The organism is Enterobacter sp. MGH 38 (assembly GCF_000492855.1).
Classification (GTDB): Bacteria; Pseudomonadota; Gammaproteobacteria; order Enterobacterales; family Enterobacteriaceae; genus Enterobacter; species Enterobacter hormaechei_C.
Genome location: NZ_KI535607.1, coordinates 2,011,031 through 2,068,701, shown reverse-complemented (window position 1 = coordinate 2,068,701; position 57,671 = coordinate 2,011,031). Strand labels below are relative to the sequence as shown.

Here is a 57,671-nt window from a genome sequence, read left to right as displayed (position 1 = left end):
CCGTTCCCTGCTTCTGCTACAGAAAGTGGGCCTGATTAAACTGAAAGAAGGCGTTGGCCTGTTACCGACCGTTCTGGACGTAACCGAAAACCCGAAAAATCTGAAAATTGTTGAGCTGGAAGCACCACAGCTGCCACGTTCTCTGGACGATGCGCAGATCGCCCTGGCCGTGATCAACACCACTTACGCCAGCCAGATCGGCCTGACCCCAGCGAAAGATGGCATCTTCGTTGAAGATAAAGATTCCCCGTACGTCAACCTGATCGTGACTCGCGAAGACAACAAAGACGCGGAGAATGTGAAGAAATTCATACAGTCATATCAGTCTGAAGAAGTGTACCAGGAAGCCAATAAGGTGTTTAACGGCGGCGCGGTTAAAGGCTGGTAATCTCCCGGCAGTGTAATATCATCAAGACGGGCATTTGCCCGTCTTGTCATTTGTGCGGTCAACTGCTTCAATATCTGACGTTTTGATTATCCACTGAGGAATTATTATGCGTGCTTTACCGATCTGTCTTTTAGCACTGATGCTGAGCGGCTGTTCTATGCTAAGCAGATCTCCTGTTGAACCTGTTCAAAGCACTGCAACCCCGCCAAAAGCGGAGCCAGCAAAACCGAAAGCGCCTCGCGCTGCGCCGGTACGTATTATTACCAAAGCCGACGAGCTGGTCGGTAAGCCATTCCGTGAACTGGGCGAAGTGAGCGGCGAATCCTGCCAGGCAACGAATCAGGACTCTCCACCCAATATTCCGACAGCCCGCAAGCGTATGCAAATCAACGCGTCGAAAATGAAAGCCAACGCGGTGTTGCTGCACAGCTGTGAAGTCACCAGCGGCACACCAGGTTGCTATCGTCAGGCGGTATGTATCGGTTCTGCGCTTAACATTACGGCGAAATGAGTTCATTTCAGTTCGAGCAGATAGGCGTTATCCGCTCCCCTTATAAAGAAAAGTTCGCCGTGCCGCGTCAGCCGGGTCTGGTCATTCACGGCGGCGGCGAGCTTCATCTTGTCGCGCCGTATAACCAGGCCGATGCAGTGCGCGGGCTTGAGGCGTTCAGCCATTTATGGGTGGTCTTTGTGTTTCACCAGACCATGGAAGGCGGCTGGCGTCCCACTGTGCGTCCTCCTCGTCTGGGCGGAAATGCCAGAATGGGGGTCTTTGCCACCCGCTCAACCTTTCGTCCCAACCCCATCGGAATGTCGCTGGTCGAGCTGAAAGGCATACGTTGTCAGAGAGATCAGGTGATCCTGGAGTTAGGTAGCCTTGACCTGGTTGATGGCACACCGGTCATAGATATTAAGCCTTACCTGCCCTTCGCCGAAGCGCTGCCGGATGCCCGGGCAAGCTATGCTCAGGACGCACCGCAGGCAGATATGCCGGTTCACTTCACATCTGAAATAACGACGCAAATCAGCGAGCTGGAAAAGCGTTATCCACGTCTGCGTGACTTTATCGTTGAAGTGCTGGCGCAGGACCCCCGTCCCGCCTACCGCAAAGAAGAGGAAGCCGGGAAAACGTACGCCGTCTGGCTGCTGGACTTTAACGTGCGCTGGCGCGTGACTGCGGCGGGTTTTGAAGTGTTTGCCCTGGAACCCAGGTAATTTTGTTCTCCTCTCTTTTGGCATCTTTGCCACACTGGTAAACTAAACCACTTTTTTTGTGTCAGGCTGGTGTTTCAGCCTGTTCCAATCGTCGAAATGGAACCGTAACAACATGCGTACTAGCCAATATCTGCTCTCCACTCTGAAGGAGACACCTGCCGACGCCGAGGTGATCAGCCACCAGCTGATGCTGCGCGCCGGGATGATCCGCAAGCTGGCCTCCGGGTTATACACCTGGCTGCCGACCGGCGTGCGCGTCCTGAAAAAAGTCGAAAACATCGTGCGTGAAGAGATGAACAACGCCGGTGCTATCGAGGTGTTAATGCCGGTCGTTCAGCCCTCTGAACTGTGGCAGGAGAGCGGTCGCTGGGAGCAGTACGGTCCTGAACTGCTGCGTATTGCCGATCGTGGCGATCGTCCATTCGTCCTCGGCCCAACGCATGAAGAAGTGATCACCGATCTGATCCGTAACGAGCTGAGCTCTTACAAACAGCTGCCGCTGAACTTCTTCCAGATCCAGACCAAGTTCCGTGACGAAGTGCGTCCACGCTTTGGCGTCATGCGTTCTCGCGAGTTCCTGATGAAAGATGCTTACTCTTTCCATACTTCTCAGGAATCGCTGCAAGAGACCTACGACAAAATGTACGCGGCCTACAGTAAAATCTTCTCCCGCATGGGGCTGGATTTCCGTGCTGTACAGGCTGATACCGGTTCAATCGGCGGTAGCGCCTCCCATGAATTCCAGGTTCTGGCGCAGAGCGGCGAAGACGATGTGATCTTCTCTGACTCCTCTGATTACGCCGCGAACATCGAATTTGCAGAGGCGCTGGCACCAAAAGAACCACGCGGCGCGGCAACGCAAGAGATGACGCTGGTTGATACGCCAAACGCGAAAACAATCGCCGAGCTGGTTGAGCAGTTTACTCTGCCGATCGAAAAAACCGTGAAAACCCTGCTGGTGAAATCGGCTGAAGGTAGCGCTTATCCACTGGTTGCCCTGCTGGTACGAGGCGATCACGAGCTGAACGAAGTGAAAGCCGAGAAGCTGCCGCAGGTTGCCAGCCCGCTGACCTTCGCAACGGAAGCGGAGATCCGCGCCGTGGTGAATGCAGGTCCTGGTTCTCTGGGCCCGGTGAACATGCCTGTTCCGGTGGTCATTGACCGCACCGTTGCGGCGATGAGCGACTTCGCTGCGGGCGCAAACATCGACGGTAAACACTACTTCGGCATCAACTGGGATCGGGACGTGGCGACGCCGGAAGTGGCTGACATCCGTAACGTGGTCGCAGGCGATCCAAGCCCGGACGGCAAGGGTACCCTGATGATCAAACGCGGTATCGAAGTAGGCCACATCTTCCAGCTGGGCGATAAGTACTCACGCGCAATGAACGCTGCCGTTCAGGGCGAAGATGGTCGTAACCAGGTTCTGACCATGGGCTGCTACGGCATTGGCGTAACGCGCGTTGTTGCTGCCGCTATCGAGCAGAACTATGACGAACGCGGAATCGTCTGGCCGGATAACATCGCGCCGTTCCAGGTAGCGATCCTGCCAATGAACATGCACAAGTCTTACCGCGTGCAGGAGCTGGCTGAGAAACTCTACGCTGAGCTGAGCGCGAAAGGTCTCGACGTGCTGATGGATGACCGTAAAGAGCGTCCTGGCGTGATGTTTGCTGACATGGAACTGATCGGTATTCCACATACCATCGTCATTGGCGACCGTAACCTCGACAGTGACGAGATTGAATACAAGTACCGTCGCAACGGCGAAAAACAGATGATCAAGACGGGCGATATTCTTGATTACCTGGTGAAAGCCATCAAAGGTTAAGAAACAAAAAACCCCGCCAGTGCGGGGTTTTTTAATGGCTATATCTTATTTGCTTTCGCAGTCTTTCCCCGCAGCAAACTTCGCGTCTTTATCAGCCACCAGCGTTTTCACCAGCTCGCCGCTATCCGGGTTTGGCTCCAGCGTAAAATGCCCTTCAACCGTCAGCAACACTGGCTTACTGTCGTTGCCGCGCGCGACGGCATAGTCTCGCTCCAGCTGGGCATTGTTCGCCACGCTGACTTTCTTCCCGGTTGCACAGTCAGTGAAGATCGCCGCATCCGCCATGTAGAAATACATTCCTCGCATCGCCATTGGGGTGGCTGGCAGGGTCGCTTTCACCGGGGCCAACGTGTAGTTGAACTGGGATTCAATCGGATTGCCTTCGCGATCGAGCATCTCCATCCCCTCGCCTTTGGCGCGGAAGAAGGTTTTATCGCCCGTGGTATCCGTCAATACCAGCTTCTCAGCCGTACGCGCCCATGTTCCGTAAGATGCAAAAGAAGACGGTTCTTTCGCCCCCTGGTAACGCTGGTTCATGACCCAGGTGCCATCTTTTTGCAGGAACAGAGAGGTTTCGATGCCCTCGCAATCTGCACACGGTAATACGCCGCGCCAGCTTTGCTGCATCGGCTTTAATTCTTCATTTTGCGTTGGCTGTAGTACCTGCGTTTCCGAACGGTTATTACAGCCAAAAAGCGCAAACAGGCTTGTCACGGCCAGCGCTGATAATAATGCTTTTTTCACAATACTTTCCTTATGAAAAAGGGTATCCCTTTCATCACATTATGGGTGACGGACTTTGCCACGCAGTGATTTTACGGTGGATTTCTGCGCCTTCGATGACAACCGACGTTCTTTCGATGCCCGCGTTGGACGTGTTGCCCGGCGACTTTTTTGTACAGCCGTCAGCTCTTTGATGACCGCGACCAGCCGGGCAATTGCCGCTTCCCGGTTAAGCTCCTGGCTGCGATACTCCTGCGCTTTAATCACTATCACACCCTCGCTGGTGATCAGGTGATGGCTGGCGGCAAGCAGGCTTTCTTTATAATACTCTGGCAGGCTGGAGGCCCGAATGTCAAAGCGCAAATGGATAGCCGTTGAGGCCTTGTTAACGTGCTGCCCCCCTGCGCCCTGGGCCCGGATAGCGGTGATCTCCAGCTCGTTATCAGGGATGCTGACATTTCGGGACAATACAATCATGATGCGGGCTGCCAGGCCGTGAGATGAATTTCCAGATTATTCTGAGAATCGGAAAGCCAGATGGCACCGTCCTGAATTGTTGCCTGTAGCGCCATCGTCCGGCTGGCGAACGCACTCAGCTGCGCCAGCTGTTCATCATCCAGATACCAGACGGTAAGATTTTTGAACTGCGCACATTTATTTTTATTTTGTTGCCACCAGATCTCCGCCGCGCGCTGGTTGTAGGCAAACAACGCCACTTCAGCAGACTGGGTGCAGGCCTTTTTGATCCGGCGTTCATCCGGCAGGCCAAGCTCAATCCATAAATCGATACCCAGATGATCGTTGCGCAGCCAGGCTTCCGGTTCATCTTCCGCGCTTAAACCACGGGTAAATTGCAGACGCTCGTCGGCATACTTAATCCACGCCAGCAGGCGCAGCATCATGCGCTCCTGGGTTTCAGAAGGGTGACGCGCCAGCGTCAATGACGCATCCAGAAACTGGTTACGGTCAAGATCCGCCACATTGACCACAGCTTTATAAATAGTCGCTTTCAGCGCCATGAGAGAACTCCTTTCGAATCAGGCGTACATTGTAGCGAAAACCGCGGCAAAAGGCTGTTACGAGGTGGTGACTCACTCTTATCAAGGCGCTGATATTGCTTAAATGAGTATGGTATAGTCACCTTGCTAAACCGAGTTTAACTTCGTAGGCTTAATGATATCTCACAGTAAGTCAGTACGCTGGCAGGAGGTGATGTGAATAATTATTGTGAGTTGATTCGCAGACGGTATGCGGAGATCGCCAGCGGAGATCTGGGGTACATTCCGGATGCGTTGGGCTGTGTATTGAACGTGCTAAATGAAGTGGCCTCTGATGAGAGCCTTTCTGAATCGGTCAGGGAAAAAGCAGCGTATGCTGCGGCGAATTTACTGGTGAGCGATTATGTCGATGAATGATACTTATCAACCCATCAATTGTGATGACTATGACAACCTCGAACTCGCCTGCCAGCATCATTTAATACTGACGCTGGAGCTAAAAGATGGCGAAGTGCTAAAGGCAAAGGCCAGCGATCTGGTTTCCCGTAAAAATGTGGAATACCTGGTTGTGGAAGATGCAGGTGCAACGCGTGAGCTACGCCTCGACAAAATTGCCAGTTTCAGCCATCCGGAAATCGGCACCGTCGTGGTGAGCGAATCCTGATAACCAACGGGCAGCCAGGCTGCCCGTTACGCTTTCCATTCAAAATTAACACCCGCTTCAGCCCACCCCTCTTCAGTGATGAACACCCCTGCCGCCGCGATGAGCGTGTCGCCGTAAAACAGAAGCGGCGTGGTATCACGTCGCCAGGGCGGAACGTTCTGTTCCTGCCAGATTTTCTTCAGCTTACGCCCGCCGTTACGACCGACGATATGCAGCATGCCGCTGGCCCTGAAGCGTATGGTAACGTTCTCGTCCGGCTCAGGTAGACGCACATTGCCCGAATGACTTAACGCAACGACACCGGCATTCATCGGTAGCGTTAATGCTTTTTCCGGCGACGGCCAGTCGAGCACAACGTCAGCCAGCGACGGCACAGATTTTACCCACCAGAGTTGACCTTTATAACGCCTGACGTCATAACCATTCAGGTGTATACACGGTGCGGCATCTTCCCTCGCCTGTGCAACTTCCTCCCAGATACGGTTGAGCATCGCCCGGGACGGCATAACCGCACGGTGGTAAGCCAGCCAGCGGCGAATCAGAGCAGCCCGACGCACGGGGCTCATCACCTTCAACGGCGCAACGTTCAGGGCACCGTCAGCGGTAATCAGTGTATTCAGCTCCCCGCTCAGCAACTCATCCAGCAAGCTTTCCTGTTCAGCACACAGCATGGCGCTTCTGGCCGCCGCTTCGGAAAAATGCGCCCAGCGCTCACTCAGCAGCGGTAAGACGCGCAGGCGCAGGAAGTTACGGTCGTAACTGTCGTCCTGATTGCTGTCGTCTTCAATCCAGCACAGATGATGCTGCTGCGCCCAGGCTTCCAGTGATGCGCGCGTCTCACCCAGTAGCGGGCGGATGAGCTCTGTTTCAGCAAAATCAGCGCGCTCAGGCATGGCGGATAAACCCGCAGGCCCGCTGCCCCGCTTGAGCGCCAGTAAAAACGTCTCGCACTGGTCGTCCAGATGCTGCGCGGTGACCAACGCTTCTCCAGGCTGTAATGCGCCAGAAAACGCGGCGTAGCGGGCTTTCCGCGCCTGCGCCTCAATACCCAGCCCCTCATCCTCAAGCGTGACGCGTTCAACGATCAGCGGGATCTCCCACCCTGAGCACACCGCTTCGCAGTGCGCCACCCAGTCGTCGGCATGGGGGCTTAAGCCGTGATGGATATGCATCGCCCGCAGCTGGACGTCAGGCTCACGGTCGCGCCAGAGCTTAAGGCGGTGCAGCAAAACGGTGGAATCCAGGCCACCGCTGAACCCCACCAGCAGCTGGCGGTAGGGTGAAACGGCGTGCGCGATAGCGGGTAAGGTCATAGGAAATTACACATAAAAAATGCCCGAACTGAACGGGCATTATCACACATGACGGCGATTACTGCTGATAAAGCTCCAGCGGCAGGCCGTCCGGATCGTTGAAAAAAGTGAAACGTTTATCGGTAAAGGGATCGACACGAATCGCTTCGCAGGCCACGCCGTGGGCTTCCAGATGTTTTACCGCGCTGTCCAGGTCATCGACGCTGAAGGCCAGGTGGCGCAGGCCGCAGGCTTCCGGGCGTGAAGGACGCGCTGGCGGGAAAGGAAAAGAGAACAGCTCAATCACATATTGACCGTTTAACGCCAGATCGCCTTTCCAGGAGTCGCGCTCCTCACGGTAGGCCTCGCTCAACAGCGTAAAACCGAGAACGTCGCAGTAGAATGCCTTACTTTTCGCATAATCGGTGGCAATGATCGCAATATGATGAACCGCTTTTAAACCCAGCATAGTTTCTCCTTTTTATGATGTCCTGAACGTTACAACCGACAACCCGCCCCTGGCAAGCGGCCCCTTTTATTTTAGGACTCTCACCCAGTACACGCCGTTATCGTCGCGTTTCGCGCCATGAATATCCGTTTCAAAGCCAGGATAGTGGCGCCCCACCGAACAGAGCATCAGCAGGAAATCGAGCACCGCCCGGCTCTCCTCGGTGATCATTTCACCCGGCATCAGCAGCGGCACGCCTGGCGGATAAGGCAGGATCATGTTGGCCGATACCCGCCCGACCAGGTTCTCCAGTTCAACGGTTTCAACCTCCCCTTTCACCTGGCGCTGCCACGCCCTGTGCGGCGTCAGCTTCATTTCAGGCAGAACATCAAATGCCTGCAACATCAGGCGCGGCAGATCGTGCTGGCGGATCAGCCTGTGGATCCCCTGGGCCAGATCCTGAATACGCATATTGCGGTAGAAGTCAGGATCTTCCGCGTAGAGATCCGGCAGCATGTTCTTCACCCGCAGGTTCAGATCGTATGCGCGCTTAAACTCCATCAGTCCCCGGAGCAGCCCCATCGCACGGGTTTTATCGATCCCTATGCTGAACAGGAACAGCAGATTATAGGGGCCGGTTTTCTCCACCACCACGCCGCGCTCATCAAGGAACTTCGCCACCAGCGCAGCCGGGATCCCTTCCTCACCCATCACACCCTGCTCATCCATGCCCGGCGTCAGGATTGTCACCTTAACCGGATCGAGGAACATGTGGTCCGCATCAGCATCCCGAAAACCGTGCCAGCTCTCCCCCGGCGCGACGGGCCAGCATTCTGCCTCATCAATCTCTTCCGGCTGCCAGATATCAAAGAACCAGCCGTCCGCTTCATCTTTAAGTCGCTGAACCTCTTTTCGGAAATGCAACGCCCGCTCCACCGAACGATTGATCAGGCGTTTACCCGGATTACCGCGCAGCATCGCTGCCGCCGTTTCGATGGACGCCACCAGCGGGTAGCTTGGCGACGTGGTCGTGTGCATCATGAAAGCTTCGTTGAAGGTGTCCTCGTCGTACTCACCCTTGATGTGAATGAGAGACGCCTGGGAAAACGCGGCCAGCATTTTGTGCGTCGACTGCGTTTCGAAGAACACCTTGCCCGGCACCCGCTCGCCGCTCATCCCACTTTTACCCGAGTAAATCGGGTGGAAATTAGTGTAAGGCACCCACGCGGAGTCAAAGTGAATCGACGGCACGTCCAGCGTCTGCTTGATCCAGTTCGTGTTGTAAAGCAGCCCGTCATAGGTGGAGTTGGTGATCACCGCATGCACAGGCCAGCTTGCCTCGGGGATAGCCGCGATCTTATTCTCAATGGCTTCATGCGCGAACTCACGGCGAGGAATGCCGCCGAGAATACCCAGCGCATTACGAGTAGGCGACAGCCAGAGCGGCACCACATCGCTCATCATCAGCAAATGCGCCAGTGATTTATGGCAGTTTCGGTCAATCAACAGCGTACTGCCGGCAGGCGCGGCATACATCCCGACGATTTTGTTCGAGGTTGAGGTACCGTTGGTCACCATGTAGCTTTGCTCGGCGCCAAAGGTCCGGGCGATGTATTCTTCAGCTTCCAGATGCGGGCCGGTATGATCCAGCAGAGAGCCTAACTCGGTGACCGAAATCGACACGTCCGCCTTCAGCGTGTTACCGCCGAAGAAATCGTAGAACAGGCATCCCACCGGGCTTTTTTGATAGGCCGTTCCCGCCATATGGCCTGGCGTACAGAAGGTGTACTTCCCTTCTTTCACATAGGTGAACAATGCGCGCGTAAACGGCGGTGTGATGTTATCGAGGTATTCACCGGTGTACTGCTGAATGCGGGTCGCAATGTCCTCGGCAACGCCGAGTGAGTATTCGAAGAACCACAGCGCCATACGCATATCGTGCGCACTCACGTCCATGGTCGAGTGAGTGTTGATAAAGGCGTACAGCGGAAGATATTCGTTGAGCTTATTGATATCGCTGCACAACTCCATGTCGTATTCGTCCCAGTCGAATATCACGCCACAGATGCGCGGATTGTGTTCGATAAATTTCAGCAGGTCGGCGCTGTTTTGCGGCCAGATCAGCTGATATCCGCGTGCTTTAAGGGCTTGCTCCAGCTCCTTGATGGGTTCGTCTTTATAAAAGACGCCGTGTGGCCCCATGATGGCAATGATGTTCATGGTTTACCTCCTTGAAAAACATCAGATAAGCATAGTTAAGGTAAACGGCAGGTATAAAAAAAGCCGCAACAATGTGCGGCTTTTAGGATAATTGTGAGGCTTACGCGTAACCGTAGGTCATCAGACGCTGATAACGACGGTTGAGCAGATCTTCTGTGCTCAGCACGTCCAGGTCCGCCAGGTCTGCCAGCAGCTGCGCTTTCAGGGAAGCAGCCATCACTTCCGGCTTACGATGCGCGCCACCCAGCGGTTCAGGGATAACGGTGTCGATCAGCTTCAGCTCTTTCAGACGTGGGGCAATGATGCCCATCGCTTCAGCAGCCAGCGGCGCTTTATCGGCACTTTTCCACAGGATGGAGGCACAGCCTTCCGGAGAGATAACGGAATAGGTACTGTACTGTAGCATATTCACTTTATCGCCCACGCCAATTGCCAGCGCACCGCCGGACCCACCTTCACCGATAACGGTACAGATGACCGGCACTTTCAGGCGAGACATCTCACGCAGGTTGCGTGCGATGGCTTCAGACTGACCACGCTCTTCGGCGCCAACCCCCGGGTAAGCACCCGGCGTGTCGATGAAGGTGATGATTGGCATATTGAAACGCTCAGCCATCTCCATCAGACGCAGGGCCTTACGGTAGCCTTCTGGAGCTGGCATACCGAAGTTACGACGGATTTTCTCTTTGGTTTCACGGCCTTTCTGATGACCAATGATCATCACCGGACGTCCATCCAGACGCGCGATACCGCCGACGATAGCTTTATCGTCAGCGTATGCGCGGTCGCCTGCCAGTTCGTCAAATTCGTCAAACGCCAGGCGGACATAATCCAGGGTGTACGGACGCTGTGGATGTCGCGCCAGCTGGGCGATCTGCCATGCGCCGAGATCGGCAAAGATTTTGCGCGTCAGTTCTACGCTTTTTTCGCGCAGACGATGCACTTCTTCGTCAATGTTAATATCCAGTTTTTCATCCTGACGGCTCACGGCTGTCAGAGAATCGATTTTCGCTTCCAGCTCTGCAATCGGCTGTTCGAAATCAAGGAAATTCAGACTCATAGTATTCCTGTATTAGTCAAACTCCAGTTCCACCTGCTCCGAACCAATGAGGCCACGGAGATCGTTCAGTAAACGATCGCTCGGAGAGACACGCCACGTTGCACCAAAGCGCAACCGCGCGCGTGCATCCGCCCTCTGATAGTAGAGATGTACTGGAATGGTCCCCGAGCGGTGGGGTTCCAGAGACTGACGGAGTCGGTTTAAAAGCTGGTCATCAATTTGCCTGTCCGTCAGCGAGATAGCAAGCCCGCGAGCATATTTTTCCCGGGCTTCGTCAATGTCCATCACTTCGCGGGCGGTCATTTTAAGCCCCCCGCTGAAGTCATCAAAGCTGACCTGTCCGCTGACGATAAGTATGCGGTCTTTTTCCAGCAATTGCTGGTATTTATCCAGCGCGTCGGTGAACAACATCACCTCCAGACGCCCGGAACGGTCATCCAGGGTACAGATGCCGATACGATTGCCGCGCTTGGTGACCATTACCCTTGCAGCAATCACGAGCCCCGCAGCCGTGGTGATTTTACCACGTTCTGTCGGATGCATGTCTTTAAGCCTGTGGCCGCCGACATAGCGCTCAATTTCTTTAAGATACTGGTTGATCGGGTGTCCCGTCAGGTACAGACCTAACGTTTCCCGCTCTCCATCCAGCACTACCTGTTCTGGCCACGGCTGGCAGTTGGAATAGGACTGCTCGATCTGCTCTGGCTCTTCCGCCAGCACGCCGAACATATCCGCCTGGCCAATGGCTTCCGCTTTCGCATGCTGATCGGCCGCCTTCAGCGCATCGCCGAGCGAGTTCATCAGCGCGGCGCGGTGTGGCCCCAGACGGTCAAACGCGCCGGACATGATCAGTTTTTCCAGCACGCGGCGGTTCAGTTTTTTGGTATCGGTACGGGCGCACAGATCGAACAGCTCACGGAAGTAGCCGCCGTTGTTACGCGCTTCAATGATCGCCTCGATCGGCCCCTCACCCACGCCCTTGATCGCGCCGATCCCATAGACGATTTCCCCGTCATCGTTAACGTGAAAATGATACAGGCCCGAGTTAATATCCGGCGGCAGGATCTTCAGCCCCATGCGCCAGCACTCGTCCACCAGGCCAACCACCTTCTCGGTGTTGTCCATATCGGCAGTCATTACCGCTGCCATAAACTCAGCGGGATAGTGAGCTTTCAGCCACAGCGTCTGATACGAAACCAAAGCATAGGCGGCGGAGTGAGATTTGTTAAATCCGTACCCGGCGAATTTCTCCACCAGGTCGAAGATTTTCATCGCCAGTTCGCCATCGATGCCGTTTTTCTTCGCTCCATCTTCAAAGATGGAGCGCTGCTTGGCCATCTCTTCCGGCTTTTTCTTACCCATCGCACGACGCAGCATGTCTGCGCCGCCAAGGGTATAACCCGAAAGTACCTGGGCGATCTGCATCACCTGTTCCTGATACAGGATGATGCCATAGGTTGGCTCCAGTACCGGTTTCAGGCTTTCATGCTGCCACTGAACGTCCGGGTAGGAAATTTCTTCGCGCCCGTGCTTACGGTCGATAAAGTTATCCACCATCCCCGACTGCAACGGCCCCGGACGGAACAGGGCCACCAGCGCGATCATATCTTCGAAGCAGTCGGGTTGCAGACGCTTAATCAAATCTTTCATGCCGCGGGATTCAAGCTGGAAGACGGCTGTCGTCTCCGAGCGTTGCAGCATGTCGAAACTTTTCTTGTCATCAAGCGGGATAGCCGCGATATCCAGCGGCGGTTCGCCGTTCTTCTCGCGACGGGCGTTGATCATCTCCAGCGCCCAGTTGATGATGGTGAGCGTACGCAGGCCGAGGAAGTCAAACTTCACCAGCCCGGCGTATTCCACGTCGTTCTTGTCGAACTGGGTGACCGGATGCTGGCCCGCTTCATCGCAGTACAGCGGCGCGAAGTCGGTGATTTTGGTCGGGGCGATAACCACGCCCCCCGCATGCTTACCGGCGTTACGCGTGACGCCTTCCAGCTTGCGCGCCATGTCGATCAGCGCTTTCACCTCTTCGTCGGCTTCGTAGATTTCCGGCAGCTGAGGTTCGGCTTCAAAGGCTTTCGCCAGGGTCATGCCCGGATCGGGCGGGACCAGCTTAGAGATACGATCGACAAAACCGTACGGGTGGCCCAGAACGCGGCCCACGTCGCGGATAACCGCTTTCGCCGCCATCGTCCCGAAGGTAATGATCTGTGAAACCGCATCACGACCGTACATATCGGCCACGTGCTCAATCACCTGGTCGCGTTTTTCCATGCAGAAGTCGACGTCAAAGTCGGGCATGGAGACACGTTCCGGGTTGAGGAAACGTTCGAACAGCAGGTCGAATTCCAGCGGATCGAGGTCGGTGATTTTCAGTGCGTACGCCACCAGCGAGCCGGCACCGGAACCACGGCCCGGGCCTACCGGCACGCCGTTATCCTTCGACCACTGGATGAACTCCATCACGATCAGGAAGTAGCCAGGGAACCCCATCTGGTTGATCACCTGGAGTTCAATATCCAGGCGCTCGTCATATTCAGGACGCTTCTCTTTACGGACCGCTTCATCCGGGAAAAGGAATTCCAGACGCTCTTCCAGACCCTCTTTCGATTTCATGACCAGGAAATCTTCGGTGGTCATGTCGCCCGTCGGGAACTGCGGCAGGAAGTATTCGCCGAGACGCACGGTGACGTTACAGCGCTTGGCAATCTCTACGCTGTTTTCCAGCGCTTCCGGGATGTCCGAGAAAAGCTCACACATCTCCTCTTCGCTGCGCATGTACTGCTGCGATGAGTAGTTGCGCGGGCGTTTCGGATCGTCGAGGGTGAAGCCGTCGTGGATAGCGACGCGAATTTCATGCGCGTCAAAATCGCCCGCCTCAAGGAAGCGCACATCGTTGGTGGCCACTACAGGCAGGCCACGCGCTTCCGCCAGGGCGACGGCCGCATGCAGATAGCTCTCTTCGTCCGCACGCCCGGTACGGATCAGCTCCAGGTAATAGCGATCCGGGAAATACTCTTCGTAGAACGAGACGCACTGATCCACCAGCGCGTTGTTACCGCGCAGCAGACATTTGCCGACATCCCCCATACGACCACCGGAGATCAGCAGCAAACCTTCGTTCAGCTCTGCCAGCCAGTCGCGGTCAATCCATGGGCCCAGTGCGCCGTAGCCGCGCTGGTAGGCTTTTGAGATCAGCAGAGTGAGGTTCTGATAGCCCGTGTTATTCATGGCTAACACGGAAATTTGCGTCATCTCATCGCCGAGCAGGTCGCTCTGCACATGAAAATCCGCACCGACGATGGGCTTTAATCCTGCGCCATGCGCCGTTCCGTAGAACTTCACCAGGCCACACAGGTTGGTAAAATCGGTGATCGCCAGCGCAGGCATGCCAAGCGAGGCCGCCTTTTTTACCAGCGGCCCGGTCTTTGCCAGCCCATCGATCATGGAGTAGTCGCTATGCACCCGCAGGTGTACGAAACGTGGTTCAGCCATCTTCAAATCCCGCGTTACTTAATTGCTTGCGTCTTGATTCAGGACACCAGTCCCAGCGCGCGTTTCACCGGGCCAAAGCTGCGCCGATGATGTTCAGTTGCGCCATGTTCAGCCAGCTTTTCCAGATGGAAAGCCGTTGGATATCCCTTGTGCTGGGCGAAACCATACGCGGGATAAGTGAGGTCCAGCGCGGCCATTTCAGCATCGCGCGTCACTTTGGCAATGATTGACGCCGCACTGATTTCTGCGACGCGGCTATCGCCTTTAACAACAGCCATGGAAGGCATCGGCAGCGCCGGGCAACGGTTACCGTCGATCAGTACATACTCAGGCACAATCTTCAGGCCCGCAACGGCACGCTGCATCGCCAGCATGGTAGCGTGCAGAATGTTTAGATCGTCAATCTCATGCGGTTCTGCGCGCCCGAGACTCCAGGCCAGCGCTTTCTCTTTAATTTCATCGAACAGCGCTAAACGACGCTTTTCGCTCAGTTTTTTCGAGTCGTTCAGGCCAACGATCGGGCGGGCTGGATCGAGGATCACCGCCGCGGTCACAACGGCACCCACTAACGGGCCACGACCGACTTCATCCACACCGGCAACGAGGTGGGTATGGGGATAAATAAATTCCATCATTGTGCTAACTCCAGCACCGCATCGGCCGCCTGCTCATCAGCATTACAGCGGATCAGTTGATGCAGTTCACGGAAGGTATCATGCATCTGGTGGCTGGTTTTACCGTTGGCCAGCAGCGGCAGCAGCGCATCTGCCAGCGCCTGCGGCTGGCATTCATCCTGCAAGAGCTCTTTCACCAGCTCGCGACCCGCAAGCAGGTTTGGCAGAGATACGTAATCTGTTTTTACCAGACGTTTTGCCAGCCAGAAGGTAAACGGCTTCATGCGATAACCGACCACCATTGGGCATTTTGCCAGCATACACTCCAGCGCAGCCGTGCCGGAAGCCAGCAGTGCGGCATCGCTCGCAAACATAGCTTGCCGCCCTTTTCCGTCCAGCAGGCGGACGTGAAGATCCGGGGCGACGTCGGCTTTGATACGCTCAAACTGCTCCCGGCGTTTGGCATTCACCAGCGGCACGACCACTTCAAGATCGGGGTAAGTCTTGCGAAGAATTTGCGCCGTTTTCAGGAAATCGGCACTGAGCATTTCAACTTCCGCACCCCGGCTTCCTGGCAGCAGCGCCAGACAATGCACATCATGCGGGAGGCCCAGTTCGTCACGCGCCGCGTTTTTATCCGGATCCAGCGGCATGGCATCCGCCATGGTATGACCGATAAAACGGCACGGGACATTAAATCTGTCGTAAAACGCTTTTTCGAAAGGCAGAAAAGCCAGCACCAGATTAGTGGACCGTCCGATTTTGAAAACGCGTTTCTGTCGCCACGCCCACACGGACGGGCTGACGTAATGGATCGTTTTGATCCCCTGCTTTTTCAGGTTCCCTTCAAGGGTAATATTGAAATCAGGCGCATCAATGCCGACAAATACATCGGGCTTGAGGTCGGTAAAGCGGCGGGTAAGGTCGGCGCGGATATGCAGCAGGCGACGCAAGCGGCCCAGCACCTCGACGATGCCCATCACAGCCAGCTCTTCCATTTCATACCAGGCTTCGCAGCCTTCGGCCTGCATTAGCGGCCCAGCCACGCCCACAAAGCGGGCGTTGGGTACACGGGCTTTAAGCGCGCGGATAAGACCTGCACCAAGAATATCGCCGGAGGTTTCTCCGGCGACCAGGGCGATGGTAAGCGGACGACTGTCGACCATTAACGAATCAGACCACGGGTTGAACGTTCAAAGAATTCCATGAACGTTTTCACTTCAGGGTGCTTATTCGCCAGCTCGGCAATTTCCGGCTTAGCCTCTTCCAGCGTTTTACCGCTACGGTACAGCAATTTGTACGCGTTGCGGATCGCGGTAATCGCTTCGCGGCTGAAGCCACGACGCTTGAGACCTTCAATGTTCACGCCAAACGGCGTGGCATGGTTGCCCTGCGCAATCACAAACGGTGGGACGTCCTGCGCCACACCGGAGCATCCGCCGACCATCACGTGTGCACCAATGATGCAGAACTGATGGACTGCGGTCATGCCGCCAATAATGGCGAAATCATCGACCGATACGTGTCCCGCCAGCGTTGCGTTGTTGGCGAGAATACAGCGGCTCCCCACGGTACAGTCGTGCGCAATGTGCGCATTAACCATAAACAGGTTGTCGCTGCCCACCTTCGTCAATCCACCGCCTTGCGTTGTACCACGATGAATGGTGACGCTTTCGCGAATGCGGTTACGATCGCCGATTTCCACGCGGGTCGGTTCGCCAGCATACTTGAGATCCTGGTTAACTTCGCCGATGGAGGCGAACTGATAGATCTCATTGTTGCAGCCAATGGTGGTATGACCATTCACGACAACGTGAGATTTCAGTACTGTACCCTCACCAATTTCGACATGGGGTCCAACAATACAAAACGGGCCGATGTGGACATTGGCACCAATGATGGCACCCGTTTCCACAATGGCGGTAGGATGAATAAAGGCGGATTTATCAATCACGTATCAGGCCTCCCGGCTACGCGCACACATCATTGTCGCTTCGCAAACAACTTTGCCGTCAACCATAGCTACGCCTTTGAAGCGAGTCAGGCCGCGACGCGTTTTTTCAAAAGTGACTTCCATGATCATTTGATCACCAGGCACGACCGGACGCTTGAAGCGCGCTTCATCGATACCCGCGAAGTAATAGAGTTCACCCGGTTCCAGTTTACCTACGCTTTTAAACGCCAGAATACCGGTAGCCTGTGCCATCGCTTCCAGGATCAATACCCCCGGGAAGATAGGCTTACCAGGGAAGTGCCCCTGGAAGAACGGCTCGTTAACGGAGACATTTTTCACTGCGCGCAGAAAACGACCTTCTTCAAAATCCAGCACACGGTCTACCAGTAAAAACGGATAGCGGTGCGGCAGAAGTTCTAAAATCTCTTCAATATGCAGAGTATGAGTGTCAGTAGTCAAAATACTCTTCCTGTCAAATGTACTAAGTAGCAATAATAACACGGCCTGCCGGTTTATAAACAAAGCCGACAGGCCGGGAAATTTAGCGTTAAACGGATGAACGCTTAGTCTTGTTGATCGATTTTGCGCTCAATCGCTTTGAGTCGCTTGCTCATATCATCAATATTCATCACCAGTGCAGCTGTTTTACGCCAGACCTTGTTCGGTTGCAGCGGAATACCGGAGGAATAAACGCCAGGCTCAGTGATTGGACGCATCACCATGCCCATCCCCGTCACCGTGACTTTGTCGCATATTTCCATATGGCCATTGATCACGCTGGCACCGCCAATCATGCAGTAACGGCCAATTTTCAGGCTGCCTGCCATGATAACACCACCCGCAACTGCGGTATTGTCGCCAATCACAACGTTATGTGCAATCTGGCACTGGTTGTCTATGATAACACCGTTACCAATAACGGTGTCGTCAAGCGCACCGCGGTCGATGGTGGTGCAAGCGCCGATCTCCACACGATCGCCGATAATCACGCGACCCAGCTGAGGGATCTTAACCCAGTTACCCCGATCGTTAGCGTAACCAAATCCGTCAGAACCAATCACCGTGCTGGACTGTACGAGACAATTCTCGCCAATCTCAACCTCATGGTAGACAGAGACATTGGCCCACAGACGAGTCCCTGCGCCAATTTTCGTATTTTTTCCAACAAAGCAGCCTGGGCCAATCACCACGTTATCACCCAGCACGACGCCGGATTCGATAACGGCGTTTGCGCCGACTGATACGTTGTTACCCAGCTGAGCCGTCGGATCAATCGCAGCACTGGCTGCAATGTTCTGTGCCGGCTGCGGCGTGGTATCAAGAATTTGGGCCATGCGCGCATAGGTCAGGTAGGGATTTTTCACTACCAGTGCAGCGCTAGTGGCAAACGGAAGATCGTCCTGCGTCAGAACAACGGCAGACGCCTGGCACTGGGCCAGGTGTTCACGGTACTTAGGGCTTACCATGAAGGTAATAGTGCCTGCTTTAGCAGATTGCATGGACGCAACAGCGGTGATGACGATATCGCCATCACCGTGTAATTCTGCATCCAACTGCTGAGCTAAATCAGCCAGTCGAATTGAAGGCATTACTTATTTAACCTGTTTCAGAACATCAGCGGTGATGTCTTTAACATCGCTGCTGTTGAATGCAACGGCGTTCGAATCAACAACCAGATCGATGCTCTGATCGGCTGCGACTGCTTTAACGGCAGACTGAATACGCGTCACCAGTTTGCCACGCTCTTCGTTAGAACGACGCTGACGATCCTGCTCGAAAGCCTGCGCTTTCTGAGAGAAGGTCTGGCGCTGAGACATGACGTCTTTTTCCAGTTTGCTGCGCTCGCTCGCTTTCATGGTAGAACCATCACGCTGAAGACGCTGCATCTTGGACTGAAGATCACCTTCCATACGTTGCAGTTCGCTCGCACGGCCTTTGAATTCGTTTTCCAGCGTTGCAGAAACACCGGTTTTCTGTGCAACCTGCTGGAACAAATTACCCATGTTGACGATTGCAATTTTATCCGCTGCCTGAGCAGAAGTTGCCATCGCTAAACCGAGACCTGCAGCTAATAACCACTTTTTCACAATTAACTCCTTACCATCCCATTGGCACCCGAGGGGTACCGTTCTTTGCGTGGCAAGGCGATCGTTTTACCGATCGCCGGTTGTCAGCGCTACACTGCCAACGCATTCCATTGCAGCGGATTATTACCAGGTTTTACCAATGTTAAACTGGAACTGCTCCGCTTTGTCTCCATCGTATTTCTTAAACGGCTGGGCGTAAGAGAAGACCAACGGCCCCAGCGGTGACATCCATTGTAATGCGATACCTGCGGACATGCGAATGTTGCTCGGATCGCTGTAGTCCGGCACACCAGCAAGGCGCGTTTCAGTCGTGTTCTGCCAGTTGGTATCCCACACTGTACCTGCATCCATAAAGAAAGAGGTGCGGACAGAGTTTGCGTACTTGTCGCTGATAAACGGCGTAGGCGTGATGAACTCGAGGCTCGCCACGGCCATAGCGTTACCACCTACTGCATCATCGGAACTACATACGTTCTTATTGCCTGCTCCGTCCGTAGCCGGTTTGTTGCAGTTATCTTCGTCATTACCGCCGTAATAAACCGCTTTCGGACCAATGTTATTGGACTGGAAGCCACGCACGGTGCTTGAACCACCGGCGTAGAAGTTTTCATAGAACGGCAGTTCTTTGCTTCCAATACCGTCACCATAACCCCAACGGGTACGACCCAGAACAACCCACTTGTGATCTTCATCAATTGGGAAGTAGGACGCCGTATCCAGCGTGACCTTGTAGAACTCGTTATCCGAGCCCGGGATAGTCACTTTACCGTTCAGGTTGACACGTGAACCTTCCGTCGGGAAGTAGCCACGGTCAAGACGGTTGTAGGTCCAACCGTAGTTGAAGGTGAAGTCATCCGCGGCGAAACCGTTGTCATCGCTGGACGTACTCGCCGACTGACCGATGGAGTCCAGGTAACGCCACATCGCCACCTGCGGTTGCATGTTGGACAGGTCGTTATGCACGTACCCTAAACCTGCGCGCAGGGTGTTGTATTCGTTAACCGGGAAGCCGAGCGTACCATCCAGACCGTAACTCTTGTTGGTATACGAGGAGAGGTCCGCGTCATCCGCTTTAAAGTCGTTATAGAAGATACGACCGCCCAGGCTTACACCGTCAACGGTGAAGTATGGGTTGGTAACAGAGAACTCAGAGTAGGTCTGGTAGTCGTTTTTCGTCCCGTTGATACCGACAGAGTAGCCCGTACCCAGCCAGTTATCCTGCTGAACACCGACCTGGAAGCTCACGCCACTTTCAGTACCGTAACCAATACCAAAGTTGAAGCTACCGGTATTACGTTCTTTAACTTTATAAACAACATCAACCTGATCCGGACGACCTGGTACACGCTGAGTATCGGTATCGACCGTTTCGAAATAGCCCAGACGGTTCAGACGCTCTTTACCCTGGTCTACCAGATCGCTTCCCAGCCATGCCCCTTCCATCTGGCGCATTTCACGGCGCAGAACGGAGTCTTTAGAGGTATCGTTACCTTCGAAGCGGATCTTACGCACATAGAAACGGTTGCCCGCATCAACGTTAACGTGCAGCTTAACGGTTTTATCCGTGTCGTTAATTTCCGGCTGCGTTTGCACACGCGGATACGCATAACCATAACGGCCGAGCAGCTTCTTAATGCTGTCTTCCATTTTGGTGACTTTAGATCCGCTGTACAGATCGCCCGGCTGAATTTTGGTCAGAGATTCAATTTCAGCTGAATGTCCTGCCAGGTTGCCGCTGACTTCAACACCTGAAAGCGTGTACTTATCGCCTTCAGTGATGTTAACGGTAATGTAGATACCTTTCTTGTCCGGAGTCAGACTCACCTGAGTTGAATCGATGTTGAAACGGGCGTAACCGCGATCCAGATAGTAGCTGCGCAGGGTTTCAAGGTCACCCGCCAGTTTCTGTTTCTGGTATTTACGATCGCCCACCACGTTCCACCACGGCACTTCGTCACGCAGCTGGAAGTTGGAGATCAGTTCGTCGGTGCTGAACGCGTGGTTACCCACGATGTTGATCTGCTGGATCTTCGCAGAAACACCTTCCTGGAAGACCAGTTTCAGGTCGACACGGTTACGTGGCAGCGGTGTAACAACCGCTTTAACGCTCGCGCTGTATTTACCGACGCTGTAATAGAAATCTTCCAGACCTTTTTCAATGTCTGCAAGGGTTGTGCGGTCCAGAGATTCCCCCACACGAACACCCGATGCCTCAAGGTTCTGCTTGAGCATGTCATCTTTCACCGACTTGTTGCCGGAGAAAGTGATGCTGGCAATCGTTGGACGTTCTTTTACCTGAACCACCAGCGTATCACCATCGCGCAGGACACGGACGTCCTCAAAGTTGCCAGTGGCAAACAGAGCACGGATGGTGTTACTGATATCTTCATCATTAACCGTATCGCCGGGGCGCACAGGCATACTGAGGAGGGCCGCACCAACGGCGACACGCTGAAGGCCTTCGAAATGAATATCTTTCACTACGAACCCGTCAGCACCGTATACGGTCGCGCTGCTAAACAGCAGCGACGCTATGAGCAACTTTTTCATCGCCATCGTTATTATGCGTTCTTCCTAACTAACTCTCTTACAACCGAGAGAAATCATTGAAAAGTGCAAGCCCCATTAACAGCACCAGCAAAATCGAGCCAATGCGATAACTAAAGTCTTGAACTCGCTCGGATACCGGTCCGCCTTTTAGCTTTTCAATCGCTAAAAACAGCAAATGGCCCCCATCTAGTACGGGAAGCGGGAACAGGTTGATTATCCCCAGGTTCACGCTAATCAGCGCAAGGAACATGAGATAGTAAATCACCCCGAACTCCGCTGACATCCCAGCCCCCTGAGCAATCGAAATTGGCCCACTGAGGTTGTTCAGTTTCACATCACCGGTTATCAATTTCCCCAACATGTTGACCGTAAGCTTCATCAGCTGCCATGTTTTATCCGTGGCCTCAACGATGGCGCTAAACGGCCCATACTGGCGTATTGTCTTGTACTCATCTGGCAGTGGGATCACTTTCGGCACAACGCCGGCAAACCCTTCCGCCTTACCGCCGCCCGATTTGGTATCCGGGGTGAGAGTCAGTGAGAGCGAACTCCCCTGCCTTTCCACTTCCAGCGCGAGCGGCTTGCCTGGATTATCGCGCACCAGAGTAACAAAGGTCATCCATTGTGTTAATGGCTGACCATCGACTTTAACGATCCTGTCACCCGCTTGTAAACCTGCTTTACTCGCTGCCGATTTGGCCTGTACTTCGGCTAATACCGGCTCGATCTGCGCGCCGCGCGGTCGAATCCCGAGTGCGGCGACAGGGTCCTCTTTGTCTGGCTCAAAGCGCCAGTGGCGTAAATCCAGCACTTTTTCCTGCCGCTGGTCGGAACCAAATGGCGATACGCTGACGGTTGTCTGCTCATCACCGATTTTGGCAACCAGTTGTAACCTCACGGCATCCCAATCAGGGGTTTCGATACCATCAATCGCTTTAAGTTCCATTCCCGGTGTAATTTGCGCCGTTGCCGCAATAGAACCCGTGGTGATTTCTCCCACGACCGGGCGCACGCCAGGCACGCCGATGATAAACACCAGCCAGTAGGCGAAGATAGCGAAGATGAAATTGGCTACCGGGCCGGCAGCGATGATGGCAGCACGTTGTCCAACAGTTTTATTGTTAAACGCGCGATGGCGAAGTTCCGGGGCGACAGGCTCAACGCGTTCGTCGAGCATTTTGACATAGCCGCCCAGGGGAATCAGAGCAATGACAAACTCGGTGCCATGCTTATCGGTACGCTTCCAGAGCGATTTGCCAAAGCCAATCGAGAATCGCTCCACCCGCACACCACAGCGCCGGGCAACCCAGAAATGGCCAAATTCATGCACGGTAATCAGTACACCCAGTGCAACAATGAACGCCGCCAGATTCCAGAGAATGCTCAGCATAAAACCTTCCGTTATATCGTCCCAAACACCAGTAAAAGCAGGCAAGCAAATACAGGAACAGCCGCGGTAAGGCTGTCAATGCGATCCAGTATTCCGCCATGTCCTGGAATCAGGTGACCACTGTCCTTAATCCCTGCTTCACGCTTAAACATACTCTCGGTTAAATCACCCAGCACCGATGCCAGCGCCGCGAAAATCGAACATACCAGCAGCGTGGAGGGGGCAACCTCAAGATTCGCCCAGACCCCATAGCCCCAGGAGATAATTGCTGCCGTAAACAGGCCGCCAATGAAGCCTTGCCAGGTTTTGCCCGGAGAAACCTTTGGCGCCAGTTTATGTTTGCCGAACAGTTTACCAAACATATAGGCCCCGGAGTCAGCCCCCCAGACGAGAATCATCACATAAAGCAGCCATATCGCGCCGCTGTAGTGGTTTTCGTCATAGTGCCAGGCGCGCAGCGCAACCATCCCCCAGAAAAAGGGAACAATCGTGAGCAGACCAAAAATAAGGCGCAACACTTTAGAGTTACGCCAGATCGCCGCAGAGCCTGGATAGAAAAGCACTAAAACAAGCGCAGCAATCCACCAGGCCAGCGATATCCATAAGGATCCGGCAACCAGCGGCTGGTGAACATCGTGATGATATTCAGGCAAGGTATACAGCATCAGGGCCAGTAAAAAACCACAGAGTACCGCCAGCCATACCCGCTGAGTGCGCGAGGTAAAGCCGCTAAGCTGCCCCCATTCCCACGCGGCGAGCATACACACCACCAGCGTAACAATAGCGAATCCCACCGGAGGCAGTAAAAACAGCGCTGCGATGACGACGGGTATTAATACAAAAGCGGAAATCAGGCGATACTTCAGCAAAAGCTACCCCCATCAGGCGTTATCGCCACCAGGCTCGGTGCCGCCGAAACGACGCTCTCGATTGGCAAAGGCATGCAGCGCACCTTCAAAGTCTTGTTCATCAAAATCTGGCCAAAGAACATCCGTAAAGTAAAGTTCGGCGTAGGCAATTTGCCACAGCAAAAAGTTACTAATGCGATGCTCCCCCCCTGTCCTTATAACCAAATCCACGGGTGCCAGTTCATTCATGCAGATTTGCTGACTCAGCGCCTCTTCATCAATCTGGTCGGGTCTTAACAGCCCTTCCTGAACCTGCTCAGCCAGATGCCGAACCCCCTGGATAATATCCCAGCGTCCGCCGTAATTCGCCGCGATATTGAGCGTCAGGCCGGTATTATTTTCCGTCAGCGCTTCTGCTTTGCGAATCCGTTCCTGCAAACGTGAGTTAAAACGACTGGTTTCGCCAATAATACGCAAGCGGACGTTGTGGCGGTGCAGGCTTTTTACTTCGCTATCGAGCGCCCACACGAACAGTTCCATCAACGCAGTCACTTCCTGCGCAGGTCGATTCCAGTTCTCACTGCTAAAAGCATAGAGCGTTAACGCATCAATGCCGTTATTGGCGGCAAAAGAAACGGCGCGGCGAACAGATTTCGCCCCAGCTTTATGCCCAAAGGCTCGTATCTTCCCTTGTCTTTTCGCCCAGCGGCCATTGCCATCCATGATGATTGCAACATGGCGACAGCCATGTGCTGGCAAGTTTTCGCTTATTGGTTGATTCGCAGACAACATAACGCGTTTTTAGTCCCTGAAAGGATTTAACGGTACACAGGAATACTGAAGCCTATACATAAAAAAGCCGTGTCAAACCACGGCTTACCTGACCACTTAAAGCCAAATACCTGCGATCAGGTGGCGCAGACTATATCACTGAAGCCCAACGCTAACAAATAGCACGACGACTAGTGCTTGCTTTATCACCAGCTTGCGAGACGTGTCACCTGTTTACGCGCAACAATGCGTGCCTGTTCATCCACGGCCAGCACCTCTTCCACGCTCTGCGGCTCACGCAAATCCATCATCTCCAGCACGGATAAATTCAACGCGGCGATATCAGTAAAGCGGATCTGCTGGTTCAGGAATGCTTCAACGGTCACTTCATTGGCTGCATTAAGCGCCGTTGTCGCCGCCTGCCCCTGATCGAAGGCCGTCATCGCCAGTTTCAGACAGGGATAACGGTCGTAATCAGGCTCGCTAAACGTCAGTGAACTCAGCTTGCAAAAATCGAGAGGCTTAACGCCCGATTTTACGCGGTTTGGCCACGCCATTGTATGAGCAATTGGCGTACGCATATCCGGTTCGCCCAGCTGGGCCAGCACGCTGCCGTCCTGATAGCGCACCATCGAGTGAATCACCGACTGCGGGTGGATCAGCACTTCCATCTGTTTCGCCGACGCATTGAACAGCCAGCGAGCTTCAATGTATTCCAGACCTTTGTTCATCATGGTGGCCGAATCGACGGAGATCTTACGCCCCATTGACCAGTTCGGATGACGACATGCCTGATCCGGCGTCATTGCGCTCAATTCAGACAGTGGCGTTTCACGGAACGGGCCACCAGACCCGGTAAGCAGAATCGACACAACGCCATTCTGCTCCAGGTCAGCGTACCCCAGGTTTTGTTGAAAAGGTTGGGGTAAACTCTGAAAAATGGCGTTGTGCTCGCTATCGACCGGCAAAAGACGTGCCCCACGCTGTTTTACCGCGTCCATAAAGAGGCGTCCGCAGGTGACCAGCGACTCTTTGTTCGCAAGCAGGACATCTTTTCCCGCATCGATCGCGGCAAGCGTCGGCAGAAGACCCGCCGCCCCGACGATTGCCGCCATAACCTGATCAACTTCATCAAGCGCGGCCATATCGCACGCCGCCTGTTGCCCGCTGAGCACCTCGGTACGGCAGCCCTTCTCCTGCAACAGCGCTTTTACCTGGCGGGCGCTCTCTTCATCATCCATCACCGCAAAACGGGGGGTAAACTCCAGGCACTGTTCGACCATTCGCTGCACGTTTTTTCCGGCCACAAGCGCGGCTACGGTGTAGCTGTCAGGATTATGACGTACAACGTCGAGAGTGCTGCAACCGATAGAGCCGGTCGAGCCGAGGAGAGTGAGATGCTTCATGAGATGCCCAAAAGTTAGATCAGATAAAAGCAAAACGCCGCCAGCAAGACTCAATGTCCTTCTGAACGGCGTTTATCAGTGTACAGCGAAAATCAGAACTGCATCAGTTCCGCTTCTTTTTCTGCCAGCGCCGCATCAATTTTCTTGATGGCCGCGTCGGTCATTTTCTGAATGTCGTCCTGTGAACGACGATCGTCATCTTCGCTGATCTCTTTTTCTTTCAGCAGGGCTTTCACTTTATCGTTCGCATCGCGACGCACGTTACGTACGGAAACGCGACCCTGCTCAGCTTCACCGCGAACCACTTTGATCAGGTCTTTACGACGCTCTTCCGTCAGCGGAGGCAGTGGTACGCGAATATCCGCGCCCGCTGAGCTTGGGTTCAGACCCAGGTCAGATGCCATGATCGCTTTTTCAACGGCCGGGCTCATTGAGCGATCGAACACGTTGATTTTCAGGGTACGGGTATCTTCTACCGTCACGCTCGCCAGCTGACGCAGTGGCGTAGGCGTACCGTAGTATTCTACGATGATGCCATCCAGCAGGCTTGGGGAAGCTCGGCCAGTACGGATTTTGCTGATTTGGTTTTTGAACGCTTCTACGCATTTGTCCATGCGTACTTCAGCATCTTTTCTGATGTCGTTAATCACGTTACGGATCCTTGAAAACTTGTCTCAGGCAGACTATCCGCCAGCACAGCGCTACAGGTGTGCTAAGTATAGTCGCGTTTAATTCATGACAACGCCAAAGGCGCGCCCGGGTAAGATACCACGTCGAAATAAAGCGGAATCTTACCTGTATTTATCGCCGACGGAAATTATTCCGTGATCAAAGTGCCTTCTTTTTCGCCCATAACAACGCGACGCAGCGCGCCAGGCTTGTTCATATTGAAGACACGGATCGGCAGTTTGTGGTCACGAGCCAGCGTAAAGGCGGCAAGATCCATCACTTTTAGCTCTTTTTCCAGCACTTCGCTGTAGCTCAGCTGATCGTACATGGTCGCTGAAGGATCTTTTGCCGGGTCGGCAGTAAACACGCCATCTACTTTGGTCGCTTTCAGCACCACATCGGCTTCGATTTCGATACCGCGCAGGCAGGCTGCGGAATCGGTGGTAAAGAACGGGTTACCCGTACCGGCGGAGAGGATCACCACGCGGTTGTTGCGCAGCAGGCTGATGGCCTCTGCCCAGCTGTAATTATCGCATACGCCATTCAAAGGAATAGCGGACATCAGGCGAGCGTTCACATAGGCGCGATGAAGCGCATCACGCATCGCCAGGCCATTCATCACGGTTGCCAGCATACCCATGTGGTCGCCCACTACGCGGTTCATCCCCGCTTTCGCCAGACCAGCACCACGGAAAAGGTTGCCACCGCCAATGACCACGCCAACCTGAATACCCAGTTCGACCAGTTCTTTGATTTCCTGTGCCATGCGATCAAGGATGCTTGCGTCAATACCGAAGCCTTCCGATCCTTGCAGCGCTTCGCCACTCAGCTTAAGCAGAATGCGTTTGTACACGGGTTTTGCATTGGTAGCCATGTTTCTTTCCTGAGACTGTCAACGATTAAGATGGGGTTAATTCTGGCGACATGATATGTCGCAAATCAGCACAGCGATACTGGAGCCTGTCTGATTTCGTGAGACGGGTGACAAAAAGAAGCCGCCCTCAGGCGGCTCCTTTTCAATCATTAAGACTGCTTGGACATTGCAGCAACTTCTGCTGCGAAGTCAGTCTCAACTTTCTCGATGCCTTCGCCCACTTCGAAGCGGATGAAGCCAGTTACATCAGCGTTGTGCTCTTTCAGCAGCTGAGCAACAGACTTGCTTGGATCCATTACGAAAGGCTGGCCAGTCAGAGAAACTTCGCCGGTGAATTTCTTCATGCGGCCTTCAACCATTTTCTCTGCGATTTCTTTTGGCTTACCAGACTGCATCGCGATGTCCAGCTGAACCTGGTACTCTTTCTCTACCACTTCAGCAGACACGTCTTCTGGCTTAACGAATTCTGGTTTGCTTGCAGCGATGTGCATTGCCAGCTGTTTAACCAGCTCTTCGTCAGCGCCTTTAGCCGCAACCAGAACACCGATACGCGCGCCGTGCTGGTAAGAGCCCAGAACGTCACCTTCCAGGGAAGCAACGCGACGGATGTTGATGTTCTCACCGATTTTAGCAACCAGCGCAACACGCTCTTCTTCGAACTGTGCTTTCAGAACTTCAACGTCAGTGATTTTGCCTGCAACCGCTGCGTCCAGAACTTTGTTAGCAAATGCCTGGAAACCAGCATCTTTAGCAACGAAGTCAGTCTGGCAGTTAACTTCCAGAATGATGCCGTAGTTGCCGTCGATTTTGGTGATGATCACGCCGTCAGCAGCAACGTTGCCTGCTTTCTTAGCTGCTTTGATCGCACCGGATTTACGCATGTTTTCGATTGCCAGCTCGATGTCGCCGTTCGCTTCGGTCAGCGCTTTTTTGCAATCCATCATGCCTGCGCCAGTACGCTCACGCAGCTCTTTTACCAGGGATGCGGTAATTTCAGCCATTCTTAAATCCTCGGGAGATGTGAACTGCCCGGCCGGGAGCCAAACAGTATAAATTGAAAAAAGGGGCCGATAATGGGCCCCTATTCATACACGGTACTAATAAGGGGTAAAACCTTATTATTCAGCTTCTACGAAGCTTTCTTCCGCCTGAGAAGCCAGATCCTGGGAACGGCCTTCACGAACGGTAGCAGCTACAGCGCTCAGGTACAGGCTAACAGCACGGATTGCGTCGTCGTTACCCGGGATAACGAAGTCAACACCGTCCGGATCGGAGTTGGTATCAACGATAGCGAATACCGGGATACCCAGGTTGTTAGCTTCTTTGATTGCGATGTGCTCGTGGTCTGCATCGATTACGAACAGCGCGTCTGGCAGGCCGCCCATATCTTTGATACCGCCCAGGCTGTTTTCCAGCTTGTCCAGTTCACGAGTGCGCATCAGCGCTTCTTTCTTAGTCAGCTTATCGAAAGTACCGTCCTGAGACTGGGTTTCCAGATCTTTCAGGCGCTTGATGGACTGACGAACAGTTTTCCAGTTGGTCAGCATGCCGCCCAACCAGCGATGGTTCACGAAGAACTGGTCGCAGCTGTTAGCAGCATCTTTCACAGCTTCGCTTGCAGCGCGCTTAGTACCAACGAACAGAATCTTACCTTTACGGGAAGAGATCTTGTTCAGCTCAGCCAGGGCTTCGTTGAACATTGGTACAGTCTTCTCAAGGTTGATGATGTGAACTTTGTTACGTGCGCCGAAGATGAAAGGCTTCATTTTCGGGTTCCAGTAACGGGTCTGGTGACCGAAGTGAACACCAGCCTTGAGCATGTCGCGCATGGAAACAGTTGCCATGTTTAAAACCTCTATATTGAAAGTTGGGGTTATGCCTCCACGTATCCCATATTACCGACCCCGAAGGGCACCCCGGAATATGTGCCGATACGTGTGTGTTGTTACACAAAGTGAGATTTGTCGCTCCCGTCCAGCCTGTGTATCTGAGATGGATCGGAAGTCCGGCGCGCTTTATATCACAAAACACGGCCAGAAACCAATAATTGTTGGCGGAGTGTGCTGTTAATGATTCTCAATTTGGCACGGGGTGCGCCTGACTGATACCATTGACAACACTTACACTAGTATTGTCGAAAAAATCGACACCGATGGACAGATTACATGGCTATCTCTATTAAGACACCTGAAGAAATTGAAAAGATGCGCGTCGCCGGTCGTCTGGCCGCGGACGTGCTGGAAATGATTGAGCCGTTTGTGAAACCGGGCGTCAGCACTGGCGAACTGGATCGCATCTGTAACGACTATATCGTCAACGAGCAGCACGCGGTCTCCGCCTGCCTTGGCTATCACGGTTTCCCGAAATCCGTCTGCATCTCTATTAATGAAGTGGTTTGCCACGGCATTCCGGATGACGAGAAGCTGCTGAAAGATGGCGACATTGTCAACATCGACGTGACCGTCATCAAAGACGACTACCACGGCGACACCTCTAAGATGTTCATCGTTGGCAAGCCAACGATTCTGGGCGAGCGTCTGTGCAAAGTAACGCAAGAGAGCCTCTACCTGGCGCTGAAAATGGTGAAGCCGGGTATTCGCCTGCGTACTATCGGCGCCGCAATTCAGAAATTTGTGGAAGCGGAAGGGTTCTCCGTGGTGCGCGAATACTGCGGTCACGGTATTGGCCGCGTCTTCCATGAAGAGCCGCAGGTTCTGCACTACGATGCAGACGACGGCGGCGTTGTGCTGCAAAAGGGCATGACCTTCACCATCGAGCCAATGGTCAACGCCGGTGACTACCGCATCCGCACCATGAAAGACGGCTGGACGGTGAAAACCAAAGACAGAAGCTTGTCTGCCCAGTACGAGCATACTATTGTGGTAACAGACAACGGCTGCGAAATTATGACGTTGCGCAAGGATGACACCATCCCGGCGATACTGACGAACATTGAGTGATAAGAAGCCGGCAAATGCCGGCTTTTTTAATGGCGATAGCTTTTTCTTATGGGTGGCGCACGATGAGTAATCTTTTACCCGAACAGTATGCTAATACAGCCCTTCCCACCCTCCCCGACCAGCCCGATAACCCGGGCGTCTGGCCGCCGCACGAGCTGACCTGCGCGCATATTAAAGCCCATATGGATGTTTTCCATCGCTGGCTGGGTAGCGCGTTCGATGCAGGCGTGTCTGCCGAGCAGCTCATTGAAGCGCGCACCGAATTTATCGACCAGCTCCTGCAACGTCTCTGGATCGACTACGGTTTCGGACAGGTGAGCGACGTCGCGCTGGTTGCTGTTGGCGGCTATGGCCGGGGTGAACTGCATCCGCTCTCTGATATCGACCTGCTGATCTTAAGCCGTAAAAAACTGCCGGACGATCGGGCGCAGAAAATCGGTGAACTGTTGACCCTGCTCTGGGACGTAAAGCTGGAAGTGGGCCACAGCGTACGCACGCTGGAAGAGTGTCTGCTGGAAGGGTTATCTGACCTGACCGTCGCCACCAACCTGATTGAAACCCGCCTCCTGATTGGCGACGTGGCGCTGTTCCTCGAACTGCAAAAGCACATCTTTAGCGACGGCTTCTGGCCTTCGGAAAAATTCTTCGCTGCGAAAGTCGAAGAACAAAACCAGCGCCACCAGCGCTATCACGGTACCAGCTATAATCTCGAACCGGATATTAAAAGCAGCCCCGGTGGCCTGCGCGATATCCACACGCTGCAATGGGTCGCCCGTCGCCATTTTGGGGCAACATCGCTGGACGAAATGGTCGGGTTTGGTTTTCTGACCGAAGCCGAACGTAACGAACTCAATGAGTGTCTGCATCTGCTGTGGCGCATCCGTTTTGCCCTGCACCTGGAAGTCACCCGCTACGATAACCGCCTGCTGTTTGACCGACAGCTCAGCGTGGCGCAGCGCCTGAATTACCAGGGCGAGGGCAACGAGCCGGTCGAGCAAATGATGAAGGATTTCTTCCGCGTCACCCGCCGCGTCTCTGAGCTGAACCAGATGCTGTTACAGCTGTTCGATGAGGCGATCCTCGCGCTGACGGCAGACGAAAAACCGCGTCCGATTGATGACGAATTTCAGCTGCGCGGCACGCTGATCGATCTGCGCGACGAAACGCTGTTCATTCGCGAACCGGAAGCGATCCTGCGAATGTTCTATACCATGGTGCGTAACAGCACGATCACCGGGATCTACTCCACTACCCTGCGTCATCTGCGCCATGCACGGCGTCATCTGAAGCAGCCGCTGTGTTACATCCCGGAGGCGCGCTCGTTGTTCCTGAGCATGCTTCGTCATCCGGGCGCCGTCAGCCGCGGACTGCTGCCAATGCACCGTCACAGCGTGCTGTGGGCCTATATGCCTCAGTGGTCGCATATTGTCGGGCAGATGCAGTTCGACCTGTTTCACGCCTATACGGTGGATGAGCACACGATCCGCGTCATGCTGAAGCTGGAAAGTTTCGCTAAAGAAGAGACGCGATCCCGCCATCCGCTGTGCGTTGATCTGTGGCCACGTCTGGCACACCCGGAGCTGATCCTGATCGCTGCTCAGTTCCATGATATCGCCAAAGGTCGCGGCGGCGACCACTCCGTACTCGGTGCCCAGGACGTGCTGAAATTTGCCGAGCTGCACGGCCTGAACTCGCGTGAAACGCAGCTTATCGCCTGGCTGGTTCGCCATCATCTGCTGATGTCGGTTACCGCTCAGCGTCGTGATATTCAGGATCCGGAAGTGATCAAGCAGTTCGCCGAGGAAGTGCAAACGGAGAACCGCCTGCGCTACCTGGTCTGCCTGACGGTAGCCGATATCTGCGCCACCAACGAAACCCTGTGGAACAGCTGGAAGCAGAGCCTGCTGCGCGAGCTGTATTTCGCTACCGAAAAACAGCTGCGTCGCGGGATGCAGAATACCCCGGACATGCGCGAGCGTGTGCGCCACCATCAGTTGCAGGCGCTGGCCCTGCTGCGCATGGATAACATCAACGAAGAGGCGCTGCATCAGATTTGGGCGCGCTGTCGCGCCAACTACTTTGTACGCCACAGCCCAAACCAGCTTGCCTGGCACGCCCGGCATCTGCTGAAGCACGACCTGACGAAACCGATGATTCTGCTTAGCCCGCAGGCCACACGCGGCGGGACGGAGATCTTTATCTGGAGCCCGGACCGGCCTTATTTGTTTGCAGCGGTCTGTGCCGAGCTGGACAGGCGTAACCTGAGCGTTCACGACGCGCAGATTTTTACCACCCGCGACGGCATGGCGATGGACACCTTTATTGTGCTGGAGCCGGACGGCAGCCCGCTGTCGTCGGACAGGCATGAGGGGATACGCTTTGGCCTTGAGCAGGCGATTACGCAGCGCAGCTGGCAACCTCCGCAGCCGCGCCGTCAGGCGGCAAAACTGCGCCACTTTACCGTCGATACCGAGGTCAATTTCCTGCCGACCCATACCGACCGTAAATCGTTCCTTGAGTTGATTGCGCTCGACCAGCCAGGGCTACTCGCCCGCGTCGGCCAGGTTTTTGCCGATCTGGGAATTTCGCTTCACGGCGCCCGAATTACAACGATTGGCGAACGAGTAGAAGATTTATTTATAATCGCGACGGCCGACCGGCGTGCCCTTAATAATGACCTGCAACTTGAAGTGCAACAACGGTTGACAGCAGCCCTCAATCCAAACGATAAAGGGTGACGTGTTTTTTAGTGAAATGGAAAGAGTAAACAATGCAGCAGTTACAGAACGTTATTGAGTCCGCTTTTGAGCGTCGCGCCGACATCACTCCGGCAAATGTGGATACCGTGACCCGTGAAGCGGTAAACCAGGTTATTTCCCTGCTGGATTCCGGCGCGCTGCGCGTGGCAGAAAAAATCGACGGTCAGTGGGTTACTCATCAATGGCTGAAGAAAGCTGTGCTGCTCTCTTTCCGCATCAACGATAACCAGGTTATCGACGGAGCAGAAAGCCGCTACTTCGATAAAGTGCCAATGAAATTTGCGGATTACGACGAAGCGCGCTTTCAGAAAGAGGGCTTCCGCGTAGTACCACCGGCAGCCGTTCGTCAGGGGGCATTCATCGCACGCAACACCGTGCTGATGCCATCCTACGTGAACATCGGCGCCTACGTTGACGAAGGCACCATGGTGGACACCTGGGCTACCGTCGGCTCCTGCGCGCAGATCGGTAAAAACGTTCACCTGTCCGGCGGCGTGGGCATCGGTGGCGTTCTTGAGCCACTTCAGGCTAACCCAACCATCATCGAAGACAACTGCTTCATCGGCGCACGTTCCGAAGTGGTTGAAGGCGTGATCGTCGAAGAAGGTTCTGTGATCTCCATGGGCGTGTACATTGGCCAGAGCACCCGTATTTACGATCGCGAAACCGGTGAAATTCACTACGGCCGCGTTCCAGCCGGTTCCGTTGTGGTTTCCGGCAACCTGCCGTCTAAAGATGGCAAATACAGCCTGTATTGCGCGGTCATCGTGAAAAAAGTGGACGCGAAAACGCGCGGTAAAGTAGGCATCAATGAACTGCTGCGCACCATCGATTAATCGGGTATAACAAAAAGCGGGGGCAACCCCGCTTTTTTTATATCCGAAGGTGGCGAAAATAGATTTTTTCGTTAATTATTCATAGGTTATGTTGAGATCAAGGGTACCGCTATGTACGATAATCTGAAAAGTCTGGGCATTACCAATCCTGATGAAATTGATCGTTATAGTCTTCGCCAGGAAGCCAATAACGATATTTTGAAAATCTATTTTCACAAGGACAAAGGAGAGTTCTTCGCCAAAAGCGTGAAGTTTAAATACCCTCGCCAGCGTAAGACCGTTGTCGCTGACGGTATCGGTCAGGGATATAAAGAAGTACAGGAAATCAGCCCTAACCTGCGCTACGTGATCGACGAACTCGATCAAATCTGCCAGCGCGATCGCAGCGAAGTCGATCTGAAACGTAAGATCCTTGACGACCTGCGTCACCTGGAAAGCGTAGTCACCAATAAGATCAGCGAGATTGAAGCGGATCTTGAGAAATTGACGCGGAAATAAGTTATTCCGGTGCGGTCTGATGCCCTCACCCCGGCCCTCTCCCACAGGGAGAGGGTGAAAACCGCACACAACATTATCTCTGCTCATCCAGCTGCAACGCCACATACAGCAGTAGCCGGTCGTCAAAATTCCCTAAATCCAGCCCCGTCAGTTCCGAGATCCGGTTAAGCCGATACTCCAGCGTATTACGGTGAATAAACAGCGCTTTTGACGTTGCCAGCGGCTGCACGTTATGCCGGAACCATGCCTGCAACGTGCGGCGCAGCAGTCCGTTATTGTCCATCGCTTTCAGACGCACAAGCGGACGCGCCAGCTCGTTGGCCTGCCAGCCACCGCGCAGGCTGTCGAGCAGGACCGGCAGCATCAGATCCTGATAGAAATAACTGCGGCTCTCCGGCATGCGCTGTTTACCCACCATCATGGTGGTGCGCGCCGTTCGCCATGAACGGGCGATACTCCCCGGCCCGGTAAAGTAATTTCCCAGCGCGACGCGAAAACGGAGCTGTCCGTTCTCCTTCATGCGCTCGATGAGCAGCTCAACGCGGCGACGATGATCTTCCGCGTCCCAGCGGCCAAACTGATTAAGCGCAGGCTTGAGCACCACCATTTCCGTTAAAGAGACGATTGCCACCAGGTTGTTACGCTCCGGCGTCGCCAGCATGTTTTGCAGCTGCTGTAGCTCCACCATGGCGCTGTCCACGCCAAGCTGGCCGCTATCCACCTCAATAACGGCAACCACGCGCGGCTGATTCAGGTCGATACCCAGACGCTGCGCCCACTCGCTCAGGGCAGGCGTATGCTCCTCCGCCTGAATCAAATTCATCACCAGCTCTTCGCGCAGGCGGCTGTCCTGGGCGAGCAGGTGCATCAGACGCGACTGCTCCAGCATCATCTCCGCCGTCATGCAGACCAGCTCACCGTATTTACGCAGCGATTCAGGATCGCCGGTCAGACCGATAACGCCAACAATCTCTCCTTCCAGACGCAGCGGCAGGTTGATCCCCTGACGAACCCCGTGCAGATGTTTCGCCACGGCGTCATCGATGTCGACCACGCGCCCCTGAGAGAGCACCAGCAACGCCCCTTCGTGCAATTCCCCAATACGCTCACGATCGCCGCTGCCGATAATGCGCCCACGGGCATCCATTACGTTGATATTGGTATCAATGATGCGCATGGTTCGCGCCACGATATCCTGCGCCATTTTGGTATCAAGATGCCAGCCAGCCATAAAACCCTCCCGTGAGCAGAGCTCAAGCATAGGGAAGTTCAGCTAAGGCTGCATTGTGCAGATGCCCAAAGGCAGAGAGAGATGTATGGAGTTGTGGGAAAGGTCACAGAAACGAGAAAGCCCCTGCGAACAGGGGCTTAAGATGATTACTGCATCAGGAGATAAATAGAAGTATCACCACGCTGAATATTCAGTGCCAGCACGGACGGCTTGCTGTCGAGAATTTTGCGCAGTTCAGCGATGTTTTTCACCGGCTGCTGGTTAGCGCCCATGATCACATCACCTTTTTTCAGGCCGATACGGGCAGCAGGTGAGTTTGCTTTCACGTTGTTCACCACCACGCCTTTATCTGCCCCTTTGTTGCTCATCTCAGCACCTTCAATACCGCTGAAGATGGTGCTGGAATCCACCTGATTCTGACTGCTCTGTTGCAGTTCCAGGCTCACGTTAACCGGCTTACCTTCACGCAGCAGGCCGAGGGTCACTTTACTGCCGATTGGCATAGAACCCACTTCCGCACGCAGGGCGGCAAAGCTGCTGATCGGTTTACCGTTCAGCGAAGTGATCACGTCACCCGCTTTAATGCCGGCTTTCGCCGCCGAGGAGTTCGGCATGACCTGGCTTACGAATGCGCCGCGCTGAGCGTCTACTTTCATTGCTTTCGCCAGCTCGGAGTTCAGCTCGGTACCCATGATACCCAGCTCACCGCGTTTCACCTGTCCATATTGCACCATCTGCGCAGTCAGGTTTTTCACCATGTTGCTCGGGATAGCAAAGCCGATACCGATGTTGCCACCGTCCGGTGCCAGGATAGCGGTGTTGATACCGATCAGTTCACCATTCAGGTTAACCAGCGCACCGCCGGAGTTACCACGGTTAATGGCCGCATCCGTCTGGATGAAGTTTTCATAGTTTTCCGCATTCAGGCCGCTACGTCCCAGCGCCGAGACGATACCCGAGGTCACGGTTTCGCCCAGACCAAACGGGTTACCGATGGCGACGGTGTAGTCACCCACGCGCAGCGCGTCAGAGTCGGCAAGCTTAATCGCCGTCAGGTTCTTCGGATCCTGGATTTGAATCAGCGCGATATCGGAACGCGGGTCTTTACCGACCACTTTGGCATCGAATTTACGGCCATCGCTCATCTGCACCTTAATGGTGTTAGCATTATCTACCACGTGGTTATTGGTCACCACGTAGCCTTTGGCTGCATCAATAATCACGCCCGAGCCGAGTGCCATGAATTTCTGCTGCTGGCCGCCGCCCATGCCGTCATCCCCTGCACCGCCGCCCTGACAGAACGGGGAGCTCTGGAATGGCGAACCGTCCTGGCAGAACGGCGAATTGTCGCCGAAGAACTGCTGGAAATTACGCGGCATACGCGGCGTATTGACGGTTGTGCTGCCCTCAACGTTAATACTCACCACCGATGGCATCACTTTTTCGAGCATCGGGGCCAGGCTTGGCATCTGCTGCGCAGTCGCTGCCGAGGAAGCTGTCTCGGCCGCCATCGCCAGAGGGGACAGCGCTAAACCTAAACTCAGAGCCAGTGCACTCATTGCTAATGTGGTTTTTTTCATGTTTCTCAATCTCGATTTACCAGATAACGCAAAATTGCTGTGTAACTCAGATTCGTTTTATACCGCTTAGTTCCGGGATTAAGTTTATGGAAAAAGTAAAAATTTATTGGTCGTCTTTACAAAACTCATGGCTTATTCAACGGCCATAAGCTTGCGGTATTCATCCCAGGCATACAAATCTGTCATCCCGCTGATATAGTCCTGGATAAGACGACAGCGATAATAATATTCCATGACTGGCCATTGGGAAGAATGACGATCTATTTTACTGACGGCTTCAATGTATGCCAGCCGGTGGCGCGTTGAAAGCTTCTGATAGAGACGAGATTCAATCGGCAGGCGGCGAACACGTTCATTTTCGACCAGCTCGCTAAACTCATCGACCGTCAGCTGGAGCAGCGGGCCATAAATTTCCAGCAACCCGCTGATAACCCGGTATCCTTGCAGCTCCAGCTGTTCGACATCCGGGTGGCTGAAAACATGGCGGACAGCCACGTTTTTATATAATTCAAGAAGCTGGCTAAAACTGCTCTCATCTTCCAGCAGGGCGTGATTAAATTCCCCGCTAAATATCATCGGCAAATTATCAATGAAACGGGCGGCTGCATACGGCACCAGTTTATTCAGCGTGTTTACTCGCAAATACATAAAGAACTGATCTTCGGTACTGCGGCTCAGCGAATTTGAACGCGATTTATCCCAGGCATTCTCGACGACCTGCGCAAACAGAGAACCTTTTTCATGCTCTCCCCAGGCATCATGAAGATGCTGATACAGCTCCTCGACGCTGAATATTCTTTTTTCCACCGCGTCTTCCAGATCGGCCACGCAATAAGAAATGTCATCAGCCGCTTCCATAATCCATGTCAATGGAAAACGGCCATTGGGGGTCAGAGACAGTTCTTTACGCAACCGCGCGATATATGCTTCTTCCGATAAGTAATAGCCCGGTTTTTTCATCAGGTAGCTATGCGTGGCGGGCGTTTCTCCAGTCCACCACGCGGGACGCGTGTATTTAAGAATACAGCCCACCTGGGCCCAGGTCAGATTCATCCGCATCAGGGAGTGCACCAAACGGATCCCCTGCGCGTTACCTTCGAAATGACACAGATCCTGGCGCACCTTACGGCGCAGATCGTTCAGGCTATCTTCACCTTCACGCAGGCGTAAATCGCGTACCACACAGCGGTCATCGCTGAGCGGCTGGCTTATGGCATCAGAGGGAAAAAGCCGCTGTTTAAACCAGTCATTGATGGCGGCCTCGCCGAAATGACCAAAGGGAGGATTGCCGATATCGTGCATCAGGCAGGCCATCTCAACGATGCTTTCGAACGGGCCGGTCAGTTCATCCAGTCCGTAGGTTTCCAGCAGACGTTGCTCTTTAAGGCGGCTGAGGATCTCTTTCGCAATGTAGCGCCCCACCTGCTGCACTTCCATGGAGTGCGTTAACCGCGTACGCACCGCGGCGTTACGCTCCAGCGGGAACACCTGGGTTTTTTGCTGTAACCGGCGGATGGCGGGCGAATTGATGATGCGTCCGCGATCGCTTTCAAAAATGCGCAGGATCTCATGTTCGCTCTTATCGCCCTGTGGCGAACGGAAACGTCGGTGCCAGTTAATTTTGGTGCGAAAATCGATTGGTGCCATGTGCTCCCCCGCGTGAGAATGCGTTTCCCCTTAACCGCATGATAGACTATGCATCTTAACAAGGCACATCGCGAGTAAATCTATGAAAATCGGCATTATTGGTGCAATGGAAGAAGAAGTTACGCTGCTGCGTGACAAAATTGAGAACCGTCAGACCCTCTCCCTCGGTGGCTGTGAGATCTACACCGGCCAGCTGAACGGTGTTGACGTGGCTCTGCTGAAATCAGGCATCGGTAAAGTTGCAGCGGCACTGGGCGCGACCCTGCTGCTTGAGCGCTGCAAGCCTGACGTTATCATTAATACAGGTTCTGCGGGCGGTCTGGCGCCGACGCTGAAAGTGGGCGATATCGTGGTTTCCGACGAAGCGCGTTACCACGATGCAGACGTCACCGCATTCGGCTACGAATATGGTCAGCTTCCGGGCTGCCCGGCCGGGTTTAAAGCGGATGATAAGCTGATTGCCGCCGCTGAAAGCTGCATCAACGAGCTGAACCTCAATGCGGTGCGTGGCCTGATCGTCAGCGGCGATGCCTTTATCAACGGCTCTGTTGGTCTGGCGAAAATCCGTCATAACTTCCCGCAGGCTGTGGCCGTCGAGATGGAAGCCACGGCCATTGCGCACGTTTGCCATAACTTCAGCGTGCCGTTCGTGGTCGTTCGCGCGATCTCTGACGTAGCGGACCAGCAGTCCCACATCAGCTTCGACGAGTTCCTGGCCGTTGCGGCCAAGCAGTCCACCGTGATGGTGGAAACCCTGGTGCAGAAACTGGCGCGTGGGTAAGGTGTCATTCAGGGCGCTGGTCGCCCTGCTTCTGTTCGCTCCGGCCTGGCTCATCGCCGCGCCGCGGGTGATCACACTCTCCCCTGCCAATACGGAACTGGCTTTTGCCGCCGGGATCACGCCCGTTGCGGTGAGCAGCTTTTCCGATTATCCACCGCAGGCCGCCCAAATCGAACAGGTTGCCACCTGGCAGGGAATGAATCTGGAACGCATCGTTGCGCTAAAGCCCGATCTGGTACTCGCCTGGCGCGGCGGTAATGCCGAACGGCAGGTAAACCAGCTCTCTTCGCTGGGAATAACGGTTAAATGGGTGGACGCGGTGAGCATCGAACAGGTGGCGCAAACCCTCCGTGACCTCGCGCCCTTCAGCCCTACCCCCCAACGCGCCGGACAGGCTGCACAGCAGATGCTCAACGACTATGCCGCGCTAAAAGCCCGATACGGCACGCAACCGAAACAACGCGTTTTTCTGCAATTTGGCAGCCAGCCGCTGTTCACTACCGGGAAAGGTTCGATCCAGAACCAGGTGCTTGAAACCTGTGGAGGTGAAAATATCTTTGCCGAAAGCCGGGTCCCCTGGCCCCAGGTCAGTCGTGAGCAGGTTCTGGCGCGACAACCGCAGGCCATTGTGGTGGTCGGAAATGCGAGCGAGATTCCTAAAATAGAACAATTCTGGCATCGGCAGCTTAAAATTCCGGTCATCGCACTCAACAGCGACTGGTTTGAACGCGCCAGCCCGCGTATTATCCTCGCCGCAAAACAACTCTGCGCCGAACTGGCAGAGGGTCACTCAAACAGATAAATACCCCCTTCGAGGATTTAACGATGCTCGTGTATTGGCTGGATATTCTTGGCACAGCCGTTTTTGCTATCTCCGGCGTTTTGCTTGCCGGAAAACTACGCATGGATCCTTTTGGCGTACTGGTGCTCGGCGTCGTTACGGCGGTGGGAGGCGGAACGATCCGCGATATGGCGCTGGCAAATGGCCCGGTATTTTGGGTAAAAGATCCCACGGATCTGGTGGTGGCGATGGTCACCTGCCTGTTAACCATCGTGCTGGTTCGTCAGCCTCGCAGACTGCCAAAATGGATATTACCGGTGCTGGATGCCGTCGGTCTGGCGGTCTTTGTGGGAATAGGCGTGAACAAAGCCTTTATTGCCGGGACTGGCCCGCTGGTGGCGATCTGCATGGGGGTGTTAACTGGCGTGGGCGGAGGGATTATTCGCGACATACTGGCGCGAGAAGTCCCGATGATCCTGCGAACGGAAATCTACGCGACGGCCTGTATCATCGGGGGGATCGTTCACGCCACGGCGTATTACACCTTTGCTGTCCCGCTGGAGAATGCGGCGATGCTGGGGATGGTGGTCACGCTGGTGATCCGTTTAGCGGCGATACGCTGGCACCTGAAGCTGCCGACGTTTGCGCTGGATGAAAATTCAAGATAGGCGTCGTTTATAAGCCCGGTAGCGCTTCGCTTACCGGGCCTACAATCTGCGTCCAGGCTTAAATACTGAACGAAGAACCACACCCGCAGGTGCTGGTCGCATTCGGGTTAGTCACCACAAAGCGCGAACCTTCCAGACCTTCAGTGTAGTCCACTGAACCGCCCACCAGATATTGCAGGCTCATCGGGTCAACCACCAGCGCGACGCCCTGTTTCTCGATAGTCATATCACCATCGTTAACCTGGTCGTCAAAGGTAAAACCATACTGGAAGCCACTACAGCCGCCGCCGGTAATATAAACACGCAGTTTCAGATCCGGATTGTCCTCGTCGGCAATCAGGGTTTTCACTTTTTTCGCTGCTGCTTCGGTAAATTCCAGCGGCAACGCTACGTCATCACTCATCTTATGCTCCCATGAATACTGCGACTGCTATTGGGCAAAAATCACCCAATTCTTTTTGTCATTATCTAATACCCTGGTAATTCATTCAAGTATTCTGCTTCAGGGCCTGTTCAGCTTCCTGTTTCGCCAGGGTACGGGCAAGAATGGTGGAGTATAGCGGTTTTCCACCCAGGAATTGGGCTAATAGTGTCGCGCCGAGACAGGTAATGATCATTGGCAAAATGAGCTGGTAATTGTCGGTCATTTCCAGCACCAGTACGATCCCGGTAAGCGGCGCGCGCAGGGAGGCCGCCAGCAGCGCCCCCATTCCCGCCACCGCAAACGTCCCCGCGTCCAGATGATAGGCCGGGAAGCCAACCGCTGCCGCCATGCCAAACGCCGTGCCCAGCAGCGTTCCCAGCGCCAGCATCGGGGCAAATATGCCGCCCGGTGCGCCGGAGGAGAAGCACAGCACGGTCGTGATAACCCGCGAGATAAACATAAACAGCAGCAGCCCCACGCTGAAATTCCCCGCCGCGGCAATGGGAATCAGCCCGAAACCGCCGCCCGCCGCGTTCGGTTCGATAAAGCCGAGGATCCCGCACACGCCGCCAAGCAGGCCCCCCACCAGCACCCATTTCGTGGTATTTCCGCCATGGATGCGCTGAAACATATCCTGAGCCCGTAAAATCAGGGTGTTAAAAAGCGGGCCAACGACGCCAAAAATCATCCCAAGAACCAGATACAGCCACAAAGTATTGACCGGCGCATTGGTTAGCTTGCCAACTTCAATCACCGCCCCTTCGCCATTAAAGACGCGAAAGACAATGCTCGACATAATCACGCCGGTAAACACCGCTTTAATGGAGATCAGGTTGTAGCGGAACTGGGCGCGCATCTCTTCAATGATAAACAGGATACCCGCCAGCGGCGCGTTAAACGCCGCAGACAGCCCCGCCGCCGCCCCCGTCGCCAGCAACGTATGCCGTGCTTCGGCGCTGCGCATACGGAACAGATCGCCGACCATGCGCCCGACGTTACCGCCCAGCTGTACCGTTGGCCCTTCCCGACCGAGCACCATGCCCGCCCCGAGCGTTCCCATCCCGCCGATAAATTTCACAGGAAGTACCCGCCACCAGCGAACCGGGCGTAGCTCCTCCAGCGCCCCCTCAATTTCCGGGATCCCCGAGCCGCCCGCTTCGGGTGCGAATTTACGTACCAGGAAATAGCCCACCATGGCAAACAGGGCCGAAAGGCCAAAGGCCCACGCCCAGACCAGCCATTCACGATCCGCAAAGCTGGCGACGGTGCCTATGCGCCAGTTGAGCACCGCGTTGACGGCTTTTTCAAACGCGACGCCCACGAGACCGGCCAGCGTGCCCACAACGGCAGCTGCCAGCAGAATGGCCAACGGGGTTTTGTCACGGTTGAGCAGCCGCCGGATGCTGACCCGGCGCTTCGCGCGCGTAAACTGCTGTTGTTCAAAAGACGGAGTGTTCTCGTTCATTACCTTTTCTGTTTCGTCATACAAATGGCCGCAGGGATTTTACCAGAGACAGTCCCCTCGTCCCCTGAAAAATACTTAACAATTGTTAAGCCCTTTACGGGGCAAAAATTTTATAACCTCATCCGGATCACTTAGAATAGTCTCCTTAACTTATTTCTACGAACCAGGAACGACGCCATGAGCAAGTCTGAAAACCTCTACAGCGCAGCCCGCGAGCTTATCCCAGGCGGCGTAAACTCACCGGTGCGCGCCTTTACCGGCGTGGGTGGCACCCCGCTGTTTATCGAACGTGCGGATGGCGCGTATCTGTATGATGTGGATGGCAAAGCCTATGTCGACTACGTCGGCTCCTGGGGGCCAATGGTGCTGGGGCATAACCACCCGGCGATCCGCAACGCGGTGATTGAAGCCGCTCAGCGCGGCCTGAGCTTCGGCGCGCCAACCGAGATGGAAGTCAAAATGGCGGAGCTGGTCACCGAGCTGGTGCCGACAATGGACATGGTACGTATGGTGAACTCCGGTACGGAAGCGACCATGAGCGCCATCCGTCTGGCGCGCGGCTTTACCGGCCGTGACAAGATTATCAAGTTCGAAGGCTGTTACCATGGCCACGCCGACTGCCTGCTGGTAAAAGCCGGTTCCGGCGCGCTGACGCTCGGTCAGCCTAACTCTCCGGGCGTGCCGGCTGACTTCGCAAAACACACCCTCACCTGCACCTATAACGATCTGGACACCGTTCGCGCGGCGTTCGAGCAGTATCCGCAGGAGATCGCCTGCATTATCGTCGAACCGGTGGCGGGCAACATGAACTGTATCCCACCGCAGCCGGATTTCCTGCCGGGCCTGCGCGCACTGTGCGATGAGTTCGGCGCGCTGCTGATCATCGACGAAGTGATGACCGGTTTCCGCGTCGCGCTGGCGGGAGCGCAGTCATACTACGGCGTAGAGCCGGATCTGACCTGCCTCGGCAAAATCATTGGCGGCGGCATGCCTGTCGGCGCGTTTGGCGGCCGTAAGGACGTAATGGACGCGCTGGCGCCAACCGGTCCGGTTTACCAGGCGGGTACGCTCTCCGGTAACCCGATTGCGATGGCGGCGGGCTTTGCCTGTCTGACCGAAGTGGCGCAGCCGGGCATCCACCAAACCCTGACGGACCGGACGACGCAGCTGGCAAACGGTCTGCTGGAAGCCGCAGAAGACGCGGGTATTCCGCTGGTGGTAAACCACGTCGGCGGGATGTTCGGGATTTTCTTCACCGAGGCGAAAACCGTGACCTGCTATCAGGACGTGGTGAAATGCGACGTGGAACGCTTCAAACGCTTCTTCCACCTGATGCTGGAAGAAGGCGTGTATCTGGCCCCGTCAGCGTTTGAAGCGGGCTTTATGTCCGTGGCACACAGCGAAGAAGATATCAATAACACCATCGACGCAGCGCGTAAGGTGTTTGCGAAGCTGTAAAATGTGCGGCTTGATGCCCTCACCCCAGCCCTCTCCCTCAAGGGAGAGGGAGCAAACATTAAAACGGCAATCTAAGGATTGCCGTTTACTTTTATTACCGACTCTGCTTTCTCAACAGATATATAAAGTACGGCGCGCCGATAAAGGTCGACAGCAGGCCCGCCGGGATCTGATACGGGAACAGCACCATCCTTCCGCACCAGTCAGCAAAGACCAGGATCGCCCCGCCCGTCAGCGCAGAGATCACGATATGTGGCAAAGTCCTGCGGAAGCCCATCATACGGGCGATATGCGGCGCCATTAATCCGACAAAACTGAGCGGGCCAATGGTCATGGTGGCCGTCGCCGTCAGGCACGCGGCCAGCAGCAGCAGGGCGATACGCGTTGGCGTCAGCGCCAGCCCAACCGCGCGCGCGGTGTCCCCGCCCAGCGGCAGAATGGTCATCCAGCGGCGGCACAGCGGCACTATCGCCAGCAGTACGATCATCACGATCCCGGTATGTACCACCTGGCTGCCGGTGGCGTTGTACGTCGAGCCGGAAATCCAGGTCAGGATCTGCGCCATGCGCGGATCGCCGCTCGCCTGCAACATCATCAGCAGCATAGTAAATGCGGTGCTGAGCGCCATCCCGGCCAGCAGCATGCGGTGAGGTGAGAAACCACCTCGCCCGGAGGCGATCAGGATAATCATCAGCGTGACTGCCGCACCGATACTCCCGGCAGGCATCAGCCAGCCGAATGCATTTCCCGGCACGAGGAACAACATCAACACTACGCCAAACGCGGCCCCGGAGCTGATCCCTAATACTTCCGGGCTTGCCATCGGGTTGCCGGTGAGACGCTGGATAATACAGCCCGCCACCGCCAGCATGACGCCCGCAATCAGCGCGGAGAAGATCCGCGGCCAGCGCCACTGCATGAGTTCATGCAACAAATCCCCCGTCGCCCAGTGCCAGCCCGTGGCGTCGCGTCCCAGCGAGAGTGCGGCAAACGAGGCGATAACCAGCACTGCCAGTCCGGCAAGGCTGAACCACACCACCGACTGACGCTCAGCATGTACTTTATCGCCGGCATCCATTGCCGGGGCGCTAATGCTGCGCAGGCGCGGCAAGAGCCACAGCAGCAGCGGCGCACCGATCAGGGCCGTCACCGAGCCCGTGGAAACTTCCATCCAGACGCGCGTCAGCCAGAGAATGAGCTGATCGGAAAGCCAGAGGATCAGCGCACCAATCAGCGGCGCCAGCATCAGGCGCGCCAGCAGACGGCGTGCGCCGAGCATTTTTGCCAGCAGCGGCGCAAACAGGCCGATAAAGCCGATGATGCCGACGGCGTTAACCAGTAACGCGCTGAGCACAATCGCCAGGGTCAGGGCCGCCAGACGCGCCAGCGACAGCGCCAGCCCGAGATTGCGCGCCACGCCGTCGTCCAGGCCCATCAGCGTGAGCGGACGCAGCAGCAGCAGTGTCAACACCACGCCGCCAAACAGCTGCGGCCACAGGCGCTGGACGATACTCCAGTCGGTCTGGGTGAGCGTGCCGGTACTCCACATAAACATGCTTTGCAACTGGTCGTGGTGAAACAGCACCAGCAGCTGGTTGATCGCCCCACAGTAGAGGCTGACGACCAGCCCCGCGAGGATCAGCGTGACCGGCGAGAGACGTTTTCCCCAGGCCACGCCAAAGACCAGCGCACCGACCACGCATGCGCCTGCCAGCGCGGCAAACTGCGAGGTTAACGCTCCCGGCAGGGTCCAGAGAGTGGTGATGGTGATCCCCAACTGAGCCCCCGTCGCCACGCCCAGCGTGGTGGGCTCCGCCAGCGGGTTACGTAGCACCTGCTGAAACAGTACGCCCACCAGTCCCAGTCCCGCCCCGACCAGCAGGGAGATAGCCAGACGCGGCAGCAGGCTGTAGTGGAACAGCATTTGCTGAATATTATCGATATCCGGTGCGGCAAACGCGGCTGCCCACTGATCGCGCGGCAACGCCGTTGTCAGGTTAAAGCCGGTTAACGCCAGGGCAGCCAGAAAAATGATTGCTAACAGTAACATCGGGAAACGGGCCATACGCGTGCTCATGCCTTGCCTCCCAGTGCATTGTCCAGCACGCGGGCAAAATGCATGGCCGACAGCGTCGCGCCGTAGAACCATACCGCTGGCGCGCGCAGGAAGCGCTGCTCGCGGACGAACGGCATTGCCTGCCAGAGCGGGGTCGCCATCAGGGTTTGCATCTCGCGCTCATTGCCGTGGTCAAAGCACAGCACGTCCACATCACGAAACGCCGCCAGACGGTCAATCCCCACGGCGGTACTGCCCCAGAACGTCATCTCGCCTTCCCAGGCATTGCGAATGCCAAAGCTGTCGAGCACTTCCTGGAACAGACAGTTATTTCCAAAGACCAGCATATGGCGGGCATCCAGCAGGGTCACCATCAGCAAAGGCCGATCGCCACGGTGGGCAAAGCGCGGCTTAAGGGAATCAATCAGCGCATCAAATTCATCGAGATGTTTTTTCGCCTGAGCCTCACGGTTGAGGAACTGCGCCATCTCGTGGATGGAATTTTTTGCCATGGTCAGCGGCTTTTTACCGTCGCTAAAGGAAAAGCCCCGTCCGGGCGCAATCTTCGCCATGGTCTCTTCCGACGGACCATACCCCGCAGACCAGAATAAATAAGACGGTTTCATCTGGGTGAGAAGCTCAAGGTTCGGCTCCGTACGCAGACCGATGTCGATGACGGAGTCCGGCAGTTTTGGCTCATTCACCCACAGGGTGTAGTTGGGAATATCGGCCACACCGTAAGGCGTCACGCCCAGCGCCATCATCAGTTCAACGGGCAACCACTCCAGCGCCACGATGCGGTGCGGATCGATAGCGGCAGCGCGGGCCGGGCCCATCTTTAACAGCAGCGGTGAGAGCGCCATGGCCGTCAGCAGGCGACGGCGGCTAATGAATGTTGAATCCAGCATCAGTAGACAAAGCTCACGGGTGCAGCCCCGGCCGGGTGAGGCAGGATGCCCATAGGAATACCGTAGATATGTTCCAGCGTTTCGCTACGCATCAGTTCGGCAGGCGTACCCTGAGCGATCATTTCACCGCCGCGCAGCGCTACCAGATAGTCGCAATAGCGTGCCGCCATGTTGATATCATGCAGAACGGCAATCACCGTCAGGCCGCGCTGCTGACTTAAGCGATGCACCAGCGCCAGGACGTCAACCTGATGAGCAATATCCAGCGCCGACGTGGGTTCGTCGAGCAGCAGGCAGCGGCTGTCCTGCGCCACCAGCATTGCGATCCATGCGCGCTGACGCTCGCCACCGGACAGGCTATCCACCAGACGGTGCGCCAGCGGTTTTAATCCCACCAGCGCGATCGCCTCTTCCACTTTCTCTCTGTCAGCAACGCCAAAACGCCCGAGCGCACCGTGCCACGGATAACGTCCAATCGCCACCAGCTCGCGCACCGTCATCCCCTCCGCCTGCGGCAACTGCTGCGGCAGATAGGCCACCTTGCGGGCAAAGGCCTTACTGCTCCAGCTCGCCAGCGGCTGGTCATCCAGCAAAATGTCGCCCTCGGACGGTGGCTGATGACGGCCCAGCATCTTCAGCAGCGTCGATTTACCGGAACCATTGTGCCCGATTAAACCGGTCACTTTACCTGCGGGAAACGTCAAAGAGAGCGGATGCAGCAAGGTGCGCCCGGGTACGCGAAAGGAGAGATTATTGAGCGTGAAGGTGGAGTCGGATTGCGTTTTGTTATCCTGCATGTCAGCCAACTTAAATAAAAAGGGCACGGCGAACCGTGCCCATAAAGAGGTTAGAAGCGGAAGGTCGCCGTGGCAACAACCTGGCGTCCTGCTCCCCAGTAGCATGCATACTCGCTGTAGCAGCTGGAGACGTATTCACGGTCAAAGATGTTGTTCACGTTGACGCCGACGGAAGAGCCCGGCAGACCGAAGCGCGCCAGATCGTATTTCACGGTCGCATCCGCCAGGGCATAACCCGCGACGTTAAAGGACTCATAGGCTTTAGGCGACGCTGAGGAGTAGTACGTCACCGTGTTACCGATGTAACGCGCGCCTGCACCGACGGTCAGGCCACTCAGCGCCGTCTCGTGGAAGGTGTAATCCGCCCAGAGGGATGCCATGTTGCGCGGTACTTCTGCCGGACGACGACCTTCATACCAGGTATCGTGGGTGTATTCCGCATCGGTGTAGCTGTAGGCCGCCGTCACGTTCACGTTAGCCGACACCGCCGCTTTCGCTTCCAGCTCAAAGCCACGGGAGCGAATTTCACCGCCCTGCACGCTAAAGCCGCTGGTCGGGTTCGCCGGATCGGCGGTCAGGTTATTGTTCTTGGTCAGCTGGTATACCGCTGCCGTCACCACAACAGGCAGATCTTTTGGAACATACTTCACGCCCGCTTCATATTGCTTGCCGCGTGCCGGATCGAACGGTTTACCACCCTGAGTAGTGCCAGAGAGCGGTTCGAAAGATTCACTGTAGCTGAAGTATGGTGTAATCCCGTTGTCGAACAGGTAGTTAATCCCCCCGCGCCAGGTAAATGCCTGATCGTTAATTTCCGCGGTGGTTCCGTTATTACGGTTAAAGGCAGACGTTTTCGCAAAGTCATAGCGGCCACCCAGGGTGAGTACCCACTTATCCCATTCCGCCTGATCCTGCGCATAGAGCCCGGTCTGCTCCTGGCGATTGAGCATGGCATACGGGAAGTTCACATTAACGTTCGCATTGCCGTGCTGCGGATTGTTCATGCTGATCGGATCGGCGGTACCGTAGTCAGCATCAATGTCATTGCGCATACGAAGGTAATCCACACCCGTCAGCAGGGTATGGTCAACGGCGCCGGTCGCGAATTTCGACTGGAGCTGTGTATCAACCGTGAACGAGTTGAGGTCTTCATCTGAGCGCACGTACGCGCGGCTGATCTGGGCCGGGGCGATATAGCCGTTACCGTAAACTGAACGGTAAAGCGTGTTGATTTTGGTATAACGCAGGTTCTGACGCACGGTGAAGGTGTCGTTGAATTCATGCGCGAAGCTGTAACCCACCATTTTCTGACGACGGGAGATCTTATTGTCTTCATCGCCTTCGTTGAAGTCGGTCGGCAGTTTGTGCGCTTTTCCGTTAGCATCATAGTAAGGCACAACGGTACCTTCACGCGGCAGCCAGCCGTAGTAACCCGCATCCGGATCGCTCTGGAAGTTGCTCAGGAAAGTGAAATCGGTTTTATCATCAGGACGCCAGCTGAAAGACGGCGCAATCGCGTAACGAGTAGACTTCACCATTTCCTGCTGCGCATTTTCACTGCGCCCCAGACCGGTCAGACGGTAGGACCACACGCCGTCATCGTCAATCGCGTCGCTGAAATCAAACCCGGTCTGCCAGAGGTTATCCGTCCCCATTTTGAACTGAATTTCTTTCAACGGTTCCGTAGTTGGACGCTTGCTGACCATACTCACTACGCCGCCAGGATGGCTTTTGCCATACAGTACAGACGTCGGGCCACGCAGCAGCTCTACGCGCTCAAGGAAGTACGGGTCCATGGACGCTTCAGAGTAGTTGTCTCCCTGCAACTTCATACCATCCAGATACTGGTTGGTATTCACGGTGCTGGAGGTCGTGAAACCACGAATCGAAACCACATCGTAAGTTGTTGATGCGCCGCGCGTTGCGAAAACGCTTGGGGTATAGGCCAGCGCCTGTTTAACCGTTCCCGGCTGTTTCATGTCCATCTCTTCACGTGTAACCACGGAAATAGACTGCGGGGTTTTCTCGATCGGTGTATCGGTTTTCGTCGCCGTTGCAGTGCGCTTTGCTGCAATCGTCGGTGCAGGACCCCAGGCACTTTCCTGTGCAGCCGGTGCGGCAGTCACGGTGATGGTTTCTTCTTTCTTGGGGGTTTCAGCGGCCTGTGCGTAAGCAGGCATGCCGGCAACCGCTGTGGCTACGACGACTGTGAGTTTACGCAGCGACGTGTTAATTGGCTGAGCAGTATTGGAAAGCGCCATGATGGATCTCTGATGGAAAAGGTGAATGATAACGTAAACGAGAATTATTATTATGACCGCAGAATAATATGCGAAACGCTGACGGCATAGCAAGCGATATGCGGCCCTACAAGAATTGAGGGTTTAAGAAATAATCAACGGAAAATGGGTCGTTAATAAGGATTGTAAACAGGGTTAAGGAAATGAGTTACTGAGGTGAAAAAATACCCCCTTCCTGAGAAGGGGGTATCAGTAGGGTTAGTTCCCGCCGAACATATCCTTGATCCAGCCGGCGACGCCGTCGCTGTCTTTCTTCTCTTCCTGCTGCTGCGGCTGTTGCTGCTGCGGCTGCTGAGGTTGAGAAGACTGATCGAACGGGTTACCTGTCGGTTCTTCTGGCTGGCTTTGCTGGCACAGCGCATCCGGGTTGGTCGTCCAGACCGGCAGCGTACGCACGCCACCGCCGCAAATGAAGTTACCCGAGCTGTCCACGCCCATATCGACGATATCTTCCGGAGCAACGAGGTTCAGCGGCACCGGAGACTGATTCGCGAGGTAGCGCTGGTAAATCGACATCGCACCGCTCGCGCCATACAGTTTGGTCGGCTGGTTGTTATCGCGCCCCACCCAGGTGATGACCACTTCACGACCATCAATACCGGCGAACCAGGTATCGACATTGTTGTTGGTGGTCCCGGTTTTACCCGCCAGATGCAGACCAGGATACTTCGCCCCCAGCTGACGACCGGTACCGCGCTGAACCACCTGCTGCATGGTCCACAGCGTCATATAGGCCGCCTGCGCCGGAACAGCGCGCTCCGCCTGCGGGAAGCTCTGATACAGCACGGAGCCATCTTCGGCAATCACCGAACGCAGAGCGGAGAGCGGCGCTCGGTTACCGCCGCTGGCGATGGTCTGGAACGCCTGCGCCACTTCGATTGGCGTCAGGTTAAGCGCCCCCAGGATCATCGCTGGCACAGGGTGCAGCTGATCTTTCGGTACGCCCAGCTTCTGCCAGGTGTCGGTGATGGCTGGCAGGCCCAGCGCCATCCCGAGGTTAACCGTTGGCACGTTCATCGAGCGGGTTAACGCATCCACCAGCATCACCTGACCGCTGAACTGTCTGTCATCGTTCTGCGGTGACCATACCTGGCCGTTAGGCTGGCGCAGGGAGATTGGCGCATCGGCAATCCAGGTGTTCAGTCGATAGAGGTTCGGCTGGCTCAGCGCGGTCAGGTAGGTTGCCGGTTTTGCCAGAGAACCAATCGAACGACGCGCCTGCATTGCGCGGTTATAGCCCGCATACTGCGGCTCAGCACCGCCCACCATGGCACGAACTTCGCCGGTGTTACGGTCAACCACTACCATCGCGGTTTCCAGATCGCTCAGCTTACGCTGCTTTTTCAGCGCCGGAATACCTTCTACCGCCGCTTTTTCTGCCGCATCCTGCGCCACGGAATCAAAGGTGGTAAAGATCTTCACGCCTGAGAGATCTTTCACTTTATCTCCGAGCTTCGACTGCAACTCCTGACGCACCATCTGCATAAAGGCAGGCTGCGGAGAGATCACCCCACCGCGCGGCTGAACGCCCAGCGGACGTGCGCTCAGCATGTCGTACAGCTCCTGGTCAATCACCTGCTGTTGTTGCAGCAGACGCAGCACCAGGTTACGACGCTCCAGCGCCAGTTTCGGGTTACGCCACGGGTTGTAGATCGACGCGCCTTTCACCATGCCCACCAGCAGCGCCTGCTGGTCAAGGCTCAGCTCTTCTACCGGACGGCCAAAGTAGTACAGGCTCGCCAGCGGGAAGCCGCGGATCTCGTTATCGCCGCTCTGACCGAGGTACACCTCGTTCATGTACAGCTCAAGAATACGATCCTTGCTGTAGCGGGCATCCATCAGCACGGCCATGTACGCTTCGTTGGCTTTACGCCAGTAAGAGCGCTCGCTGGAGAGGAACAGGTTTTTCACCAGCTGCTGGGTCAGGGTACTCGCCCCCTGCACCGTACGCCCGGCGGTCAGGTTCGCCAGTACCGCACGACCAATGGAGTAAAGGCTAATACCGTCGTGCTCGTAGAAGTGGCGATCTTCGGTTGCCAGCAGGGTATCCACCAGCAAATCCGGGAAGCCGTTACGCGCCACGAACAGCCGCTGTTCGCCGTTTGCGGACGACAGCATGGTGATGAGACGCGGATCGAGACGGAAGAAACCGAACTGGCGATCGTTATCCATGTTCTCAATGGTTTCAAGACGATCGCCGTCAAAGGTCAGACGCGCGCGAACCTGCCCTTCTTTACTGTCCGGGAAGTCGAACGGACGGCGGATCATCTCAATGCTTTTCGCCTGGACGGTAAATTCGCCTGGACGGGTCATTTTCGTGACCTGACGATACTGCGTGGCTTGCAGCAGCTTCACCATCTCGTTCTTGCTGATGGACATGTCCGGCTCAAGGTTCACCATGCGGCCGTACACTGCCGCAGGCAATTGCCAGACTTTCCCGTCAATACGGCTGCGGATCTTCTGATCCAGATAAACGCCGTAAATCGCGATTAGGACAACAAAAACAATGAACAGCTTCAGCAGCAGCCAGAACCAGCCGCGCTTACCACGAGGCTTACGCCCTTTGCCTTTCCCTTTACGCGGCATCGGTTCTTCATCCTCATAATCGTCTTCATAGTCATCGTCATACTCCTCATCTCTGAGGCGACGACGGCTTACCTTTTCTTTCGCCGGACGCGTCGGCTTTCCCTTACGTCCTATTGGCTCGCGGTCATTCCCCGCCATGCTTTTTCTCCGCAACATTCAGGCGCAAAGGCCAGATTTTCTTATCTTGCACAGGTCAGTGAAAGAAGAAATCTCTCAAAGTTTGTTTCTCCCTCTCCCTGTGGGAGAGGGCCGGGGTGAGGGCATCAGCCCGCACTTTCCCCATTACGAATATTTTTTCGTGCGCCGTGTCGGCGCGGTATTCGCCGGATCGTCCGGCCAGACGTGTTTGGGATATCGCCCTTTCATCTCTTTCTGCACTTCACGATAGCTCCCCGCCCAAAACGCCCCCAAGTCGCGGGTGATCTGCAAGGGACGATGCGCAGGCGAAAGCAGCTCAAGCACTAACGGCACACGGCCTTCAGCAATGGACGGCGTGGTGGCCTCACCAAACATCTCCTGCATCCGAACCGCCAGCGCCGGCGGATTATCCTCATGATAACGAATGGCAATCCGGCTCCCGGTTGGCACAGTGTAATGCCCAGGCAGTTCACTATCCAGACGTTGACGTAACGACCAGTCCAGTAAATTCTGTAACGCTGCCTTAACATCAAGCGCCTTCAGGGCGCGCAGGGAGTGTACGCCGCTCATCTGCGGCAACAGCCACTGTTCAAGCGTCGCGAGCAGCGTCTCATCATCCACCGCTGGCCACCCCTGTTCCGGCAGCCACTTCGCGGCGCAGTGCAGACGAATGCGATACTGTTCAGCCTCCGGCGTCCAGTTCAGTACGCTCAGCCCTTTTTCCCGAATGCCATTCAGCATCGCCTGGTGTAACTCTTCCTCCGACGGCTTCGCCAGCGGTTTCGTCCCGAGCGTCAGTTTGCCAATCTGGCTACGACGGAACGCCTTCAGCGTGCCCTGGGTATCATCCCATTCCACGATGTCAGATTGCTGAAGCAGCTGCGGGCAGGCACGCGTCAGGAGGTCAATATCCACGGCAACCGCCTGTAAAATACGCGCGTCCGGGGAGTGGCTGCCCTGGAGTAAGAGCGGCGCGATCAGCCATTCATGACGCGTCTGGGCGTCATCGCTGTCCAGCATCGCGCCCATCCCATTTGCCAGCTGATAGCGACCATCCAGCCCGCGACGGCGCGCGATTCTGTCCGGGAAGGCCTGGGCCAGCAGAGGGATAACTTTATCGCTGTCAGGCGAACCGCCCCGGCAATTCAGGCGTTTACACAGCTGCTGCGCCCGCTCTTGCCAGTTTCCCTGATGGCGTGAAAAGGCCTGTCCCAGATCGCTGCCGCCACCGCGCGGCGGCTCCTCAAGAATAGCCGCCAGTTTTGCCGCCGTGGCAATTTCATCGTCGCCCTGTGCTGCTACCAGCATTGCCGCCAGACGTGGATCGTTGCCCAGCGCCGCCATTTTCTGGCCGCGCGCCGTCAGTCGCTCGCCTTCCAGCGCGCCAAGCTGGGTCAGCAGACTGCGCGCGGCGGAAAGGTTGACGACAGGCGGAGGATTAAGCCAGGTGAGCTGGTCAGGGTCCGGGCAACCCCACTGCATCAGATCCATCACCAGTCCGGAGAGATCGCTTTGTAAAATCTCAGGCGTGCTCTGGAATGCCGCACGCTCCGCCTGCTCGGCGCTGGTTAAATGCAGGCAAATACCCGGCTCAAGACGCCCTGCTCGCCCTGCGCGCTGCACCATTGAGGCCTGGCTGATGCGCTGCGTCAGCAGCCTGGTCAGCCCGGAACGCGGATCAAAACTGGCCACCCTCTCCAGCGTACTGTCCACCACCAGGCGAATGCCTTCGATGGTCAAACTGGTTTCCGCGATATTGGTTGCCAGCACCACTTTGCGCTGCCCCGCCGGTGCGGGAAGGATCGCCTTGCGCTGGTCAGCCAACGGCAGCGCGCCGTAGAGCGGGCACAGCATAACGTCACTGTTCACCCGGGATGCCAGCTGCTCCTGTACGCGCTGGATTTCGCCTACGCCGGGTAAAAACAGCAGCAGCGAGCCAGGCTCCTGGCGGAGCAATTCGGCGGTGGCGATGGCAACCGCTTCGTCAAAACGCTGATGGGCAGGCAGCGGCTGATAGCGGCGCTCGACCGGGAACGCACGCCCTTCAGAGGAGATCATCGGCGCGTCAGGGAGCGTCTGCCGGAGCCGCTCGTTATCCAGCGTCGCCGACATAATCAGCAGCCGAAGGTCGTCGCGCAGCCCCTGCTGAACGTCGAGCAGCAGCGCAAGGGCCAGATCGGCCTGGAGGCTGCGCTCGTGAAATTCATCAAGGATCACCAGCCCGACGCCGGTCAGCTCCGGATCGTTTTGCAACATACGGGTAAGAATACCTTCGGTGACCACTTCCAGCCGCGTGGATGGTCCAACGCAGGTTTCGGCGCGCATCCGGTACCCTACCGTCTCACCCGGTTTTTCATTCAGCAGTTCCGCCAGGCGCTGCGCCACATTGCGCGCCGCCAGCCTGCGCGGCTCCAGCAGGATAATTTTCCCGCTGATGTTCCCATCGCGCAGAATTTGCAGGGGCAGCCAGGTGGATTTACCCGCTCCGGTGGGCGCGCTGAGCAAAACCTGTGGCGCATGTTCTAAGGCTGCGAGAAGCTCAGGAAGGACGACGGCGACGGGCAAAGAGGACACTTACGGCTCCAGAGGGTTAACATTAATCGGCGTACATTGTAGCATCGGCGCATATCATTACCGAGTCTTGCGCATGTCTGAGTCTAAACGGCTATTCTTCGCCATTGAATTACCCACCACGCTTCAACGGCAGATTGTTCGCTGGCGCGCCAGCCACTTCCCCGCGGAAGCGGGCCGCCCCGTCGTCGCCGCCAATATGCACCTGACGTTAGCCTTTCTTGGTGAAGTAAGCGCTGAAAAGCAGCGCGCGTTAAGCGCAATGGCCGGACGCATTTCGCAGCCGGGGTTTACGCTGCATCTTGACGATGCCGGGCAATGGCTGCGCTCTCGGGTGGTCTGGCTGGGGACGCGGCAGCCCCCTCGCGGACTGCTACAGCTCGCCAACATGCTGCGGGCGCAGGCCGCGCGCAGCGGCTGTTATCAGAGCCCGCAGCCGTTTCATCCCCACATTACCCTGCTGCGCGATGCGGGTCAGGCCGTTGCCATCCCGCCACCGGGCTTTCACTGGTCCTTTCAGGTGAATGAATTTGCGCTGTACGAATCTGCCTTTGTACAAGGACGCACCCGCTATACTCCGCTCCAGCGCTGGACGCTGGGCGACACGTTAAGGAATCCTGATGAAGTTTAGTCCTGCACTCCAGCCCGCCACGCTGATCCAGCGTTACAAACGCTTTCTCGCTGATGTGATCACCCCTGCGGGCGAAACGCTCACGCTGCACTGCCCTAACACCGGCGCCATGACCGGTTGCGCCACGCCGGGTGACACGGTCTGGTATTCCACATCAGAAAATACTAAACGCAAATATCCCCATACCTGGGAAATGACCGAGACGCAAAGCGGGGCATTTATTTGCGTTAATACCCTGCGCGCAAATCAGCTGGTTAAGGAAGCTCTGACAAATGGAATGCTTCCTGAACTGGTGGGTTACGGCACGCAAAAAAGCGAAGTGAAATATGGCGATGAAGGCAGCAGAATTGATTTTATGTTACAGGCGGAAGACCGCCCTGAGTGCTATATTGAAGTGAAATCAGTGACGTTAGCGGAACAGGAAAACGGCTTCTTTCCGGATGCGGTAACGCTACGTGGCCAGAAGCATCTGCGAGAGCTAATGAGTGTAGCGGCGGCGGGCAAGCGCGCCGTGTTGCTGTTTGCGGTTCTGCATTCAGCCATTGAACGGTTTTCCCCGGCCCGTCATATTGATCCTAAATACGCGCAATTGTTGAATGAGGCACAAAAGCAGGGGGTAGAGATTTTCGCTTATAAAGCGGAACTTTCTGCCGATAATATGACTCTGAGATCCTCTCTTCCCATTGTCTTATAAGGGATTAGACGATTGACTAATAAGTGTTCTGGCCGCGTGCGCAAATACGCTTTTCCTCACAGGGTTGTCAAGTGTTACGTTTAGATAATTGCCATACGGAAAAGCATCTGCTATTTATAGCGACCTGATTTTTCCCCCAACACGGGGATCGATAGTGCGTGTTAAGGAGAAGCAACATGCAAGAAGGGCAAAACCGTAAAACATCGTCCCTGAGTATTCTCGCCATCGCTGGGGTGGAGCCGTATCAAGAGAAGCCGGGCGAAGAGTATATGAACGAAGCCCAGCTGTCGCACTTCAAGCGTATTCTTGAAGCATGGCGTAATCAACTCAGGGATGAAGTCGATCGCACCGTTACACATATGCAGGACGAAGCTGCTAACTTCCCGGACCCGGTCGACCGTGCCG

At 55.4% G+C, this 57,671-nt stretch carries 51 protein-coding genes (2 of these 51 running past the window's edge); 17 read left to right on the top strand and 34 right to left on the bottom strand.

Translation table 11 applies throughout. From position 1 onward, the window contains the following. From metQ to proS, 4 genes are all read left to right on the top strand, one after another. Window positions 1-388, top strand: the end of a protein-coding gene (metQ, locus tag L384_RS11255) for a methionine ABC transporter substrate-binding lipoprotein MetQ (protein WP_023324183.1). It extends 428 nt beyond the left edge of the window; 388 of the gene's 816 nt are visible here — the last part of the coding sequence; the start codon falls outside the window, past its left edge; the stop codon is at window positions 386-388. Window positions 389-494: 106 nt separating this feature from the next. After that, window positions 495-899, top strand: a complete 405-nt coding sequence (gene rcsF / locus L384_RS11260; protein ID WP_003856133.1) for an Rcs stress response system protein RcsF — start codon at window positions 495-497, stop codon at window positions 897-899. Next, window positions 896-1,603 (top strand): tRNA (N6-threonylcarbamoyladenosine(37)-N6)-methyltransferase TrmO, encoded by a 708-nt coding sequence (gene tsaA / locus L384_RS11265; protein ID WP_003856135.1) that lies wholly within the window; start codon window positions 896-898, stop codon window positions 1,601-1,603. Before rcsF ends, tsaA begins: the two co-directional genes overlap by 4 nt. A 112-nt stretch (window positions 1,604-1,715) precedes the next feature. Beyond that, complete coding sequence (gene proS, locus L384_RS11270) at window positions 1,716-3,434, top strand: proline--tRNA ligase (protein ID WP_023324182.1); 1,719 nt, start codon at window positions 1,716-1,718, stop codon at window positions 3,432-3,434. A 45-nt stretch (window positions 3,435-3,479) separates the two neighbouring features. On the opposite strand, the gene nlpE is transcribed toward proS, so the two are convergent. Genes nlpE through L384_RS11285 form a run of 3 tightly spaced genes read right to left on the bottom strand, consistent with a single transcriptional unit; the run spans window position 3,480 to window position 5,176 of the window. Beyond that, entirely contained in the window at window positions 3,480-4,178 is a 699-nt protein-coding gene (gene nlpE / locus L384_RS11275) for an envelope stress response activation lipoprotein NlpE (protein WP_017383734.1), read from the bottom strand. A 39-nt stretch (window positions 4,179-4,217) separates the two neighbouring features. Then, on the bottom strand, window positions 4,218-4,634 hold the full coding sequence (arfB, locus tag L384_RS11280) for an alternative ribosome rescue aminoacyl-tRNA hydrolase ArfB (protein ID WP_003856142.1): 417 nt from the start codon (window positions 4,632-4,634) through the stop codon (window positions 4,218-4,220). Continuing rightward, a complete protein-coding gene (locus L384_RS11285; RefSeq protein WP_003856144.1) occupies window positions 4,631-5,176 on the bottom strand; it encodes a YaeQ family protein in 546 nt (181 codons plus the stop codon). The genes arfB and L384_RS11285 overlap by 4 nt, the downstream gene beginning before the upstream one ends. 195 nt (window positions 5,177-5,371) lie before the next feature. Here L384_RS11285 and L384_RS11290 point away from each other — a divergent pair, with 195 nt between their 5' ends. Together L384_RS11290 and rof are read left to right on the top strand one after the other, a co-directional pair. Further along, the gene (locus tag L384_RS11290) at window positions 5,372-5,572 is read left to right on the top strand and encodes a YaeP family protein (protein WP_003856146.1); all 201 of its coding nucleotides are present in this window, start codon (window positions 5,372-5,374) and stop codon (window positions 5,570-5,572) included. Next, window positions 5,559-5,819, top strand: coding sequence for a Rho-binding antiterminator (gene rof, locus L384_RS11295; protein ID WP_003856148.1), 261 nt, complete (start codon window positions 5,559-5,561; stop codon window positions 5,817-5,819). Before L384_RS11290 ends, rof begins: the two co-directional genes overlap by 14 nt. A 26-nt stretch (window positions 5,820-5,845) precedes the next feature. Here the strand turns inward: rof and tilS are convergent, their stop codons facing one another. The 20 genes from tilS to rpsB form a co-directional block, all read right to left on the bottom strand. Beyond that, window positions 5,846-7,132 carry a tRNA lysidine(34) synthetase TilS gene (gene tilS, locus L384_RS11300; protein WP_023324181.1) on the bottom strand — a complete coding sequence of 429 codons (1,287 nt, stop codon included), beginning with the start codon at window positions 7,130-7,132 and terminating at the stop codon, window positions 5,846-5,848. Window positions 7,133-7,190: 58 nt separating this feature from the next. After that, entirely contained in the window at window positions 7,191-7,580 is a 390-nt protein-coding gene (locus L384_RS11305; protein ID WP_003856151.1) for a VOC family protein, read from the bottom strand. Window positions 7,581-7,646: 66 nt separating this feature from the next. After that, window positions 7,647-9,779, bottom strand: coding sequence for a lysine decarboxylase LdcC (locus tag L384_RS11310; RefSeq protein WP_003856152.1), 2,133 nt, complete (start codon window positions 9,777-9,779; stop codon window positions 7,647-7,649). Between the two features lie 100 nt (window positions 9,780-9,879). Further along, complete coding sequence (gene accA / locus L384_RS11315; protein ID WP_003856154.1) at window positions 9,880-10,839, bottom strand: acetyl-CoA carboxylase carboxyl transferase subunit alpha; 960 nt, start codon at window positions 10,837-10,839, stop codon at window positions 9,880-9,882. 12 nt (window positions 10,840-10,851) lie between these two features. Next, window positions 10,852-14,334, bottom strand: coding sequence for a DNA polymerase III subunit alpha (gene dnaE / locus L384_RS11320; protein ID WP_003856156.1), 3,483 nt, complete (start codon window positions 14,332-14,334; stop codon window positions 10,852-10,854). A gap of 38 nt (window positions 14,335-14,372) precedes the next feature. Next, window positions 14,373-14,969 (bottom strand): ribonuclease HII, encoded by a 597-nt coding sequence (gene rnhB, locus L384_RS11325; protein ID WP_003856158.1) that lies wholly within the window; start codon window positions 14,967-14,969, stop codon window positions 14,373-14,375. After that, window positions 14,966-16,114: a lipid-A-disaccharide synthase gene (gene lpxB, locus L384_RS11330; protein WP_023324180.1), complete on the bottom strand. Its 1,149-nt coding sequence runs from the start codon at window positions 16,112-16,114 to the stop codon at window positions 14,966-14,968. The genes rnhB and lpxB overlap by 4 nt, the downstream gene beginning before the upstream one ends. Then, on the bottom strand, window positions 16,114-16,902 hold the full coding sequence (gene lpxA, locus L384_RS11335; protein WP_003856164.1) for an acyl-ACP--UDP-N-acetylglucosamine O-acyltransferase: 789 nt from the start codon (window positions 16,900-16,902) through the stop codon (window positions 16,114-16,116). Before lpxA ends, lpxB begins: the two co-directional genes overlap by 1 nt. Window positions 16,903-16,905: 3 nt before the next feature. Further along, a complete protein-coding gene (gene fabZ, locus L384_RS11340; RefSeq protein WP_003856165.1) occupies window positions 16,906-17,361 on the bottom strand; it encodes a 3-hydroxyacyl-ACP dehydratase FabZ in 456 nt (151 codons plus the stop codon). A gap of 104 nt (window positions 17,362-17,465) precedes the next feature. After that, entirely contained in the window at window positions 17,466-18,491 is a 1,026-nt protein-coding gene (gene lpxD / locus L384_RS11345; protein ID WP_023324179.1) for a UDP-3-O-(3-hydroxymyristoyl)glucosamine N-acyltransferase, read from the bottom strand. Between the two features lie 3 nt (window positions 18,492-18,494). Further along, a complete protein-coding gene (gene skp / locus L384_RS11350) occupies window positions 18,495-18,989 on the bottom strand; it encodes a molecular chaperone Skp (RefSeq protein ID WP_003856169.1) in 495 nt (164 codons plus the stop codon). Window positions 18,990-19,112: 123 nt separating this feature from the next. Continuing rightward, window positions 19,113-21,545, bottom strand: a complete 2,433-nt coding sequence (gene bamA / locus L384_RS11355; RefSeq protein ID WP_023324178.1) for an outer membrane protein assembly factor BamA — start codon at window positions 21,543-21,545, stop codon at window positions 19,113-19,115. Between the two features lie 31 nt (window positions 21,546-21,576). Further along, entirely contained in the window at window positions 21,577-22,929 is a 1,353-nt protein-coding gene (rseP, locus tag L384_RS11360; protein ID WP_003856174.1) for a sigma E protease regulator RseP, read from the bottom strand. An 11-nt stretch (window positions 22,930-22,940) separates the two neighbouring features. After that, window positions 22,941-23,798: a phosphatidate cytidylyltransferase gene (cdsA, locus tag L384_RS11365; protein WP_003856175.1), complete on the bottom strand. Its 858-nt coding sequence runs from the start codon at window positions 23,796-23,798 to the stop codon at window positions 22,941-22,943. 12 nt (window positions 23,799-23,810) lie between these two features. Further along, window positions 23,811-24,569 (bottom strand): (2E,6E)-farnesyl-diphosphate-specific ditrans,polycis-undecaprenyl-diphosphate synthase, encoded by a 759-nt coding sequence (gene ispU, locus L384_RS11370; RefSeq protein WP_003856176.1) that lies wholly within the window; start codon window positions 24,567-24,569, stop codon window positions 23,811-23,813. Between the two features lie 185 nt (window positions 24,570-24,754). After that, window positions 24,755-25,954 (bottom strand): 1-deoxy-D-xylulose-5-phosphate reductoisomerase, encoded by a 1,200-nt coding sequence (gene ispC, locus L384_RS11375; protein ID WP_022650418.1) that lies wholly within the window; start codon window positions 25,952-25,954, stop codon window positions 24,755-24,757. A 92-nt stretch (window positions 25,955-26,046) separates the two neighbouring features. Beyond that, window positions 26,047-26,604 carry a ribosome recycling factor gene (gene frr / locus L384_RS11380; protein ID WP_003856180.1) on the bottom strand — a complete coding sequence of 186 codons (558 nt, stop codon included), beginning with the start codon at window positions 26,602-26,604 and terminating at the stop codon, window positions 26,047-26,049. Between the two features lie 167 nt (window positions 26,605-26,771). Further along, a complete protein-coding gene (gene pyrH / locus L384_RS11385; RefSeq protein ID WP_003856194.1) occupies window positions 26,772-27,497 on the bottom strand; it encodes a UMP kinase in 726 nt (241 codons plus the stop codon). 149 nt (window positions 27,498-27,646) lie between these two features. After that, window positions 27,647-28,498 (bottom strand): translation elongation factor Ts, encoded by an 852-nt coding sequence (gene tsf / locus L384_RS11390; protein WP_003856196.1) that lies wholly within the window; start codon window positions 28,496-28,498, stop codon window positions 27,647-27,649. A 117-nt stretch (window positions 28,499-28,615) separates the two neighbouring features. Beyond that, window positions 28,616-29,341: a 30S ribosomal protein S2 gene (gene rpsB / locus L384_RS11395; protein ID WP_003856207.1), complete on the bottom strand. Its 726-nt coding sequence runs from the start codon at window positions 29,339-29,341 to the stop codon at window positions 28,616-28,618. Window positions 29,342-29,662: 321 nt separating this feature from the next. Here rpsB and map point away from each other — a divergent pair, with 321 nt between their 5' ends. The 4 genes from map to L384_RS11415 all read left to right on the top strand — a co-directional run bounded on the left by map (window position 29,663) and on the right by L384_RS11415 (window position 34,550). Continuing rightward, window positions 29,663-30,457 carry a type I methionyl aminopeptidase gene (gene map / locus L384_RS11400; protein ID WP_003856208.1) on the top strand — a complete coding sequence of 265 codons (795 nt, stop codon included), beginning with the start codon at window positions 29,663-29,665 and terminating at the stop codon, window positions 30,455-30,457. A 62-nt stretch (window positions 30,458-30,519) separates the two neighbouring features. Beyond that, entirely contained in the window at window positions 30,520-33,195 is a 2,676-nt protein-coding gene (glnD, locus tag L384_RS11405) for a bifunctional uridylyltransferase/uridylyl-removing protein GlnD (protein ID WP_023324177.1), read from the top strand. Between the two features lie 32 nt (window positions 33,196-33,227). Beyond that, window positions 33,228-34,052, top strand: coding sequence for a 2,3,4,5-tetrahydropyridine-2,6-dicarboxylate N-succinyltransferase (gene dapD / locus L384_RS11410; RefSeq protein WP_003856214.1), 825 nt, complete (start codon window positions 33,228-33,230; stop codon window positions 34,050-34,052). Between the two features lie 111 nt (window positions 34,053-34,163). Continuing rightward, entirely contained in the window at window positions 34,164-34,550 is a 387-nt protein-coding gene (locus L384_RS11415; RefSeq protein WP_003856216.1) for a DUF3461 family protein, read from the top strand. Window positions 34,551-34,623: 73 nt separating this feature from the next. Here L384_RS11415 and L384_RS11420 read toward each other — a convergent pair whose 3' ends face one another. From L384_RS11420 to dgt, 3 genes are all read right to left on the bottom strand, one after another. Then, complete coding sequence (locus tag L384_RS11420) at window positions 34,624-35,781, bottom strand: CdaR family transcriptional regulator (RefSeq protein WP_003856217.1); 1,158 nt, start codon at window positions 35,779-35,781, stop codon at window positions 34,624-34,626. Window positions 35,782-35,927: 146 nt separating this feature from the next. After that, complete coding sequence (gene degP, locus L384_RS11425) at window positions 35,928-37,361, bottom strand: serine endoprotease DegP (protein WP_023303104.1); 1,434 nt, start codon at window positions 37,359-37,361, stop codon at window positions 35,928-35,930. Window positions 37,362-37,493: 132 nt separating this feature from the next. After that, window positions 37,494-39,008, bottom strand: a complete 1,515-nt coding sequence (gene dgt, locus L384_RS11430; protein WP_023315431.1) for a dGTPase — start codon at window positions 39,006-39,008, stop codon at window positions 37,494-37,496. A gap of 82 nt (window positions 39,009-39,090) precedes the next feature. Here dgt and mtnN point away from each other — a divergent pair, with 82 nt between their 5' ends. Genes mtnN through L384_RS11445 form a run of 3 tightly spaced genes read left to right on the top strand, consistent with a single transcriptional unit; the run spans window position 39,091 to window position 41,238 of the window. Continuing rightward, on the top strand, window positions 39,091-39,789 hold the full coding sequence (gene mtnN, locus L384_RS11435) for a 5'-methylthioadenosine/S-adenosylhomocysteine nucleosidase (protein ID WP_003856223.1): 699 nt from the start codon (window positions 39,091-39,093) through the stop codon (window positions 39,787-39,789). Then, window positions 39,782-40,591, top strand: a complete 810-nt coding sequence (gene btuF / locus L384_RS11440) for a vitamin B12 ABC transporter substrate-binding protein BtuF (protein WP_023324176.1) — start codon at window positions 39,782-39,784, stop codon at window positions 40,589-40,591. The genes mtnN and btuF overlap by 8 nt, the downstream gene beginning before the upstream one ends. Before the next feature lie 23 nt (window positions 40,592-40,614). Beyond that, window positions 40,615-41,238, top strand: coding sequence for a TRIC cation channel family protein (locus tag L384_RS11445; RefSeq protein ID WP_003856227.1), 624 nt, complete (start codon window positions 40,615-40,617; stop codon window positions 41,236-41,238). 58 nt (window positions 41,239-41,296) lie between these two features. Here L384_RS11445 and erpA read toward each other — a convergent pair whose 3' ends face one another. After that, window positions 41,297-41,641, bottom strand: coding sequence for an iron-sulfur cluster insertion protein ErpA (gene erpA, locus L384_RS11450; RefSeq protein WP_003856230.1), 345 nt, complete (start codon window positions 41,639-41,641; stop codon window positions 41,297-41,299). A gap of 85 nt (window positions 41,642-41,726) precedes the next feature. Then, complete coding sequence (gene clcA, locus L384_RS11455; RefSeq protein ID WP_023324175.1) at window positions 41,727-43,127, bottom strand: H(+)/Cl(-) exchange transporter ClcA; 1,401 nt, start codon at window positions 43,125-43,127, stop codon at window positions 41,727-41,729. A gap of 177 nt (window positions 43,128-43,304) precedes the next feature. Here clcA and hemL point away from each other — a divergent pair, with 177 nt between their 5' ends. Further along, entirely contained in the window at window positions 43,305-44,585 is a 1,281-nt protein-coding gene (gene hemL, locus L384_RS11460; protein WP_003856235.1) for a glutamate-1-semialdehyde 2,1-aminomutase, read from the top strand. A 94-nt stretch (window positions 44,586-44,679) separates the two neighbouring features. Here the strand turns inward: hemL and fhuB are convergent, their stop codons facing one another. The 6 genes from fhuB to hrpB all read right to left on the bottom strand — a co-directional run bounded on the left by fhuB (window position 44,680) and on the right by hrpB (window position 55,944). Beyond that, complete coding sequence (gene fhuB / locus L384_RS11465; RefSeq protein WP_023324174.1) at window positions 44,680-46,662, bottom strand: Fe(3+)-hydroxamate ABC transporter permease FhuB; 1,983 nt, start codon at window positions 46,660-46,662, stop codon at window positions 44,680-44,682. After that, entirely contained in the window at window positions 46,659-47,549 is an 891-nt protein-coding gene (fhuD, locus tag L384_RS11470; protein WP_003856240.1) for a Fe(3+)-hydroxamate ABC transporter substrate-binding protein FhuD, read from the bottom strand. The genes fhuB and fhuD overlap by 4 nt, the downstream gene beginning before the upstream one ends. Next, window positions 47,549-48,346: a Fe3+-hydroxamate ABC transporter ATP-binding protein FhuC gene (gene fhuC, locus L384_RS11475; RefSeq protein ID WP_003856242.1), complete on the bottom strand. Its 798-nt coding sequence runs from the start codon at window positions 48,344-48,346 to the stop codon at window positions 47,549-47,551. The genes fhuD and fhuC overlap by 1 nt, the downstream gene beginning before the upstream one ends. Before the next feature lie 50 nt (window positions 48,347-48,396). Next, the gene (gene fhuA / locus L384_RS11480; protein WP_023324173.1) at window positions 48,397-50,607 is read right to left on the bottom strand and encodes a ferrichrome porin FhuA; all 2,211 of its coding nucleotides are present in this window, start codon (window positions 50,605-50,607) and stop codon (window positions 48,397-48,399) included. A 237-nt stretch (window positions 50,608-50,844) separates the two neighbouring features. Beyond that, the gene (gene mrcB / locus L384_RS11485; protein WP_003856245.1) at window positions 50,845-53,370 is read right to left on the bottom strand and encodes a bifunctional glycosyl transferase/transpeptidase; all 2,526 of its coding nucleotides are present in this window, start codon (window positions 53,368-53,370) and stop codon (window positions 50,845-50,847) included. A gap of 144 nt (window positions 53,371-53,514) precedes the next feature. Beyond that, window positions 53,515-55,944: an ATP-dependent helicase HrpB gene (gene hrpB, locus L384_RS11490; RefSeq protein WP_023324172.1), complete on the bottom strand. Its 2,430-nt coding sequence runs from the start codon at window positions 55,942-55,944 to the stop codon at window positions 53,515-53,517. Window positions 55,945-56,017: 73 nt separating this feature from the next. On the opposite strand from hrpB, the gene thpR reads away from it, so the two are divergent. The 3 genes from thpR to dksA form a co-directional block, all read left to right on the top strand. Then, window positions 56,018-56,572, top strand: a complete 555-nt coding sequence (gene thpR / locus L384_RS11495; RefSeq protein WP_003856249.1) for an RNA 2',3'-cyclic phosphodiesterase — start codon at window positions 56,018-56,020, stop codon at window positions 56,570-56,572. After that, on the top strand, window positions 56,562-57,266 hold the full coding sequence (gene sfsA, locus L384_RS11500) for a DNA/RNA nuclease SfsA (protein WP_003856251.1): 705 nt from the start codon (window positions 56,562-56,564) through the stop codon (window positions 57,264-57,266). Before thpR ends, sfsA begins: the two co-directional genes overlap by 11 nt. A 176-nt stretch (window positions 57,267-57,442) precedes the next feature. Continuing rightward, on the top strand, window positions 57,443-57,671 hold the 5' portion of the coding sequence (gene dksA, locus L384_RS11505; RefSeq protein WP_001155232.1) for an RNA polymerase-binding protein DksA. Its footprint extends 227 nt past the window's final position; the window shows 229 of its 456 coding nt (coding positions 1-229); it begins with the start codon at window positions 57,443-57,445; the stop codon falls past the right edge of the window.

What these genes read in the sequence shown, in the direction of transcription:
- rcsF (WP_003856133.1), top strand. Translation starts at nt 495, where the DNA reads ATGCGTGCTTTACCGATCTGTCTTTTAGCACTGATGCTGAGCGGCTGT.
- tsaA (WP_003856135.1), top strand. Translation starts at nt 896, where the DNA reads ATGAGTTCATTTCAGTTCGAGCAGATAGGCGTTATCCGCTCCCCTTAT.
- proS (WP_023324182.1), top strand. Translation starts at nt 1,716, where the DNA reads ATGCGTACTAGCCAATATCTGCTCTCCACTCTGAAGGAGACACCTGCC.
- arfB (WP_003856142.1), bottom strand. Translation starts at nt 4,634, where the DNA reads ATGATTGTATTGTCCCGAAATGTCAGCATCCCTGATAACGAGCTGGAG.
- L384_RS11285 (WP_003856144.1), bottom strand. Translation starts at nt 5,176, where the DNA reads ATGGCGCTGAAAGCGACTATTTATAAAGCTGTGGTCAATGTGGCGGAT.
- rof (WP_003856148.1), top strand. Translation starts at nt 5,559, where the DNA reads ATGTCGATGAATGATACTTATCAACCCATCAATTGTGATGACTATGAC.
- tilS (WP_023324181.1), bottom strand. Translation starts at nt 7,132, where the DNA reads ATGACCTTACCCGCTATCGCGCACGCCGTTTCACCCTACCGCCAGCTG.
- L384_RS11305 (WP_003856151.1), bottom strand. Translation starts at nt 7,580, where the DNA reads ATGCTGGGTTTAAAAGCGGTTCATCATATTGCGATCATTGCCACCGAT.
- L384_RS11310 (WP_003856152.1), bottom strand. Translation starts at nt 9,779, where the DNA reads ATGAACATCATTGCCATCATGGGGCCACACGGCGTCTTTTATAAAGAC.
- accA (WP_003856154.1), bottom strand. Translation starts at nt 10,839, where the DNA reads ATGAGTCTGAATTTCCTTGATTTCGAACAGCCGATTGCAGAGCTGGAA.
- dnaE (WP_003856156.1), bottom strand. Translation starts at nt 14,334, where the DNA reads ATGGCTGAACCACGTTTCGTACACCTGCGGGTGCATAGCGACTACTCC.
- rnhB (WP_003856158.1), bottom strand. Translation starts at nt 14,969, where the DNA reads ATGATGGAATTTATTTATCCCCATACCCACCTCGTTGCCGGTGTGGAT.
- lpxB (WP_023324180.1), bottom strand. Translation starts at nt 16,114, where the DNA reads ATGGTCGACAGTCGTCCGCTTACCATCGCCCTGGTCGCCGGAGAAACC.
- lpxD (WP_023324179.1), bottom strand. Translation starts at nt 18,491, where the DNA reads ATGCCTTCAATTCGACTGGCTGATTTAGCTCAGCAGTTGGATGCAGAA.
- bamA (WP_023324178.1), bottom strand. Translation starts at nt 21,545, where the DNA reads ATGGCGATGAAAAAGTTGCTCATAGCGTCGCTGCTGTTTAGCAGCGCG.
- rseP (WP_003856174.1), bottom strand. Translation starts at nt 22,929, where the DNA reads ATGCTGAGCATTCTCTGGAATCTGGCGGCGTTCATTGTTGCACTGGGT.
- ispU (WP_003856176.1), bottom strand. Translation starts at nt 24,569, where the DNA reads ATGTTGTCTGCGAATCAACCAATAAGCGAAAACTTGCCAGCACATGGC.
- ispC (WP_022650418.1), bottom strand. Translation starts at nt 25,954, where the DNA reads ATGAAGCATCTCACTCTCCTCGGCTCGACCGGCTCTATCGGTTGCAGC.
- pyrH (WP_003856194.1), bottom strand. Translation starts at nt 27,497, where the DNA reads ATGGCTACCAATGCAAAACCCGTGTACAAACGCATTCTGCTTAAGCTG.
- tsf (WP_003856196.1), bottom strand. Translation starts at nt 28,498, where the DNA reads ATGGCTGAAATTACCGCATCCCTGGTAAAAGAGCTGCGTGAGCGTACT.
- rpsB (WP_003856207.1), bottom strand. Translation starts at nt 29,341, where the DNA reads ATGGCAACTGTTTCCATGCGCGACATGCTCAAGGCTGGTGTTCACTTC.
- map (WP_003856208.1), top strand. Translation starts at nt 29,663, where the DNA reads ATGGCTATCTCTATTAAGACACCTGAAGAAATTGAAAAGATGCGCGTC.
- glnD (WP_023324177.1), top strand. Translation starts at nt 30,520, where the DNA reads ATGAGTAATCTTTTACCCGAACAGTATGCTAATACAGCCCTTCCCACC.
- dapD (WP_003856214.1), top strand. Translation starts at nt 33,228, where the DNA reads ATGCAGCAGTTACAGAACGTTATTGAGTCCGCTTTTGAGCGTCGCGCC.
- L384_RS11415 (WP_003856216.1), top strand. Translation starts at nt 34,164, where the DNA reads ATGTACGATAATCTGAAAAGTCTGGGCATTACCAATCCTGATGAAATT.
- L384_RS11420 (WP_003856217.1), bottom strand. Translation starts at nt 35,781, where the DNA reads ATGGCTGGCTGGCATCTTGATACCAAAATGGCGCAGGATATCGTGGCG.
- degP (WP_023303104.1), bottom strand. Translation starts at nt 37,361, where the DNA reads ATGAAAAAAACCACATTAGCAATGAGTGCACTGGCTCTGAGTTTAGGT.
- dgt (WP_023315431.1), bottom strand. Translation starts at nt 39,008, where the DNA reads ATGGCACCAATCGATTTTCGCACCAAAATTAACTGGCACCGACGTTTC.
- mtnN (WP_003856223.1), top strand. Translation starts at nt 39,091, where the DNA reads ATGAAAATCGGCATTATTGGTGCAATGGAAGAAGAAGTTACGCTGCTG.
- L384_RS11445 (WP_003856227.1), top strand. Translation starts at nt 40,615, where the DNA reads ATGCTCGTGTATTGGCTGGATATTCTTGGCACAGCCGTTTTTGCTATC.
- erpA (WP_003856230.1), bottom strand. Translation starts at nt 41,641, where the DNA reads ATGAGTGATGACGTAGCGTTGCCGCTGGAATTTACCGAAGCAGCAGCG.
- clcA (WP_023324175.1), bottom strand. Translation starts at nt 43,127, where the DNA reads ATGAACGAGAACACTCCGTCTTTTGAACAACAGCAGTTTACGCGCGCG.
- hemL (WP_003856235.1), top strand. Translation starts at nt 43,305, where the DNA reads ATGAGCAAGTCTGAAAACCTCTACAGCGCAGCCCGCGAGCTTATCCCA.
- fhuB (WP_023324174.1), bottom strand. Translation starts at nt 46,662, where the DNA reads ATGAGCACGCGTATGGCCCGTTTCCCGATGTTACTGTTAGCAATCATT.
- fhuD (WP_003856240.1), bottom strand. Translation starts at nt 47,549, where the DNA reads ATGCTGGATTCAACATTCATTAGCCGCCGTCGCCTGCTGACGGCCATG.
- fhuC (WP_003856242.1), bottom strand. Translation starts at nt 48,346, where the DNA reads ATGCAGGATAACAAAACGCAATCCGACTCCACCTTCACGCTCAATAAT.
- fhuA (WP_023324173.1), bottom strand. Translation starts at nt 50,607, where the DNA reads ATGGCGCTTTCCAATACTGCTCAGCCAATTAACACGTCGCTGCGTAAA.
- mrcB (WP_003856245.1), bottom strand. Translation starts at nt 53,370, where the DNA reads ATGGCGGGGAATGACCGCGAGCCAATAGGACGTAAGGGAAAGCCGACG.
- thpR (WP_003856249.1), top strand. Translation starts at nt 56,018, where the DNA reads ATGTCTGAGTCTAAACGGCTATTCTTCGCCATTGAATTACCCACCACG.
- sfsA (WP_003856251.1), top strand. Translation starts at nt 56,562, where the DNA reads ATGAAGTTTAGTCCTGCACTCCAGCCCGCCACGCTGATCCAGCGTTAC.